The organism is Streptomyces sp. CoH27, from assembly GCF_020181035.1.
GTDB lineage: Bacteria > Actinomycetota > Actinomycetes > Streptomycetales > Streptomycetaceae > Streptomyces > Streptomyces camelliae.
In genome coordinates, this window is record NZ_JAIQYY010000007.1 from 174,589 (window position 1) to 230,166 (window position 55,578).

54 protein-coding genes, 1 tRNA gene, 1 pseudogene and 1 riboswitch (1 of these 57 only partly in view) are annotated in these 55,578 nt (G+C 71.8%); of the genes and pseudogenes, 28 read left to right on the top strand and 28 right to left on the bottom strand.

What is annotated here, in order from left to right:
- On the top strand, positions 1-707 hold a 707-nt coding region (locus LE548_RS13210), incomplete at its 5' end, for a Tellurium resistance (RefSeq protein WP_225096985.1).
- A gap of 12 nt (positions 708-719) precedes the next feature.
- On the opposite strand, the gene LE548_RS13215 is transcribed toward LE548_RS13210, so the two are convergent.
- Positions 720-1,430, bottom strand: coding sequence for a TerD family protein (locus LE548_RS13215; RefSeq protein WP_225096986.1), 711 nt, complete (start codon positions 1,428-1,430; stop codon positions 720-722).
- 184 nt (positions 1,431-1,614) lie between these two features.
- Here LE548_RS13215 and LE548_RS13220 point away from each other — a divergent pair, with 184 nt between their 5' ends.
- From LE548_RS13220 to LE548_RS13230, 3 genes are read left to right on the top strand one after another with little or no spacing between them, the layout of a single operon-like run.
- Positions 1,615-2,784: an HpcH/HpaI aldolase/citrate lyase family protein gene (locus LE548_RS13220; RefSeq protein ID WP_225096987.1), complete on the top strand. Its 1,170-nt coding sequence runs from the start codon at positions 1,615-1,617 to the stop codon at positions 2,782-2,784.
- Entirely contained in the window at positions 2,781-5,219 is a 2,439-nt protein-coding gene (locus LE548_RS13225) for a phosphoribosyltransferase (RefSeq protein ID WP_225096988.1), read from the top strand. Before LE548_RS13220 ends, LE548_RS13225 begins: the two co-directional genes overlap by 4 nt.
- Positions 5,219-6,028, top strand: coding sequence for an HAD family hydrolase (locus tag LE548_RS13230; RefSeq protein WP_225096989.1), 810 nt, complete (start codon positions 5,219-5,221; stop codon positions 6,026-6,028). Before LE548_RS13225 ends, LE548_RS13230 begins: the two co-directional genes overlap by 1 nt.
- Here LE548_RS13230 and LE548_RS13235 read toward each other — a convergent pair.
- Positions 6,025-6,234, bottom strand: coding sequence for a zinc ribbon domain-containing protein (locus LE548_RS13235; RefSeq protein ID WP_225096990.1), 210 nt, complete (start codon positions 6,232-6,234; stop codon positions 6,025-6,027). The genes LE548_RS13230 and LE548_RS13235 overlap by 4 nt on opposite strands.
- Positions 6,235-6,616: 382 nt before the next feature.
- Between LE548_RS13235 and LE548_RS13240 the strand changes: the two genes are divergently transcribed.
- The 3 genes from LE548_RS13240 (at position 6,617) to LE548_RS13250 (ending at position 11,316) form a co-directional block, all read left to right on the top strand.
- Positions 6,617-8,671 carry a transglycosylase domain-containing protein gene (locus tag LE548_RS13240; protein ID WP_374116084.1) on the top strand — a complete coding sequence of 685 codons (2,055 nt, stop codon included), beginning with the start codon at positions 6,617-6,619 and terminating at the stop codon, positions 8,669-8,671.
- Between the two features lie 61 nt (positions 8,672-8,732).
- Positions 8,733-10,025, top strand: coding sequence for a hypothetical protein (locus tag LE548_RS13245; protein WP_225096991.1), 1,293 nt, complete (start codon positions 8,733-8,735; stop codon positions 10,023-10,025).
- Between the two features lie 175 nt (positions 10,026-10,200).
- Positions 10,201-11,316 carry an amidase domain-containing protein gene (locus LE548_RS13250; protein WP_225097157.1) on the top strand — a complete coding sequence of 372 codons (1,116 nt, stop codon included), beginning with the start codon at positions 10,201-10,203 and terminating at the stop codon, positions 11,314-11,316.
- On the opposite strand, the gene LE548_RS13255 is transcribed toward LE548_RS13250, so the two are convergent.
- From LE548_RS13255 to LE548_RS13265, 3 genes are all read right to left on the bottom strand, one after another.
- Positions 11,304-11,843, bottom strand: coding sequence for a DUF4383 domain-containing protein (locus LE548_RS13255; RefSeq protein ID WP_225096992.1), 540 nt, complete (start codon positions 11,841-11,843; stop codon positions 11,304-11,306). The genes LE548_RS13250 and LE548_RS13255 overlap by 13 nt on opposite strands.
- Positions 11,844-11,934: 91 nt before the next feature.
- Complete coding sequence (locus tag LE548_RS13260) at positions 11,935-13,329, bottom strand: hypothetical protein (RefSeq protein ID WP_374116074.1); 1,395 nt, start codon at positions 13,327-13,329, stop codon at positions 11,935-11,937.
- A gap of 74 nt (positions 13,330-13,403) precedes the next feature.
- Entirely contained in the window at positions 13,404-14,174 is a 771-nt protein-coding gene (locus LE548_RS13265; RefSeq protein WP_225096993.1) for a DUF4097 domain-containing protein, read from the bottom strand.
- A gap of 233 nt (positions 14,175-14,407) precedes the next feature.
- Here LE548_RS13265 and LE548_RS13270 point away from each other — a divergent pair.
- A tRNA-Val gene (locus tag LE548_RS13270) sits at positions 14,408-14,482 on the top strand.
- Between the two features lie 46 nt (positions 14,483-14,528).
- Here LE548_RS13270 and LE548_RS13275 read toward each other — a convergent pair.
- Positions 14,529-14,876 (bottom strand): hypothetical protein, encoded by a 348-nt coding sequence (locus LE548_RS13275; protein WP_225096994.1) that lies wholly within the window; start codon positions 14,874-14,876, stop codon positions 14,529-14,531.
- A 139-nt stretch (positions 14,877-15,015) separates the two neighbouring features.
- Entirely contained in the window at positions 15,016-15,915 is a 900-nt protein-coding gene (locus LE548_RS13280; protein ID WP_225096995.1) for a ketopantoate reductase family protein, read from the bottom strand.
- Positions 15,916-16,006: 91 nt separating this feature from the next.
- Here LE548_RS13280 and LE548_RS13285 point away from each other — a divergent pair, with 91 nt between their 5' ends.
- The 3 genes from LE548_RS13285 (at position 16,007) to LE548_RS13295 (ending at position 18,763) form a co-directional block, all read left to right on the top strand.
- Positions 16,007-16,237 (top strand): DUF2277 domain-containing protein, encoded by a 231-nt coding sequence (locus LE548_RS13285; protein WP_225096996.1) that lies wholly within the window; start codon positions 16,007-16,009, stop codon positions 16,235-16,237.
- A gap of 112 nt (positions 16,238-16,349) precedes the next feature.
- Positions 16,350-18,221: an FAD/NAD(P)-binding domain-containing protein gene (locus LE548_RS13290; protein WP_225097159.1), complete on the top strand. Its 1,872-nt coding sequence runs from the start codon at positions 16,350-16,352 to the stop codon at positions 18,219-18,221.
- Positions 18,222-18,307: 86 nt separating this feature from the next.
- On the top strand, positions 18,308-18,763 hold the full coding sequence (locus LE548_RS13295; RefSeq protein WP_225096997.1) for a DoxX family protein: 456 nt from the start codon (positions 18,308-18,310) through the stop codon (positions 18,761-18,763).
- A gap of 71 nt (positions 18,764-18,834) precedes the next feature.
- Here the strand turns inward: LE548_RS13295 and LE548_RS13300 are convergent, their stop codons facing one another.
- Positions 18,835-19,365: a superoxide dismutase family protein gene (locus LE548_RS13300; RefSeq protein WP_225096998.1), complete on the bottom strand. Its 531-nt coding sequence runs from the start codon at positions 19,363-19,365 to the stop codon at positions 18,835-18,837.
- Positions 19,366-19,618: 253 nt separating this feature from the next.
- Between LE548_RS13300 and LE548_RS13305 the strand changes: the two genes are divergently transcribed.
- On the top strand, positions 19,619-20,236 hold the full coding sequence (locus LE548_RS13305; RefSeq protein WP_225096999.1) for a DedA family protein: 618 nt from the start codon (positions 19,619-19,621) through the stop codon (positions 20,234-20,236).
- Between the two features lie 57 nt (positions 20,237-20,293).
- On the opposite strand, the gene LE548_RS13310 is transcribed toward LE548_RS13305, so the two are convergent.
- The gene (locus LE548_RS13310; protein ID WP_225097000.1) at positions 20,294-20,938 is read right to left on the bottom strand and encodes an HNH endonuclease family protein; all 645 of its coding nucleotides are present in this window, start codon (positions 20,936-20,938) and stop codon (positions 20,294-20,296) included.
- Positions 20,939-21,324: 386 nt separating this feature from the next.
- Between LE548_RS13310 and LE548_RS13315 the strand changes: the two genes are divergently transcribed.
- Entirely contained in the window at positions 21,325-21,906 is a 582-nt protein-coding gene (locus LE548_RS13315; RefSeq protein ID WP_225097001.1) for a TMEM165/GDT1 family protein, read from the top strand.
- A 245-nt stretch (positions 21,907-22,151) separates the two neighbouring features.
- Positions 22,152-22,820, top strand: coding sequence for an HAD family hydrolase (locus LE548_RS13320; protein ID WP_225097002.1), 669 nt, complete (start codon positions 22,152-22,154; stop codon positions 22,818-22,820).
- Positions 22,821-22,967: 147 nt separating this feature from the next.
- Here LE548_RS13320 and LE548_RS13325 read toward each other — a convergent pair whose 3' ends face one another.
- Positions 22,968-23,963, bottom strand: a complete 996-nt coding sequence (locus tag LE548_RS13325) for a peptidoglycan-binding protein (protein WP_225097003.1) — start codon at positions 23,961-23,963, stop codon at positions 22,968-22,970.
- Between the two features lie 142 nt (positions 23,964-24,105).
- Here LE548_RS13325 and LE548_RS13330 point away from each other — a divergent pair, with 142 nt between their 5' ends.
- Positions 24,106-26,145, top strand: a complete 2,040-nt coding sequence (locus LE548_RS13330; RefSeq protein ID WP_225097160.1) for an MDR family MFS transporter — start codon at positions 24,106-24,108, stop codon at positions 26,143-26,145.
- On the opposite strand, the gene LE548_RS13335 is transcribed toward LE548_RS13330, so the two are convergent.
- Complete coding sequence (locus LE548_RS13335) at positions 26,138-26,644, bottom strand: GNAT family N-acetyltransferase (RefSeq protein WP_225097004.1); 507 nt, start codon at positions 26,642-26,644, stop codon at positions 26,138-26,140. The genes LE548_RS13330 and LE548_RS13335 overlap by 8 nt on opposite strands.
- Positions 26,645-26,823: 179 nt before the next feature.
- On the opposite strand from LE548_RS13335, the gene LE548_RS13340 reads away from it, so the two are divergent.
- A complete protein-coding gene (locus LE548_RS13340) occupies positions 26,824-27,495 on the top strand; it encodes a hypothetical protein (RefSeq protein ID WP_225097005.1) in 672 nt (223 codons plus the stop codon).
- Positions 27,428-28,318 (top strand): hypothetical protein, encoded by an 891-nt coding sequence (locus tag LE548_RS13345; protein ID WP_225097006.1) that lies wholly within the window; start codon positions 27,428-27,430, stop codon positions 28,316-28,318. Before LE548_RS13340 ends, LE548_RS13345 begins: the two co-directional genes overlap by 68 nt.
- Here the strand turns inward: LE548_RS13345 and LE548_RS13350 are convergent.
- Positions 28,307-28,744 carry a DUF1992 domain-containing protein gene (locus LE548_RS13350; protein ID WP_225097007.1) on the bottom strand — a complete coding sequence of 146 codons (438 nt, stop codon included), beginning with the start codon at positions 28,742-28,744 and terminating at the stop codon, positions 28,307-28,309. The genes LE548_RS13345 and LE548_RS13350 overlap by 12 nt on opposite strands.
- A gap of 94 nt (positions 28,745-28,838) precedes the next feature.
- Here LE548_RS13350 and LE548_RS13355 point away from each other — a divergent pair, with 94 nt between their 5' ends.
- On the top strand, positions 28,839-29,231 hold the full coding sequence (locus tag LE548_RS13355) for an FHA domain-containing protein (RefSeq protein WP_225097008.1): 393 nt from the start codon (positions 28,839-28,841) through the stop codon (positions 29,229-29,231).
- A 27-nt stretch (positions 29,232-29,258) separates the two neighbouring features.
- Here LE548_RS13355 and LE548_RS13360 read toward each other — a convergent pair whose 3' ends face one another.
- The 3 genes from LE548_RS13360 to proP all read right to left on the bottom strand — a co-directional run bounded on the left by LE548_RS13360 (position 29,259) and on the right by proP (position 32,685).
- Positions 29,259-29,930 carry an O-methyltransferase gene (locus LE548_RS13360; protein WP_225097009.1) on the bottom strand — a complete coding sequence of 224 codons (672 nt, stop codon included), beginning with the start codon at positions 29,928-29,930 and terminating at the stop codon, positions 29,259-29,261.
- 46 nt (positions 29,931-29,976) lie between these two features.
- A complete protein-coding gene (locus tag LE548_RS13365) occupies positions 29,977-31,092 on the bottom strand; it encodes a DUF2330 domain-containing protein (protein ID WP_225097010.1) in 1,116 nt (371 codons plus the stop codon).
- A gap of 249 nt (positions 31,093-31,341) precedes the next feature.
- Positions 31,342-32,685, bottom strand: a complete 1,344-nt coding sequence (gene proP / locus LE548_RS13370) for a glycine betaine/L-proline transporter ProP (protein ID WP_225097161.1) — start codon at positions 32,683-32,685, stop codon at positions 31,342-31,344.
- A gap of 445 nt (positions 32,686-33,130) precedes the next feature.
- Between proP and LE548_RS13375 the strand changes: the two genes are divergently transcribed.
- Complete coding sequence (locus LE548_RS13375; RefSeq protein WP_225097011.1) at positions 33,131-35,221, top strand: bifunctional glycosyltransferase 87/phosphatase PAP2 family protein; 2,091 nt, start codon at positions 33,131-33,133, stop codon at positions 35,219-35,221.
- Here LE548_RS13375 and LE548_RS13380 read toward each other — a convergent pair.
- A pseudogene (locus tag LE548_RS13380) lies at positions 35,104-35,505 on the bottom strand (ATP-binding protein); the annotation flags it as partial. The gene LE548_RS13375 and the pseudogene LE548_RS13380 overlap by 118 nt on opposite strands.
- Before the next feature lie 72 nt (positions 35,506-35,577).
- Between LE548_RS13380 and LE548_RS13385 the strand changes: the two are divergent.
- Both LE548_RS13385 and LE548_RS13390 read left to right on the top strand, forming a co-directional pair.
- Positions 35,578-36,405, top strand: coding sequence for a helix-turn-helix transcriptional regulator (locus tag LE548_RS13385; protein ID WP_225097012.1), 828 nt, complete (start codon positions 35,578-35,580; stop codon positions 36,403-36,405).
- Positions 36,386-36,643, top strand: coding sequence for a DUF397 domain-containing protein (locus tag LE548_RS13390; RefSeq protein ID WP_225097013.1), 258 nt, complete (start codon positions 36,386-36,388; stop codon positions 36,641-36,643). The genes LE548_RS13385 and LE548_RS13390 overlap by 20 nt, the downstream gene beginning before the upstream one ends.
- Here the strand turns inward: LE548_RS13390 and LE548_RS13395 are convergent.
- Positions 36,627-37,796 (bottom strand): steroid 3-ketoacyl-CoA thiolase, encoded by a 1,170-nt coding sequence (locus tag LE548_RS13395; protein WP_225097014.1) that lies wholly within the window; start codon positions 37,794-37,796, stop codon positions 36,627-36,629. The genes LE548_RS13390 and LE548_RS13395 overlap by 17 nt on opposite strands.
- A 263-nt stretch (positions 37,797-38,059) precedes the next feature.
- On the opposite strand from LE548_RS13395, the gene LE548_RS13400 reads away from it, so the two are divergent.
- On the top strand, positions 38,060-39,295 hold the full coding sequence (locus LE548_RS13400; RefSeq protein ID WP_225097015.1) for a cytochrome P450: 1,236 nt from the start codon (positions 38,060-38,062) through the stop codon (positions 39,293-39,295).
- A 79-nt stretch (positions 39,296-39,374) separates the two neighbouring features.
- Here the strand turns inward: LE548_RS13400 and LE548_RS13405 are convergent, their stop codons facing one another.
- The 8 genes from LE548_RS13405 to LE548_RS13440 all read right to left on the bottom strand — a co-directional run bounded on the left by LE548_RS13405 (position 39,375) and on the right by LE548_RS13440 (position 47,896).
- Positions 39,375-40,070: a YoaK family protein gene (locus LE548_RS13405; protein ID WP_225097016.1), complete on the bottom strand. Its 696-nt coding sequence runs from the start codon at positions 40,068-40,070 to the stop codon at positions 39,375-39,377.
- A gap of 118 nt (positions 40,071-40,188) precedes the next feature.
- Complete coding sequence (locus LE548_RS13410) at positions 40,189-40,605, bottom strand: transglycosylase SLT domain-containing protein (protein ID WP_225097017.1); 417 nt, start codon at positions 40,603-40,605, stop codon at positions 40,189-40,191.
- Positions 40,606-40,895: 290 nt separating this feature from the next.
- Positions 40,896-41,786, bottom strand: coding sequence for an ECF transporter S component (locus tag LE548_RS13415; protein WP_225097018.1), 891 nt, complete (start codon positions 41,784-41,786; stop codon positions 40,896-40,898).
- Complete coding sequence (locus LE548_RS13420) at positions 41,783-43,678, bottom strand: ABC transporter ATP-binding protein (RefSeq protein WP_225097019.1); 1,896 nt, start codon at positions 43,676-43,678, stop codon at positions 41,783-41,785. The genes LE548_RS13415 and LE548_RS13420 overlap by 4 nt, the downstream gene beginning before the upstream one ends.
- Positions 43,675-44,901 (bottom strand): energy-coupling factor transporter transmembrane component T, encoded by a 1,227-nt coding sequence (locus LE548_RS13425; RefSeq protein WP_225097020.1) that lies wholly within the window; start codon positions 44,899-44,901, stop codon positions 43,675-43,677. Before LE548_RS13425 ends, LE548_RS13420 begins: the two co-directional genes overlap by 4 nt.
- The gene (locus LE548_RS13430; protein WP_225097021.1) at positions 44,894-45,541 is read right to left on the bottom strand and encodes an SCO2322 family protein; all 648 of its coding nucleotides are present in this window, start codon (positions 45,539-45,541) and stop codon (positions 44,894-44,896) included. The genes LE548_RS13425 and LE548_RS13430 overlap by 8 nt, the downstream gene beginning before the upstream one ends.
- The gene (locus tag LE548_RS13435) at positions 45,538-46,755 is read right to left on the bottom strand and encodes a prenyltransferase/squalene oxidase repeat-containing protein (protein ID WP_225097162.1); all 1,218 of its coding nucleotides are present in this window, start codon (positions 46,753-46,755) and stop codon (positions 45,538-45,540) included. Before LE548_RS13435 ends, LE548_RS13430 begins: the two co-directional genes overlap by 4 nt.
- A gap of 115 nt (positions 46,756-46,870) precedes the next feature.
- Positions 46,871-47,000, bottom strand: a riboswitch (cobalamin riboswitch).
- A gap of 35 nt (positions 47,001-47,035) precedes the next feature.
- Entirely contained in the window at positions 47,036-47,896 is an 861-nt protein-coding gene (locus LE548_RS13440) for a hypothetical protein (protein ID WP_225097022.1), read from the bottom strand.
- Positions 47,897-48,170: 274 nt separating this feature from the next.
- Between LE548_RS13440 and LE548_RS13445 the strand changes: the two genes are divergently transcribed.
- From LE548_RS13445 to LE548_RS13460, 4 genes are read left to right on the top strand one after another with little or no spacing between them, the layout of a single operon-like run.
- Positions 48,171-48,761: a helix-turn-helix domain-containing protein gene (locus LE548_RS13445; protein WP_225097023.1), complete on the top strand. Its 591-nt coding sequence runs from the start codon at positions 48,171-48,173 to the stop codon at positions 48,759-48,761.
- Positions 48,758-49,420, top strand: a complete 663-nt coding sequence (locus tag LE548_RS13450; protein WP_225097024.1) for a hypothetical protein — start codon at positions 48,758-48,760, stop codon at positions 49,418-49,420. The genes LE548_RS13445 and LE548_RS13450 overlap by 4 nt, the downstream gene beginning before the upstream one ends.
- Positions 49,420-50,643 carry an MAB_1171c family putative transporter gene (locus tag LE548_RS13455; RefSeq protein WP_225097025.1) on the top strand — a complete coding sequence of 408 codons (1,224 nt, stop codon included), beginning with the start codon at positions 49,420-49,422 and terminating at the stop codon, positions 50,641-50,643. The genes LE548_RS13450 and LE548_RS13455 overlap by 1 nt, the downstream gene beginning before the upstream one ends.
- Positions 50,636-52,048, top strand: coding sequence for an NAD(P)/FAD-dependent oxidoreductase (locus tag LE548_RS13460; RefSeq protein ID WP_225097026.1), 1,413 nt, complete (start codon positions 50,636-50,638; stop codon positions 52,046-52,048). Before LE548_RS13455 ends, LE548_RS13460 begins: the two co-directional genes overlap by 8 nt.
- Here LE548_RS13460 and LE548_RS13465 read toward each other — a convergent pair.
- Entirely contained in the window at positions 52,041-52,505 is a 465-nt protein-coding gene (locus tag LE548_RS13465) for a nuclear transport factor 2 family protein (RefSeq protein ID WP_225097027.1), read from the bottom strand. The genes LE548_RS13460 and LE548_RS13465 overlap by 8 nt on opposite strands.
- Before the next feature lie 73 nt (positions 52,506-52,578).
- Positions 52,579-53,604, bottom strand: a complete 1,026-nt coding sequence (locus LE548_RS13470) for an MBL fold metallo-hydrolase (RefSeq protein ID WP_225097028.1) — start codon at positions 53,602-53,604, stop codon at positions 52,579-52,581.
- A gap of 105 nt (positions 53,605-53,709) precedes the next feature.
- Between LE548_RS13470 and LE548_RS13475 the strand changes: the two genes are divergently transcribed.
- On the top strand, positions 53,710-55,161 hold the full coding sequence (locus tag LE548_RS13475; RefSeq protein WP_225097029.1) for an aldehyde dehydrogenase: 1,452 nt from the start codon (positions 53,710-53,712) through the stop codon (positions 55,159-55,161).
- Positions 55,162-55,163: 2 nt separating this feature from the next.
- A complete protein-coding gene (locus LE548_RS13480; RefSeq protein ID WP_225097030.1) occupies positions 55,164-55,397 on the top strand; it encodes a ferredoxin in 234 nt (77 codons plus the stop codon).
- Here the strand turns inward: LE548_RS13480 and LE548_RS13485 are convergent.
- Positions 55,351-55,578, bottom strand: the final stretch of a protein-coding gene (locus tag LE548_RS13485; protein WP_225097031.1) for an NACHT domain-containing NTPase. 3,474 nt of this gene lie beyond the right edge of the window; 228 of the gene's 3,702 nt are visible here — the last part of the coding sequence; its start codon lies beyond the right edge, outside the window; the stop codon is at positions 55,351-55,353. The genes LE548_RS13480 and LE548_RS13485 overlap by 47 nt on opposite strands.

Here is a 55,578-nt window from a genome sequence, read left to right on the forward strand (position 1 = left end):
CGCGGCTCTCCGACTTCGACTCGGGCGAGGCCGCGACCGGCTCCATCCAGCTCACCCGGCGGCATCAGACGGTGTCGCTCACCAAGCAGGGCGCGGCCACGGGCAACCTGCGGGTCAACCTGACCTGGCGGATGCGCACGTCCGACTTCGACCCCAACGAGCGGGGCAGCCTCTTCCGGCACCCCTTCCGGGCCCTCAAACCCCAGGAGGTGCTCGGCCACGGCCAGTCCATGGTCAACGTCGACCTCGACCTCGGCTGCCTGTACGAGCTGACCGACGGCACGAAGGGCGTCGTCCAGCCGCTCGGCAACTACCTGGGCGACGTCAATGCCCCGCCGTACATCAAGCTCAGCGGCGACGACCGGTTCGGCTCGGCGTCCGGCGAGACGATGTACGTCAATCTCGACCACCGCGACGCCATCAAACGTCTGCTGGTCTTCGTCTACATCTACGACCAGACCCCGGCCTTCGACCGCACCCACGCCATCGTCACGCTGTATCCCAGCAACGGCCCCCGGATAGAGATCGGCCTGGACGAACGCCATCCGCAGGCCCGCTCCTGCGCGGTGGTGATGATCGAGAACGTGAAGGGCGAACTGACGGTCCGCCGCGAGGTGAAGTTCGTGTACGGCTTCCAGGGGGAGCTGGACCGGCTGTACGGGTGGGGGCTGCAGTGGGGCAGGGGGTACAAGACGGCGGACCGGTGAACCCGGCCCCGCTCACCGCCCGATGAACTGCGGCCCCTGCGGCGGCAGCCGGAAGGCCAGGTCGGCGGCGACCGGCACCGGCACAGGCTGCGGATAGCCGTACGCCGGCGGCTGCTGCGGTACGGCCGTCGTCGGCTGCTCGGGAGGCAACGGCCGGGACGCCGTGGGCTCCGGCTCGGCCTCCGACTCGTCCACCGAGATGCCGAAGTCCGTCGCGAGCCCCTTCAGCCCGTCCTGGTACCCCTCGCCCAGCGCGCGGAACTTCCAGCCCTCCCCGCGCCGGTACAGCTCACCGCAGATCAGCGCCGTCTCCGCGCCGGTCTCCGGCTTGATCTCGAAGCTGGCCAGCGGCTCCCCGTCGGCGGCCGCGTCGTACAGCAGGATGCACAGCGCCGGCACCTGGTCGAAGGTGACGCCGTCGGCGGAGGCGACGAGCAGGATCCGCCCGACGCCCGGCTCGACACCGGGAAGATCTGTCTGGATCGTGTCGGTCAGTCCCTCGGCGACGCGTTTCTTGCCGAGCCGCCACACCTTTCCGGAGGGATGCCGGGGCTGGTTGTAGAAGACGAAGTCCTCGTCCGAGCGCACACGGCCGTCGGGGCCGAGCAGCAGCGCCGAGGCGTCCACGTCCGGGACTCCCTGCCCGGCGGTCCAGCGCAGCACGGCCCGGACCGTGGTGGCTTCCAGCGGGACGTTCGACCCCTTCAGCATCGCGTGCGTCATGCGGTCATCCTGCCTTCTCGGTCCTGGTCACGACAATGCGGGGGTAGGGCCGCCGAGGGCCGCCGACACAAGCGAGTTACCGGAAATTCATGCCCGCAGGGAACCCCGGACACGGGTCTCTACGTACTATTACCGGCCACCTTTTACCGAACACAGACCCGGGCCCGTGCCTGTAGGGAGTTATATGCGTCATTTCGGGCACATCGCCCCCGAGGTGCGGCAGCGCCTCTTCCACCGGGAGCCGTGCGACTTCACCGCCGACTCTCCGGCCCGGCTGCTCGCCAGCGCCCTCGGCGCCACCCTGTACAGCCCGGCAACCCGGCCGCGGCTCGCCGACGACATCGTCAAGCAGGCCGGGAACGGCGTGGTCTCGATGGTGCTGTGCCTGGAGGACTCGATCGACGACGCGGACGTCGTGGCCGGCGAGGAGAACCTGGTCCGCCAGTTCGCCGACCTCGCCGCCCGGCCCGGCTCCGAGCCGCCGCTGCTCTTCATCCGGGTGCGCACCCCCGAGCAGATACCCGACCTCGTGCACCGGCTCGGCGCGTCCGTACGCCTGCTGTCCGGGTTCGTGCTGCCGAAGTTCACCGAGGAGCGCGGTATCCCGTTCCTGGAGGCCCTGGCGGCCGCCGAGGCCGACAGCGGGCGACGGCTGTTCGCCATGCCGGTCCTGGAGTCCCCCGAGCTGCTCTACCGCGAATCCCGCGTGGACACCCTGGAGGGCATCGCCCGCGCGGTCGACAAGTACCGCGACCGGGTGCTGGCCCTGCGCCTCGGCGTCACCGACTTCTGCTCCTCCTACGGCCTGCGCCGCGCCCCCGACATGACCGCCTACGACGTCCAGGTGGTCGCCTCCGTGATCGCCGACGTCGTGAACATGCTGGGCCGGGCCGACGGCACCGGATTCACCGTGACCGGACCCGTGTGGGAGTACTTCCGGCTCTCCGAGCGCATGTTCAAGCCCCAGCTGCGGCAGAGCCCCTTCCTGGAGGTGCAGGCCGTCGAGCTGCGCGAGAAGCTGCTGGAGCACGCCATGGACGGACTGCTGCGGGAGATCTCCCTCGACCACGCCAACGGTCTGCTCGGCAAGACCTGCATCCACCCCTCCCATGTGCTGCCCGTGCACGCGCTGTCCGTGGTCAGCCACGAGGAGTACAGCGACGCCCAGGACATCCTGCGCCCCGAGCGGGGCGGTGGGGGAGTGCTCCGCTCGGCCTACACGAACAAGATGAACGAGGTGAAGCCGCACCGCGCCTGGGCCGAACGGACCCTGCTGCGCGCCGAGGCCTTCGGCGTGGCCCACGAGGACGTCGGTTTCGTGGAGTTGCTCGCCGCCGGAATAAGGGACGCATGAAGAACGCAGTGAACGACGGGGGCTGGTCCGGCGCCTGGGTCGCGGAGCGGCTCGGGGTCGAACTCGTGGGCGACGAGGGCCTGCCCGCCCTGCTCGGGCTCGCCCTGCGCCGTAACCCCAAGCGGGCCCATCTGCTCGTCTCCAACGTGCTCGGCAAGCATGTCCCGCAGTCGCCGTCCGTGGTCTACGGCCATGGGGTCCGGCTGGGTCGTCGGGTTGCCGAGCTGCTGGGTGAGGCGGCGGCGGGTGCCGCTGTCGTCCTCGGCTATGCGGAGACCGCGACGGGGCTCGGCCATGCGGTGGCCGACGGGCTCGGTACGGCGCCGTATCTGCACTCCACGCGCCGGCCGGTGGCCGGGGTCGCCCGGGCGGGCGGCTTCGAGGAGTCGCACTCGCATGCCACGTCGCATCTGCTGCTGCCGGAGGATCCGTCGCTGCTGGCCGGTGACGGTCCGCTGGTCCTGGTCGACGACGAGTTCTCCACCGGTAACACCGTGCTGAACACCATTCGTGATCTGCACGAGCGGTATCCGCGCGGGCGGTATGTGGTGGTGGCGCTGGTCGACATGCGGTCGGCGGGGGACGTCGAGCGGATGGAACGGTTCGCCGGTGAGATCGGGGCGCGGGTGGATCTGATCGCCGCCGCGTCCGGGGTCGTACGGCTGCCGGAAGGTGTGCTGGAGAAGGGACAGCTGCTGGTCGCCGAGCACGACCGGCAGCACGGCTCGCCGGAACCGTCGCACGGCTGTGTCACCCGTGCGGAGCTCCACTGGCCCCACGGCCTCCCCGACGGTGGCCGGCACGGTTTCACCCCGGCCCATCGCACCCGTCTCGAAGCCGCGCTGCCCGAGATGGCCGCCCGAATAGCGGAGGCCCTGCCCGCCTCCGCCCGCCGCGTCCTCGTCCTCGGCTTCGAGGAGCTGATGTACGCCCCGCTGCGGCTCGCCCGGGAGCTGGAGCAGGTCATGGATGCCGAGGTGCGGTTCTCGACCACCACCCGGTCGCCCGTGCTCGCGCTCGACGACCCCGGCTATGCGATCCGCACCCGGCTGGTCTTCCCCGCCCATGACGACCCGGCCGACGGCCCTGGCGAGCGCTACGCGTACAACGTCGCCGGCGCCGGCTTCGACGCCGTCGTGACCGTGGTGGACTCGGTCGCCGACACCCCCGCCCTGCACGCGCCGGACGGGCTGCTGGCCCGCCTCGCCGCCCACACCCCGCACGTCCTGCTCGCGGTCGTCCCGTCGTACGTCCCGCACGCTTCCGAAAGGCCGGCCATGCTGCCCGAGCCCCTCCGTGGCCCCGCATTCTCCAGTTACGCGCCCGAGGAGGTCGGCTGGCTGCTCCAGGACCTCTCCGACGTCACCCTGGAGGCGCCGACCGAGGAACGGGAGGAGGCCATCCAGAGCGGCGGGGCGCACTACGCCGAGTCGCTGCCGGTGGAGTACCAGCCCAGCGAGCAGTACCAGGAGCTGTTCCAGGCCGCCCTCGACGCCTCCGCCGCCCGTGTCGCGCACGCCGTCGGGGTGGTGACGGAGACGGTGCTCGCCGAGCGGTCGCCGCGTCCGGTGCTGGTGTCGCTGGCGCGGGCCGGGACCCCGGTCGGCGTTCTCATGCGCCGCTGGGCGCAGTTCCGGCACGGGCTGGACCTGCCGCACTACGCCGTGTCCATCGTGCGCGGCCGGGGCATCGATGCCAACGCGCTGCGCTGGCTCGCCGCGCATCACGACCCCGGGGACGTCGTCTTCGTGGACGGCTGGACCGGCAAGGGTGCGATCACCCGTGAACTCGCCCAGGCCATCGAGGAGTTCGAGAGGGCGGAGGGCATCGGCGGCTTCGACCCGGAGATCGCCGTACTCGCCGACCCGGGCTCCTGCGTGCGCACCTACGGCACCCGCGAGGACTTCCTCATCCCCTCGGCCTGCCTCAACTCGACCGTCTCCGGCCTCATCTCGCGGACGGTCCTGCGCGCCGACCTGGTCGGCCCGGACGACTTCCACGGCGCGAAGTTCTACCGCGAACTCGCCGGCTCCGACGTCTCCGTGGCCTTCCTCGACGCCGTCGCCGCCCGCTTCCCCGAGGTCGCCGACACCGTCGGCACCGCCGTCAAGGAGCTGATGGCCGAGGACCGCACCCCGACCTGGGCGGGCTGGCGGGCCGTGGAGCGGATCAGCGAGGAGTACGGCATCCACGACGTGAACCTCGTGAAGCCCGGCGTCGGCGAGACCACCCGGGTGCTGCTGCGCCGGGTGCCCTGGAAGATCCTGGCCCGCGCCGGGGCCGGCGCCGACCTCGACCACGTACGCCTGCTCGCCGGGCAGAGGGGCGTCCCCGTCGAGGAGGTCGGCGAACTGCCGTACACCTGCGTCGGGTTGATCCACCCCCAGTACACGCGGGGCGCCACGGGTGCCGACGGCAAGGCGGTGAACGTCTGATGCCGGTGCTGGTGGCGAGCGACCTCGACCGTACGCTGATCTACTCCTCGGCGGCCCTCGCGCTGACCATGCCGGACGCGCGGGCGCCCCGGCTGCTGTGCGTGGAGGTGCACGAGGCCAGGCCGCTGTCGTTCATGACCGAGACGGCCGCCCAGTTGCTGACCGACCTCGGGGACGCGGCCGTCTTCGTGCCGACGACCACGCGGACCCGCAAGCAGTACCAGCGGATCAATCTGCCCGGACCGCCGCCGGCGTACGCGATCTGTGCCAACGGCGGCCATCTGCTGGTCGACGGGGTCACCGACACCGACTGGCACGCGGGCGTGCAGGCCCGGCTGGCCGACGAGTGCGCGCCGCTGGCGGAGGTGCGCGAACATCTGGCGCGGACGGCGGACCCGGCGTGGGTGCGCAAGCACCGGGTCGCCGAGGAACTGTTCACCTACCTGGTCGTCGAGCGCGAGCTGCTGCCCGAGGAGTGGGTGAAGGAGCTGGCGGTGTGGGCGGAGGCCCGGGGCTGGACGGTCTCCCTCCAGGGCCGCAAGATCTACGCCGTCCCGAAGCCGCTCACCAAGAGCGCGGCGGTGCGGGAGGTGGCCCGCCGCACCGGTGCGGAGCTGACCCTGGCGGCCGGTGACTCCCTCCTGGACGCCGACCTCCTCCTGGCCGCCGACCGGGGCTGGCGCCCGGGGCACGGCGAGCTTGCCGACACGGGCTGGACGGCCCCGGAGATCGGCGCGCTGCCCGAGCGGGGGGTCCTGGCGGGGGAGCGGATCCTGCGGGAGTTTCTCCGGGCTGCCCGGCAGGGTTAGCCGCAGCACCCTCCACCACAACACCCGCCGCCCCCGCTGGAGGCCGGCGCCTTGGCGGCCGTACCTCCGACCGCCACGGTGGACAGCAACTTCACCGTGTCGGCGTGTCCTGCGGGGCAAGTCGCGGGGGCGGCCGACTCCGCCATCGGTCGGCTGAGTTCGAACGTGTCGCCGCAGGTCCGGCAGCGGTATTCGTAGCGAGGCATGGCCTCAGGTTAACCGCCATGGCCCCGGTTTCGACCCCTTGATCCGACTCGAACGGGCTTCTTCACAGACACATGTGTGAGGGTTTCGAAAATACGCTGATAGCTTGTTTGCGCCGTTGCGAGAACGCTCAGCTCACCGCGCGGGCAAGAGCGAGTGCGGAGGGGAGACGCCGTCGTGACTGACGCGTCGCGGGGACAGGATCGTTCCCGTGGGGGAGACCATGGCGAGGCGCTGCCCGACGCCGAGGCGACCCTGCACATCAGGGTCGGTGCCGTCCGGGCGGACGAGACCATGCAGTTGCGGGTGCCCGCACCGCCGGAGCCGCCCGCGCAGGGGGGCGGCCGGGCCGAGCGCCGGCGCAGTGCGCGCCCCTCGGCGCGCATGCGTGCCGAGCGAGCGGTCCGCCGGCTGCTGGCGCTGTTCGGGCCGCTGGCACCGTACGTGCGCCGCCTCGCGCCCTACCTGCGCCGCCTCGCGCCCTACCTGCGCCGCCTCGCGCCCTACGTGCGCCGTCTGAAGCCCGTCTACCCGCGTCCGGGCCGGACCGGCTGGCGCCGCTGGGTGCCCTCCTGGCGCCAGTGGCTCGGCGGTTTCCTCAGCTCCGTCGGTCTGCTCGGGGCCTTCCTCGTCACGGCGTACGCGATGACGGACATACCGAGCAACCTGAACACGTACGCCACCCAGCAGGACAACGTCTACTTCTGGTCCGACGGCACCCCCATGGCCCGTACGGGCTGGGTGCAGCGCCAGGCGATGCCGCTCAAGGACATCCCCCAGGACGTCCGCTGGGCGGTGCTGGCGGCGGAGAACGAGACCTTCTACTCCGACCCCGGCATATCCATGCGGGGCATCACCCGCGCCCTGTGGCAGACCGTGGGGGAGGGGTACACCGCCGGCGGCTCCACCATCACCCAGCAGTACGTCAAAAACGTCTATCTCAACCAGAACCAGACGGTCACCCGGAAGTTCACCGAGGCGATGATCGCCCTCAAGCTCGACAACAAGATGAGCAAGGACAAGATCCTGGAGGGCTATCTCAACACCAGCTGGTTCGGCCGGGGCACCTACGGCATCCAGCGCGCCGCCCAGGCCTACTACGGCAAGGACGTCGGCAAGCTCAACGTCTCCGAGGCGGCGATGCTCGCGGGCCTGCTCAAGGGCGCCGGCCTGTACGACCCCACGCTCGGCAAGGCCAACCACCAGCGGGCCGAGGAGCGCTGGAAGTGGATCCTCGACCGCATGGTCAAGATCCACAAGCTGACACCGCAGGAGCGGGCCAAGTACACGACGTTCCCCGAGCCGCTGAAGAGCAACCCGCTGTACAACACCGGCGAGCAGAGCGACTACCTGGTGGAGCTGGCCTCGCAGTACGCCAAGAAGGCCGGGGGCCTGACCGACCAGCAGTTCGACCTGGGCGGCTACCAGATCTACACGACCTTCGACCGCAAGCGGGAGAAAGACCTCACCGACGCCGTCACCCAGGCCCGCAAGCAGGCCAAGCGGGACCACCCGGCCCAGGCGAAGGACGCCCACTACGGCGCCGCCTCCGTCGCCGCCGACGGCCGGATCCTCGCGGTCTACGGCGGCCCCGACCACCGTACGCAGGGCTACAACGAGTCCAACGCGGCCACCGTCCCGGCCGGCACCGCCTTCCTGCCGTTCGTCTACGCGGCCGGGCTGGAGCACGGCGTCCACAAGACGCGCGGCGTGCCCGCCACCCCCGTCACCCCGGACAGCGTCTACGACGGCAACGACAACATTCCCGTCATGACCCCCGAGGGGCCGTACTGGGACCGCAGCGGCAAAAGGATCCTCACGCGCAACGACGGCCACACGTCGTACGGGCAGATCACCCTGCGCCGGGCGCTCGCCCAGTCGGTGAACACCCCGTTCATGCAGCTGGGCATGGACACCGGCCTGGACACGGTCCGGCAGACCGCCGAGTCCGCCGGACTGCTGCCCGACACCCTCGGCCCCCAGGTGCCCGCGCTGTCGCTGGGCAGCTCCACGCCGAGCGCGATCCGCATGGCGAGCGGGTACGCCACGTTCGCCGCCGACGGCACCCACACCGAGCCGTACTCGGTGCGCCGGATCACCCGCAACGGCGCGCCGGTCGCCCTGAACACCCCGCGTCCCGAGCGCGCGGTCGGCGCCGAGACGGCCCAGGAGGTCACCGAGGCGCTCACCGACTCCTTCCGCGCCGCCCACCCGGCCGCGGCAGCGACCCGGCCGGGAGCGGCAGGGAAGGCCGGCACCACCCAGGACGACACCGCCGCCTGGTACGCCGGTACGGCCGACTCCGTCTCGACGGCCGTCGTCGTCTACCGCATGGACCTGTCGAAGTCCCTGGAGCCGCTGCCGCTCCAGGGGTTGGCCGGAACGCCCGCCGACAGCGTGCCGTACCGCCTGTGGTCGGCCGCCATGGGCCTGGACTGACCCTTAAGGTCCCCGCACCCGCACCCACACCCGCCGCCCCCCTTCGCAGATTGAGCCGCGTATGCCCCGCAAGAAGTCGCCGCGCCGCCGACAAGCGCCCGCCCCGGCCCTCATACGCCGGCCGCAGGTGCTGACGCTGGCCGCCTTTCTCGTCATCGCCTCGCTCGTGGCCGGATACCTGGCCCTGACCCGCGCCGACCGCACCACCCCGACCGCCTCCGCCGGCCCGCAGCCGAAGTCGAACGCCACCGCCAAGCCCAGCCCGAGCCCCTCCTGGGACGGGAAGACCAAGATCCTCGGAGACGGCTCCACCTCCTACACCGGCCCGCAGAAGGGGCAGTTGAAGCCGGTGCCGCTCAAGCCCGGTGAGAAGCCGCCCCAGTTCGTCGTCTTCTCCTGGGACGGCGCCCTGGAGGGCAGCGACCATCTCTTCTCGCACTACCGGGAGATGGCCAAGCAGTACAACGCCCACATGACCTTCTTCCTCACCGGCATCTACCTGCTGCCCAAGAGTAAGAAGTCCCTGTACCAGGGCCCGATGCACAACCCCGGTGACGCCGCGATCGACTACGCCACCGACGACCACATCCGCACCACCCTGGAACAGCTCCGCCTCGCCTACGAGCAGGGCAACGAGATCGGCACCCACTTCAACGGACACTTCTGCGGCGCCAAGGGCGGCGGCGACTGGAGCGTCGAGCAGTGGAAGAGCGAGATCGACCAGTTCTACTCCTTCGTGGAGAAGTGGAAGACCAACACCGGCTACACCGACGTCCCGGCGCTGCCCTTCGACTTCAAGCAGGAGGTCACCGGCGGCCGCGCGCCCTGCCTGGAGGGCCAGCCGAATCTGCTGAAGGCCCTGCAGAAGTACGGCTACGGCTGGCGCTACGACGCCAGCTCCCCGGGCGACTTCCAGATCTGGCCGGCCAAGAAGAACGGCATCTGGGACTACCCGCTGGAACTGCTCCCGTTCTCGCAGAAGACGCAGGCCCTGTCGATGGACTTCAACTTCCTCTACAACCAGTCGAACGGCGAGGTCCACGGCGATCCGTCCAAGTACGCCGAGTGGGAACAGCAGGCCGTCGACTCGTACATGAACGGCTTCGACCGCGTCTACTACGGCAGCCGCGCACCCCTGTTCATCGGCAACCACTTCGAGAGCTGGAACGGCGGCATCTACATGAAGGCCATCGACCAGATCATTCCGAAGATCTGCACCAGGAAGGGCGTCAAGTGCGTGTCCTTCAAGGAGCTGACCGACTGGCTCGACGTGCAGAAGCCGCAGACGCTCGCCGCGCTGCGCGGTCTCGACCCGGCGCAGGCCCCGGCTGACTGGTCGACGGTCGTCAAGTGACAAGCGGATAACGGTAATTCCGCTTGTGCACCTCTCTTCACATCGGCCACATGTTTCATGCGAGGATGCGTACCGCTCGGTAGGTCTACCGGGATAGAGGGGAACATCATTGAGATCGAGAAAACTGAGCCGTAACCGGCGCCGCGCCACCATAGTCGGCGCCGCGGCCGCCTCGCTGGTCGCCGGCGTGGCCCTGCTGCCCAACTGGACCGCGGGCGCCGCCGTCGTCGACGACCCTACGGTGAACGCGGCCACCAAGGCGACCTTCCAGAAGCTGGCGGACGCGGTGTTCACCGACCGCACCCAGGCCCTGGTGGACGGCGCCGGCAGCAAGGGCACCCGGCACACGTCCGGCTTCTCCGGCTCCGTGCGGATGTCCGGCGGGCAGACCCACGACCAGTCGTCCGCGCTGAAGACGCTGAGCGCCCGCAAGAACCTGCTCGCCAAGCTGGGTGAGAAGTACAGCTCCGGCAGCACCGAGGTCACGCTGGACGCGACCGAGGTGCACGGCCGGCGTGCCAAGGTCGCCGTCACCGAGACCACGACCCTGACCTACGAGAAGCCGGCGGCCAAGGGGCCGAAGACCACCGGCTTCCAGGCCCACCACGAGCTGACCTTCAAGGCCGACCGCCACGGCGACTGGCAGCTGACCGGCATCAAGGACACCGACGACGGCTACCTCGCCGTCAACCAGGTCGCCAAGCCGTCGGTCGCCAAGACGAAGACCACCCCGGCCGACGACAGCCCGCCGGACGCGCCCCGCGCCGCGACCAGCTGGCCCGCACCGGCCAACCCGAAGAACCTCACGGGTGGCGCCTACGACTACAAGGCCATGGTGACGTACGCACAGACGTACTGGAACCACTACAACCCGAACTACCCGGACTTCAACGGCGAGACCGACGGCGGCGACTGCACCAACTTCGTCAGCCAGACCCTGAAGGCCGGCGGCTGGAAGCACGTCCCCGGCTACACGAACGACTTCCACAAGTGGTTCGGCACCGCCGACATCCAGTCCGACTCGTTCGTCGGCGTCAACGAGTTCTCCTGGTTCGCCCTGTCCTCCAAGCGGGTCACGCCCCTCGCCAACGTCTACCAGGCGGACCTCGGTGACGTGATCCAGATGGACTTCAACCGGGACGGGTCCAAGGACCACTCGATGATCGTCACCTACCGCGACCGCTACGGCGTGCCGTACGTGACGTACCACTCGAACAACACGTACAACCGGTCGGTGGCGAGCCTCGTCGCGTCCTACCCGAACGCGTACTACTACGCCTACCGCACCTGATCGTCCTCACGCCCCTCGGGCTCGCCCTCCGCGGGATGGCGGGCCCGCCAGTACGGGTTGTCGTGCGGCAGGGTCGAGCCGACCCTGCCGTACATGCCGAAGGTCATCAGCAGCAGGCCCACGACGAAGCTGAAGAACACGTTCTGGATCTTGAACGCCAGGAAGTTCTGCGGTGTGTCCAGCAGGCCGAGGTTCAGGAAGCCGCTCAGCAGGAACAGCACGCCGAACACCATGTTCAGCGTGGACGCCACGTTTCCGCCGATCACCATGCCGACGAGCAGGATCCCCCCGACGACGATCGACAGCACGCTCAGCGTGTCGTTGGTGTTCAGCCCGATGACCGAGGCACCGCCGGTGCTGAAGAAGCCGATGTTGTGCAGCAGACCCAGGATGCCGAAGGCGACCAGGAACGCGCCGATCAGCCCCGCACCGATCCGGTAGACCGTGTTCAGCCGGTGGTCGACGGGCAGATGCTCATCGAACCGGATCCGCGACCGTCGCCGTGCGTGCACTGCGTGTGTGGCCATGTCCGCCTCCCTAGGGCGTGTAGCGGAGGCCATGCATCCAGTTCACTATCCGCCTGTCGCCGGGCACCCCGCAACCGACGGGGCCGGCCGTTCAATGCCCGCCCCGCTCCTCACGAATGCGGGTGACGACCTGCGCCGCCGTCTGCCGCACGGCATCCGTCTCCGTCAGGAAATGCCAGTAGTCGGGGTGCCGCCCCTGCAACGAGCCGACAGCCCGCTCCAGCCGCGCCACCGCCTCGTCCAGCGGCCGGGCGTGCCGCGGATCAGGAGTCGTACGCCCCGTCATCGCCAGCCGCTGGGCATCCCGGATCGCGAACCGTGTCCGCTCGACCTCGGCCTGCGGATCCTTCTGCACGGCGTTCAGCCGCTGCAACCGCTGCCCGGCGGCCGACACGGCCTCGTCGGTGGTGTTCAGCAGCGCCCGTACGGTCGACAACAGCGCCGTGGCGTCCGGCCAGCGCTGGGCCTCCCGCGCCGACTGCGCCTCACGCAGCTTCAGCTCGGCCTGCCGTACGTTCTCCGCGGCCTGCTCGGGCACCTGCTGGAGGTCCTGCCAGCAGGCCGCCGTGAACCGCCGCCGCAGCTCGCTGAGCACCGGGTCCACCTGCCCGGCGCGCGTGGTCAGCGCCTGTGCGCGCGTCCGCAGGGAGACCAGCCGGTGGTCGATCTCGGCCGCCAGCTCCGGCAGCCGCTCGGCCTCGGCCCGGATCGCCCCGGCCTCCCGCTGCACCCGCTCGGCCCGCTCCACCGTCCGCTGCACACCGTGCTGCCCCGCGCCCTGGTTCAGCTTCGTCAGCTCGGGCGACAGGGCCGCGAGCCGCCCCGCGAGGTCATCGGCCCGCAGACCCTTGGCCCGGGCTCCGTCCAGGGCGTTGCTCGCGGCCAGCAGCGCCTGCCGGGCCCGCTCCACGGCGGGCGCCACCCGGGCCAGCTGCGTCTCGGCCGAGCCGAGCAGCGGGGCGAGCGAACCGCCGAACCGGTCCAGCTCCTGCTTGACGCGCAGCAGCTCGTCCTTGGCCGCGGTCAGCTCGGAACGCGCCCGGGAGGCGGCGGAGGCCTCCAGGTCGTCCCGGTCGAGGTCGTGCGCGTCGACGGCCTGGATGTAGCGCTGGCTGACCTCGTCGATCCGCCGGCCCAGCGCCTCGAAGTCGCTCGCGGCACGCCGCGCGGCGGGGGAGTCGTCCACCGCCGTGATGGTCTCGACGGAGATCCGCAGGTCCCGCTGGGCGGTGTCGAGCTCGTAGAACGCCGCTGCCGCGGCGTCCTTCGCGGCCTGCGCCTCGGCCCGCTGGCTCTCCGCCCGGCCGCCGAACCAGCGCCGGGTGCCACCGCCGGCGAACGCGGCGGGCAGCGCCAGCGCGGCCAGCACCGGCAGGCTCAGCAGAGTGAGGGTGTCGCGCAGAGCCGTGGCACCGCTCCGGGCGGTCGACGGCGAGGTCGACGGCGGGTACGTCCGCGTCGCTGGCGTGCCCGGTGTCGCCGTCACATCCCTCTCCCGTGCTGTGGTCCGCCCCTGGTGGTGTCATTCTCCCACCCGGTGTAGACGAACACACGGGCCGGTCAGTTCGTTGTACGGACCGTGATTCCGCCGTTGGAGGTGTCGGCCGTCACCGAGTGCGGACTGCTGTCGGACCGCGGCACGGACACCGAGACCTTGCCGTTCTGCGAGTCCGCGCGGACGCGGTAGTCGGCGCGGGGCACGGTGATCGTCATGGCGCCGTTGCTGCTGTGGGCGGTCACGCTGTCGGGTACGTCGCTCAGGTCGAGGTGCACCGAGCCGTTGCTCGTCTCGGCCCGGACCTGCCGGGAGGCGGCCTGGGCGGTCACCGCGCCGTTGCTGGAGCGCAGCTGGAGCGGTCCGCTGGAGTCGGTGACCCGCACCGCGCCGTTGCCGCTGCGGATGCTGACCGGACCCGAGAACCCCTGCGCCCGTACGTCGCCGTTGGTGTCGGTCACCGTCAGACCGATCCCGCGCGGCACCTCGATCCGGTACTTGGCCGAGCAGTCGGCGATGAACCCGTCGCAGTGCACGCGCAGCGTCAGCCGGTCGTCCTGGAAGGACCAGCTCACCCTGGGGCTGCCGCCGACGACGACTCTGCCCTTGAACCACCGGGTGACCTGGATCGACCCTGCCTTGTCGCCCTGCACGGTGACGATCTCCAGGGCCGCGTCGTCGGAGTCGACGGTGAGCGTACGGCCGTGCAGCGCGAAGGACTTGTGCTCCGGGTGCTTGTCGTCGCTCGCGGAGGTGCCGCAGGCGCTCACCCCCGCGACGAGCGCTCCGGTGACCACGGCCATGGCAGCGGCGCGGACGGCGTTGGAACGGGCCATTCGAGATCTCCCCCTGAACCGGACCGCCGGGTGCGGCGGCGCGGAGTGTGTCGGTCTGGGACGACCGTAAGCGATCAAGACACCGCCGGGAATCGGGGAGACTCCCGGACCAGGGGTAGGGATATCCCCCGGAAGACCCTGACCGCCTGATCACCCGCCGGAACGGGTTTGCGATGCACCGGCCCGGGCAAGGTAGGCTGTCGACTCGACCTGGGCGTGTGCCCGGGTGTTCGGGGTGCGTAGCTCAGGGGTAGAGCGCCTGCCTTACAAGCAGGATGTCGGCGGTTCGAAACCGTCCGCGCCCACCAGCGAGAAGCCCTCGGCCGTCGGACGGTCGGGGGTTTCCCCTTTTATTCACTCCTCCGTCTGCTCCTGGGCCCGCTCCCGGGCATGCTTCAGCCGCGTACGTATCTCCACCCGGTCGGCCGCCGCGACCTCGGCCCAGAAGCGGTGCGTGCTGACGAACACCGCCAGCTCGTGCTCGCGCCGGCGCAGCTTCTCCACCTCGGCCTGCTGGTCCTCGGTCCACCCCGGGGACGCAGGCCGCTCCACCTTGCGCCAGCCGGTGTCGTCGCTGAACGCGTCCATCGGCTCGACCGACCAGGGCAGCCGCTTGAGCAGGGCCGACAGCTCGGCCCTGACCTGATGCAGCTCCTCCTGCCCGGCGAGGAGGTCACTGGGGAATTCGTAGGTCGTCGCCACACGGCAATGCTACGCCTGTTCGATTTTGGGGTGCGAGCTCGTTCACGGGGTCCGAGGGGAGGTTCAGCCGATCGGGTGGCGAAACGGGTGAGGGGGCGACGCGCGCCGGCGCCGCCCCCTCACCTGCCCCCCTCGGGCGTCAGTGGCCGGCGGCCCGCAGCTCGCTCACCAGGCGGGCCGTCACCGGTGCCGGGACGCCGTGCCGGTCGGCCGCACGCAGCAGCGCCCCGCCGATCGCGTCCAGCTCCAGCGGGCGGCCCGCCTCGGCGTCGCGCTGCATGGACGACTTGGTGCCGGGCGGGAAGGTGTCGTACCGGGCCAGGGCCTGGGCCGGGTCGGCGGGGGCGCCGCAGGCGCGGCTGACCGCCGCGGTCTCGGCGACGAGATCCTCCAGCTCCGCGCGGTGCCGGGTGCGGGCCTCGCCGAGCGGGAGGCCGTAGCGGGTGGTGAGGAGCGCGAACGGGGCCAGGAACGCCATCTTCGCCCACAGGGCCGCCGTCTCGTCCTCGGCCACGCGGGCGGTCACACCGGCGCCGGTGAGCACGGCGGCCAAGGCGTCCAGGCGGGCGTGCGGCACGCCGTCCCCGGCGAGGTCGATCTCCGTGAACGGGCTGCCGTGCTCGATCACGCCGGGGGCGGTCCGGGTGGACTCCACGCGGATCACCGCCGGGGCGACCCGGTCGGCGCGGTACCGGGCACGGAGTGCGGCGGGGTGCTCGATGCCGTTCAGCAGCGGCACGACGAGGGCGTCGCCGAGCACGGCCGGCGGGACGCGGGTGAGGGCCGCGTCGAGCGTGGTGTGCTTGACGGCGATCAGACAGACGTCCACCGGTTCGCGCAGCTCGGTGTCCGCTTCGACGGGCGCGGTGAACTCGCCGAACTGCGGGCTGCGGACGGTGATTCCGGTACGGCGCAGGGTGCCGGCCGTGTGGTCCTGGGCCAGGCAGACGACGCGGTGGCCGGAGCGGGACAGCAGGGCGGCGAGGAGGCCGCCCGTGCCGCCGGGTCCGAGGACGGCCACGGAGCTCTTGCTTGCCATGTGTGTTCCCTTCGACGGTCGGCCCCGGGAATCGGTGGCCGCCTTCGCGGTGATCATCGCAGAGGCGCGCGGGGTGCGGGAGACTGGGCGCATGTGCCGGAGTATCAAGACGCTGCGTCCGCCCGTGCTCCCCGACGAGGCCACGGACGAGGACATCCACGCCGCCGCGCTGCAGTACGTCCGCAAGGTTTCGGGCTTCCGCGCTCCCGCCGCCCACAACCGCGAGGTCTTCGACAGGGCCGTCGCGGCGGTGGCGGAGGCGACGGCCGAACTGCTCGGGGGTCTGGAGGTACGGGGCCAATCGGCGAGAAGTGTTCCGTAGAGGGGCAACTCGGGCCGCAGTCAAGGCGCTTGGTGAACACCGGGCAAGATGAAGCTCCCCGTCCGCTTGACCGGCGGACGCCGTCACGCCCGGGAGTTCCCCTTTGTCTACGATCTCCGTCGCCCTGGTCGGAGCCGGTCCCCGTGGAACCAGCGTGCTGGAGCGGCTCTGCGCCTCCGCGCCGGAGCTTCTTCCGGCCGGTGTCCGGCTGACGGTCCATGTGATCGACCCGGCGCCGCCCGGCCCCGGCCGGGTCTGGCGGACCGCGCAGCCGGCCGAGCTGCTGATGAACACCGTGGCGAGCCAGGTGACGCTGTTCACCGACGAGAGCGTGGAGTGCGCGGGCCCCGTTCGTCCGGGCCCGAGTCTGTACGAGTGGGCGGACGGCGAGGTGGGCCCGGACGCGTACCCGACCCGTGCGCACTACGGCCGTTATCTGGAGTGGGTGTTCGCCCGCACCGTCCGCGAGGCGCCCGAATCCGTGGACGTCCGCATCTACCGGGCCCGTGCCGTACGCCTCGCCGACGACGGCACCGAAGACGGCCGTCAGGTCCTCACCCTCGATGACGGGCGGGTCCTGTCCGGCCTCGCCGCCGTGGTGCTGGCCCAGGGGCATCTGCCCGCCGCCGGCACCGAGGAGGAGCGCCGCACCGCCGCGTACGCCGCCCGGCACGGCCTCACCCACATCCCGCCCGGCAACCCGGCCGACGTCGGGCTCGACGCGATCCGGCCCGGCGAGGCGGTCCTGCTGCGCGGCCTCGGGCTCACCTTCTTCGACTACCTCGCCCTGTTCACCGCCGGCCGGGGCGGCCGGTTCGTCCGGGACGGGTCCGGCGGCGGGCTGCGCTATCTGCCCTCCGGGTGCGAACCCCGCCTGTACGCCGGTTCGCGGCGCGGGGTGCCGTACCAGGCGCGCGGCGACAACGCCAAGGGTCCGTACGGCCGGCACACGCCGTTGCTGCTCACCCCGGAGGTGATCGAGGGCTTCCGCAAGCGTGCCGACTCCGGCGAGGCGCCCGACTTCCGCGCCGAGATATGGCCGCTGGTGGCGAAGGAGGTGGAGACGGTCTACTACGGCGCCCTCACGGGCCGTACGGATCTCGCCGAGCGCTTCCTCGCCGTACCCCACGGCGATCCCCGGGAGGCGCTGCTGCTGGACGAGTTCGGGGTGGCCGAGGGCGAGCGGTGGAGCTGGGGGCGGGTGGCGCGGCCGTACGGGGAGCGGGAGTTCGGGGATCCGGGGCGGTGGCGGGCGTGGCTGCTGGGGTATCTGCGCGAGGATGCCGAGCAGGCCGCCCTGGGCAATGTGCGCGGCCCGCTCAAGGCGGCCCTCGACGTGCTGCGCGACCTGCGCAACGAGATACGGCTGGTGGTCGACCACGGAGGGCTGAGCGGTGACTCGCGGCGCGCGGACCTGGACCGCTGGTACACCCCGCTCAACGCCTTCCTGTCCATCGGCCCGCCCCGGCGCCGTATCGAGGAGTTGAGGGCTTTGCTGGCGGCGGGCGTGGTGGAGGTCCTGGGCCCGCGGCTCGACGTGCGGGAAGGGCCGGCGGGCTGGGTGGCGGCCTCGCCGGACGTGCCGGGGTCCGCGGTCCGTGTGACGACTCTCATAGAGGCGCGGCTTCCGGAACCCGATCTGCGGTACACGGCCGACGAGTTGCTCGCGACGCTGCTCGCGGACGGCGGTTGCCGGACGCACACGGTCGACGGTTACGAAACCGGTGGGCTGGACGTGACCCGCCGTCCCTATCGCCTGATAGATCGTCAAGGTTCCATTCACGCAAGGCGGTTCGCGTTCGGCGTGCCCACGGAGGGCGTGCACTGGGTGACGGCGGCCGGGGCCCGGCCGGGTGTGGACTCGGTGACGCTGTCGGACGCCGACGCGGTCGCGCGGGCCGTGCTGCGGACGGCCGCGGCCGAGGCGGAATCCCGGCCGGAAACGGGCCTCTGGCCTAATGTTGAACTTGCAAGCATTGATTAGGCGTGCCTAACCTGGGGCCTCCGCTCGGTACGACACCCCCACGACCGACCTGTCCCCGGCCGGTCACCGAAGAGGAGATCTCCCCCATGTCCGCACGCCTCAACTCCGCTCAGCCGTACGTCATCGGGCTCTTCCGGATCGTCGTCGGCCTGCTCTTCGCCGTGCACGGCGCCGCGTCCCTGTTCGGCGTGCTCGGCGGCGCCGCCGGCACCAACGGCGGCACGATCCCGGCCGGCACCTGGCCCGGCTGGTACGCGGCCGTGATCCAGCTGGTCGCCGGTGCCCTGGTGCTGCTCGGCCTCGGCACCCGCGGTGCCGCGCTGATCGCCTCCGGCTCGATGGCGTACGCCTACTTCGACGTGCACCAGCAGGCCGCGCTGTGGCCCATCCAGAACGGCGGCGAGCTGTCCGTCCTGTTCTGCTGGGCGTTCTTCCTGCTCGTCTTCACCGGCTCCGGCGCCTTCGGCGTCGACCGGCTGTTCGGCCGGCGCACGGCCGCGGACGCCGGGTCCGTCGCCGAGCAGACCCCGATAGCCGCCTGACACCCCCGTCCCTACCGGCCCCGCGCCGGGTGCCCTTCCCCGTCACGAGCGGGGAAGGGCACCAGCCTGCCTTACGGCTTGGCGGCGAACGGCACGCTGAAGCAGGCCGCCCTGGCGCCCTTGGTGCCCGGCGTGCTGTGGATCACCACGGAGCCGGCCTCGCCCTTGCGGAAGGCCCAGGTGTGCTGCGCGCTCGCGGAGCCGTTGCCGCTCTTGTCGGTCTTGAAGTCCAGCCAGACCTCGTTCTTGTTGTTGACGTGGGCGGGGTCCGTGCCGGCCTGGTCCTGGTAGTGCTTGCCGGCGGCGGCGGGGTCGGCGCCGCAGGTCTTCTGGTGGACGTGGACCCCGTAGAGGTGGTTGGGCTGCAGGCCCGTGACCTTCAGCTCGACCGTCGTCGCACCGTTCGGCTGGACCCGCTGCCGGACGCTGATCCAGGACCCCGCCGGGACGAGCTTCTGGTCGTACGTCACGGCCTGCGCGGCGACGTTCTTGGCGGGCGGGGAGAACACGCCGTCGGTCTCCAGCGTGAGGCCGTGCGCGCTTGGGCTTGCGGTCGCGAACAGGGCTGCGGCGAGGGCGCCCGCAAATACGGCTGCCACCATGATGTGCACCTTTTTCCGCGCTGATGCGCTGCTTCTCTGAGTCGTTCGCCTGACGTCCGCCGATCCGCGGACGGAGCCCCGGATCCGCGGACAGGCCTCACTCCGTTGCTACGGGACGCGCGACGGCCGCGCCGCGCGGAACGCGCCACTCGGGTGAACAATCGCCCGGAATCGCCCCATCGGCCCCCCTGGACCCTGCTGTCACACCCCCGGCGTACGCTGTATGGCTGTCAACGGGGGAGCGACAGGAGTCATGGTGTTCGAGAGTGTGGGGTCACTGGCCGGCGGGCCCTGGATCTACGGCGTGGTGACTCTGTCCGTGCTGCTCGACGTGTTCGTGCCGGTACTGCCGAGCGGGGTGCTCGTCATCGCGGCGGGTACGGCCGCGGCGGCGGGGTCGGGCGCGGCGACCGGCCAGGTCCCGCGCGGCGTGCCGGACCTGCTGGCCCTGATCCTCTGCGCGGCGACCGCCTCGGTCCTCGGCGATCTGGTGGCCTACCGGCTGGCCTGGCGGGGCGGGGAGCGGCTGGACCGGGCCATAGCCCGCTCGCGTCGGCTGACCAGCGCCCAGGAACGGCTCGGCGAGGCCCTGGCCCGGGGCGGCGGCGCACTCGTCGTGCTCGCCCGCTTCGCGCCCGCCGGCCGCTCGGTCGTCTCCTTCTGCGCCGGCGCCGCCCACCGCCGCGCCCGCGACTTCGTGCCCTGGTCCGCCCTGGCCGGTCTGTCCTGGGCGGCGTACAGCGTCGCTCTCGGCTACTACGGCGCCCAGTGGCTCGGCGCGACCTGGCTCGCCACCGGCGTCTCCCTGACCGCCCTGTTCGGCGCGGGCGCCGCGGCGGGGTACTTCATGCGGCGCCGCCCGGCTTCCTGACCCGGCGGGGCCGGCCTGGCATGTCCGGCCCCGCTTCTCATCGCGTCGCCGCGAACGTCAGCAGCTCGCCAGGTAGTTCGTCAGGGCGTTCTTCTCGGCGGTGTCGACCGAGAGGTCGTAGTAGTACTTCACCTGCACCCAGGCGCGGACGTAGGTGCACACGTACGCGGAGCGGGACGGCACCCAGGTGGCCGGGTCCTGGTCGCCCTTGGCCTGGTTGACGTTGTCGGTCACGGCGATGAGCTGAGGCCGGGTCAGGTCGTTGGCGAAGGCCTGCCGCTGTGCGGTGGTCCACGTGCTCGCGCCGGAGTCCCAGGCCTCGGCCAGCGGGACCAGGTGGTCGATGTCGAGGTCGGAGGCGGCGGTCCAGGTGGCGCCGTCGTACGGGGAGTACCAGCTGCCGCTGGTGGCCGCGCAGGAGGAGTCGGTGACGACGTTCGAGCCGTCGCGCTTGAGGACCGTCTCGCGGGTGTTGCAGGTGCCGCTGATGGTGATCCAGTGCGGGAAGAGGTCGCGGCTGTAGCCGGTGCGGTTCTCGGTGGCCACGGTGAGCTGGGAGAGGTAGCTGCGGGCGGTGGCGGCGCTGACCGGGGTGGGGAGGGCGGCGGAGGCGGTCGGGCCGTTGAACAGCGCGGCGGAGGCTATGAGTCCGGTAAGGACCGCGAGTATGCTCAGCCGTCGACGCGCGTAGAGCTTCGGCATGCGAACTCCCTTGTGCAGGGGGGATGTTGGGTGCGAGCCAGGGAATGCTCGCGAGGGCGTGTTGCCGGAAGGTGAGCGCTCGGTAAGAAGCCAATGACGTGCTCATGTCATGCCAGGATTTACGGCTGAACTTTCGCATCCCGTACGATGGGAGGCGCAGAAGGGGAGTAGCTCTTCGCCGGACCGTCGACATACTGCTCAGCGAGCCTGAGCCGGCGCCCGGAGGCGGACCTCGGACGTTGGATTTCGACGGGCCGCCAGCGAGACCTTCGGCAAGCAGTGCACGCCCGTGCCCACCGGCACGGGCGCCGAGTGTGCTGCCGTGCCGAGGTGTCATCGCGTGACGTACCACACTCTCGGCGGGCGGCCCGACCGATTGAGGAACCTTGATCAGCATCACCGTGACGGCGCTCGTCTTCGGCGTCATCTTCCTCGCCGAACTGCCGGACAAGACCGCGCTCGCCGGTCTCGTCCTCGGCACCCGCTACCGGGCGAGCTACGTCTTCGCGGGCGTCGCCGCCGCCTTCCTGCTGCATGTCGTGCTGGCCGTCGCGGCCGGCAGCGTGCTGACCCTGCTGCCGCAGCGACTCGTGCACGCCGTCACCGGTGTCCTCTTCCTCGGTGGTGCGGCGATGCTGCTGCTGAAGCGGGGCGAGGACGAGGAGGAGATCAAGAAGCCGGCCGACCAGTCCTTCTGGAAGGTCGCGGGTACGGGCTTCATGCTCATCCTCGTCGCCGAGTTCGGCGACCTCACCCAGATCATGACCGCCAACCTCGCCGCCCGGTACGACGACCCGATCTCCGTCGGTCTCGGTGCGGTGCTCGGTCTGTGGGCCGTGGCCGGGCTCGGCATCGTCGGCGGAAAGGCCCTGATGAAGAGGGTGCCGCTGCGGCTGATCACGCAGATCGCGGCGTTGCTGATGCTGGGGCTCGGGGTGTGGAGCCTGTACGAGGCGGTGGCGGGCTGAGGCGTCCGGCGAGCTGAACGGCGGATGAATCCTTGCCGGAGGCGGTGGCGGGATCGGGAGCTGTTTTGTACCGTGGAGGAACAAAGTGGCTCCCGCCCGTTTTCCCTGACCGGCGGGCGGGGCCGCCTTGTCCCCGCCCCCAGGGCCCGTTCCGTCCCTGGAACCTCGGGGTCTGTTCGTCCCTGGAACCTCGGGGCCCGTTCCGTCCCTGGAACCCCGGGCCTGTTTCGTCTCTGGAGCTGCCGATGACGGCCACCGCCGCGCCCACCGTCCTCACCGCCCGTGCCCTCCTGCTCGACATGGACGGCACCCTCGTCAACTCGGACGCCGTGGTCGAGCGCATCTGGCGGCGCTGGGCCGAGCGGCACCGGCTGGACGGCGACGAGGTGATGAAGGTCGTCCACGGCCGCCAGGGGCACGCCTCCATGGCCGTACTGCTGCCCGACCGGCCCGTCGAGCAGAACCTCGCCGACAACGCCCGCATGCTCGCCGAGGAGACCGCCGATGTGGCGGGCGTGGTGGAGATCCCCGGCGCGAGCGCCTTTCTCGCCTCGCTGCGCGGGCTTCCGCATGCGCTGGTGACCTCGGCCGACGTCGCGCTGTCCACCGCGCGCATGAACGCCGCCGGGCTGCCGTTGCCGGAGGTCCGGATCACGGCGGAGTCGGTGGGTGCGAGCAAGCCAGACCCCGAAGGGTTCTTGAAGGGGGCCGCCGAGCTCGGGGTGGAGCCGGGGGAGTGCGTGGTGTTCGAGGACTCGGGGGCGGGGATCGCGGCGGGGCGCTCCGCTGGGATGACCGTGGTGGGGGTCGGTGCGCGGGCCGGGGTGCATGGGCCTGACGTGGTGGTGCCGGACCTCACGGGAGTGCGGGTCGAGGCGGGGGCCGACGGGATGATCCGGCTGTACGTCGGCTGACTGTGGTGGTGGGAAGGGCGCCGGCAAGGGACTCCGCCCCTTGAACCCCGCCAGGAGGCGAGGGTGGCCGTCCCGGCTCCCGCTCGGTCGGCCGCGCAGCAGGGCGGCGCTTCACGGGCTGCACGCCCGCGCGCCGCAGCGATTACATCAGCTGGGCGTCGTCGACGTCTCCGCCTCCAAGCTCTTTCTCGTCGCCGGCCCGTACTCCCCGTAGGTGTCGCTCACGATGCCCCGGGCCAGTTGGTAGTTGCGGACCGCGTCCTGCACGGGGCGGGTGAAGATGCCGTTGATCTCGTCGGCGTAGAGGTTCAACTGCCGCAGTCGCTGCTGGAGTTCGGTGACCTCGGGGCCCTTGTCGCCGAGGCGCAGGACCGGTGCGGCGGCGGGGGTGGGGTGGGCGGCGGGGGTGGTCGTCAGCGAGGGGGTCGGGGAGCTCGGTGGTGCGGGGGGCCGTGTCGTGGGGGACGGGGACGGTGTGGGGGATGCCGATGGTGGTGGCGGTGCGGACGTGGGTGGGCGTACCCGTGAGCGGGATGCGGCGGGGGAGTCCGGGGGCGTCGGGGACGGTGACGCCGAGCTCGGTGTGACCTCCGGGACACTCTCCCTGACCTCCTGGGCGGCCCGGTCCCGGGACGACGGGGTGTCGTACGAGAACAGCCCGCTCGCGAAACCGGCCGCCGCCACGACCGCCACGCTCGCGCCCGCGACGGACAGCAGGACGCGGACGCTCCGAGGCTTCGGCCGCGACTGGTCGTCATCCGGGTGCGGCGTCGTCGTGGCTGGTCGCTCCCCCAAATTCTCGGCTTCGCTCGAACCCGGGGGGACCCCCATCGCGGCGGAGCCGCATATCAGATCAGAGCCCCGCGCCCCTTCGGGGCGCTGCATCCGCAGGTCGGCCGTGCTCGACCCCGGCAGCGGTCGCAACGGAAGCGTGGTCTCGACGGCCTCGGCTTTCACATAGGGGCGTATGCGCAGCGGGTCGAAGTCCTCCGCCGCTGCCGCCTCGGCCGTACGGGTCTCGCGCAGAGCCTCGGCGGCCCGCTCGGTGCAGTCGCAGGACGGGCTCAGGTCCGGGCCCCTCGGTGCCCCGCACTCCGGGCAGGTATGGCCCTCGGGATCCCGGGGACCCTTGGAATCAGTCACGCGTTCGTGCCTCCCCTCACGAACTCCAGAGACTATGCGCATCTTCTCCGCATCCGCCGCCCGAAACGCGGGACTCGACAGGCCATAACCAGCCACACCGACGACGATGGAAGAGGCGTACCCGAGCCTCCGGGAGGTCTCCATGGCCCTGGACACGCACGGCACGGCGAAGGACATGCAGGACGGCGAACACGTCCCCGGCAATGTGTTCGTCTCGATCGGCGCCCTGCTCCTCGGGCTGCTGCTCGCCGCGCTCGACCAGACCATCGTGTCGACCGCGCTGCCCACCATCGTCAGTGACCTCGGCGGACTTGAGCATCTGTCCTGGGTGGTCACCGCCTATCTGCTGGCCTCGACCGCCGCGACCCCGCTGTGGGGCAAGCTCGGCGACCAGTACGGCCGGAAACGGCTGTTCCAGACCGCCATCGTGATCTTTCTCATCGGGTCCGCGCTGTGCGGCATGGCCCAGAACATGGGTGAGCTGATCGCGTTCCGCGCGTTGCAGGGGCTGGGCGGCGGCGGGCTGATGGTGCTGTCGATGGCGATCGTCGGCGACATCGTGCCGCCGCGTGAACGCGGCCGTTATCAGGGGCTGTTCGGCGCCGTGTTCGGCGCGACCAGTGTGCTGGGACCGCTGCTCGGCGGGCTGTTCACCGAGCATCTGAGCTGGCGCTGGGTGTTCTACGTCAATCTCCCCGTCGGCGCCGTCGCGCTCGCCGTGATCGCCACCGCGCTGCGCATCCCGCGCCGCACCGCGCGTCATGTCATCGACTACCTCGGCACCTTCCTGATCGCCGCCGTTGCCACCTGCCTGGTCCTCGTCGCCTCCCTCGGCGGTACGACCTGGGCCTGGGGCTCGGGGCAGATCATCGGGCTCGCCGTGCTGGGTGTCGTACTCGCTGTGGCGTTCGTCGCGGTCGAGCGGCGGGCCGCCGAACCGGTGCTGCCGCTGAAGCTGTTCGGCATCCGCACCTTCACCCTCGCCGCCGTGATCAGCTTCATCGTCGGCTTCGCCATGTTCGGGGCGATGACCTATCTGCCGACCTTCCTCCAAGTCGTGCACGGCGTCTCGCCGACCATGTCCGGGGTGCACATGCTGCCGATGGTGTTCGGTCTGCTGCTGTCCTCGACCATCTCCGGGCAGATCGTCAGCCGTACCGGACGCTGGAAGGTGTTCCCGGTCACCGGCACCGCCGTCACCACCATCGGGCTGCTCCTGCTGCACCGGCTCACCGAGACCAGCCCGACCGCCGTGATGAGCAGCTACTTCTTCGTCTTCGGCCTGGGCCTGGGCCTGGTCATGCAGGTTCTCGTGCTCATCGTGCAGAACGCCGTCTCCTACGAGGACCTGGGCGTGGCCACCTCCGGCGCGACCTTCTTCCGCTCCATCGGCGCCTCCTTCGGCGTCGCCATCTTCGGCACGGTCTTCGCCGGCCGGCTGAGTGACAAACTCGCCGCCGCCTTCCGGGGCGTGGGCCTGCCGCCGGGGACCAGCGTCAACGCCCTGAAGTCCGATCCGCGGGGCATCGCCGCCCTGCCGCCCGCCCTGCGGCCCGCGGCCCTGCACGCGTACGCGTCCGCCATCACCGACGTCTTCCTCTACGCGGCCCCGGTCGCCCTCCTCGGCTTCCTGCTGGCCTGGTTCCTGAAGGAGGACCGGCTGCGCGGCTCGGTCACCGCGCCGGACGCCTCCGAGACGATCCCGCCCAACCCGGTCGAGCGTTCCTCCTACGACGAGTGCTGCCGGGCCCTGTCCGTGCTCGGCACCCGCGAGGGCCGCCGGGAGATCTACCGGAAGATCACCGAGCGGGCCGGCTACGACCTGCTGCCCGCCGCCAGCTGGCTGCTGCTGCGCATCCGCAGGTACGGCTCGGTCGAGCCGGGCGTACTCGCCGAAAGCGGCCCCGTCCCGCTGGACGTCGTCATGGCCGCCGCCCGCCAGGCCGAGGAACGGCGCCTCACCGAACGCCGGGGCCTGGACGTGTACCTGACCGACTCCGGCCGCGAGGCCGCCGAACGGCTCGCCGCGGCCCGCGAGGATTCCCTGGCCGAACTCCTCGGCGACTGGTGGCAGCCGGGCCGCTCGACCGACCTGACGCAGCTGGTGAAGGAGCTGACGGAGGAACTGTGCGGCTCGGAGCGCGAGCGGCCGCTCGACGGGCCGCGGGCCGGGGTCAGCTGACCGCCAGCTCCTTGCTGAACCAGTGCTCGGCGTACGTGTCGTCGTTGTGCGGTCCGGTCTCGGTGTAGCCGAGGCGGGCGTACAGGGCGCGGGCCTCGACCAGGTCACTGCGCGTGTCGAGGATCAGGCGCCGGGCGCCCAGGGCGCGGGCGGTCTCCTCGGCGGCGGCGACCAGCAGCGGGGCGCCGCCCTTGCCGCGCAGGTGCTCGTACACGAACACCCGGGTCAGTTCGGCCGTGTCCGCGTCGAGCAGGCGTACGCCCGCCGAACCGCCCGGTGCGCCGTCGTACCGCCCGATGAGCAACTGCCCGGCGGGCGGGGCGAGTTCGGACCCGGTGTGGGCCGCGATCTCCCGCTCCAGCTCGTCGGGGTCGGTGCGGTGCCCCTCGTGCAGCAGGTACCAGCGGTCGCTGACCTCTGTGTAGTACGCCCGCCACAGTGCGGCGGCGGCCGGGGAGTCGTACGGTTCCGCGGTGATGGTCCAGGTCATGCCGGTCATTGTCGGTCGGCGGGGCGCGGTCCGCCGCCGGATTTCACGCAGACTGTCCGCCCGTACGCTCATCCGGCGCCGCTTCGCGGACTGGCCGCGTTCGCGGGCTGACCTGCGTTTGTGGCTTCCCTTCCGGGTCACCCGGAGAGGGAGCCGGCCGGTGGGGCCGGTCCGAGTGGAAGGCAATCATGTCCACAGCCATGATCGTGCTGATCGTGATCGTGGCGGTCGTGGTCGTCGGCGCGGCCGTCTCCCTGGTCCTGGGCGGCCTCGGATGGTACGGCCGGCCCGGCCTGAAGCGGCGCTTCGGGCCCGAGTACGAGCGGACCGTCGTCCGGCACGGCGGTGACACCATGGCTGCCCGGAGGGAACTGGCCGCGCGGGTGCGACGCCACGGCGATCTGCGGGAACGGCCACTGGACCCGGCCGGGCGGGAGCATTACGAGGCCCGCTGGACGGCCGTACAGGAACACTTCGTCGACTCGCCGCGGCAGGCGGTGGCCGAGGCCGACGGGCTGCTCGCGGAGCTCGCCGCCGCGCGCGGCTACCCGGACGGCGGGCACTACGAGGAGCAGGTCGCCGCGCTGTCCGTGCACCACGCCGACCACGTCGACGGCTATCGGCAGGTACACCGGGTGGCCCGCGCCGGGGCCGGGGACGCGATGACCGGGACCGGCTCCGGAACCGAGCAGATGCGTACGGCGCTCCTCGGGGCCCGCCCCCTCTTCGACGACCTCACCCACCCCACCGGCGGGTCGTCGGCAGGAGACCGTCGAAGGAGAGTTGAGCACCATGTCGGACAGGACAAGTGGCTCCGGCGACACGCACCCCACCGGCCGCATCCGCCGGCCGCAGGATGAGGACTGGACCCCTGAGGACGCCCGCAGGGAGCCACTGCCGGAGGAATGGCTCCCCGGTGAACCTGCACCGGAACCCGGGGCCCCGGCCCGCCGCGCCGGCTCGGTCGGCCCGGGGAGTGAGGGGCTGACGGGCGACGACCTCACCCCCGAGGACGCACCTGTGCACCGCCCCGACCCGGCGGTCATGGGCGGTTCCGCGAGCCGTCGGCCTGCGGGCATGGGCCGCTCCGCGAGCCGTCGGCCGGACGATGAGGAGAGGTCCGGGACCGAGGGGCTGCGGCCCGGCACGGAGGACCTGGCGTCCGGCCCGTCCGGCACGTCCGACCTGGGCGGACCGGAGGCCTCGGGCGGGACGCGGCCCAGGGCGGACGAGAGCGGGGCGCAGGGCGAGAGCCTGATGCCGGACGACGGGCTGGGGGCTCCGTCCTCCGGTGAGCCGACCGCACGCGAGGCGCACGGTACCGAGTCCCGGGGCCCGGACGCCTGGCCGGCCGCACCGGGCGCGCCGGCGGCGGCCCCCGCCCCGGCCGGCACGGGCGCCCCCCTCCTGTCCCACGACGAGACCGACCGCTGGGAGCGGCGGATGCGGGAACTGGCCGCCGGGTTCGTGGAGGAGCCGCGCGGGGCCGTCGAGAAGGCCGACCACGCGCTGGAGGAGATCGCCGGGCGGTTCGAGGAAGCCGTGGAGCGGCGGCGGCGCACGCTGCGACGGTCCTGGGAGGCCTCCGAGGACCGCGGTCCGGGCTCGGACGCCGAAACCGAGCAGCTCAGGCTGGCCCTGCGGGACTACCGGAACCTGGCCGAGCGCCTGCTACACAGCTGATCCAGCGGCTGATCCACTCCTGGCGGCAGCCCTGCGCTGCCGCCATTCCCGCACGACCTCCTCGACGTCGTACGGCTTCTTGCCCAGCGGCGGACCGGGCGGCGGCTTGAACATCATGTCCTTGATCTTGACGTTGACATCCTCGATGATCTTCCGCGCGATCCGCTCCGAGGGCGCCGCGTACGCCGCCTCCAGCGCGTCCTCGGCCTCCTTGCGCAGCGCGAGCGCGGGCGGCAGGACGGACAGGCCCTCACGCGCCAACTTCCGCTTGATCCACCACAGTTCGTCGTAGGTGGAGTCGACCTCGGCGGGCAGCGGCTCGCCCGCACCCGGCAGTTCCTCGAACTCGCCGCGTCGCTGGGCGTCACGGATCTGCTTGTCGACCCAGGACTCGAACGGCACACCCGGTGGCTTTCGCTCGGTCATGACTCCATTGTGCCGGACGGCACCCGGTCGGGCGTTTTATCATGCGGCGGCAGACCGACCGGCCGCACGGCCGGATGATTCAGGGGGAACGCGCGTGCTCGAACTGACCATGGCCACCGTCTCCGGGGCCGACTCGGGGGCCACGGCCGGGATGACGATGGCCGACGGGCCGAGCGAGCCGGGTTCCGTGCTCCGCGTCGGCCGGGACGCCTCGGTGTGCCGGCTGGTCACACCGGAGGACTGGCTGTTCGTCTCCCGCGTCCACCTGGAGTTCCGCTGCGGCCCGGACGGCGGCTGGCAGCTGACGTGGCTGCGCGGTTCGCAGGCCGAGCCGTCCTCCGAAGTACGGCTGATGGCCGGGGAGTTCACCCAGCCGCTCGGCTACGGCGAGACGGTACGGCTGCCGCACGGCGGGTCCGGTGAGATCGTCGTCCAGGACCGCACCGCGCCGCGCAGCGTCAACGTCGGCTTCTACCACGAGGCGTGAGCCGGCCCGGTCCCCTCCGGGCCCGGCTCAGGCCAGCACCCGGGCCAGCGCGAACCCGTCGTAGCCCTTGCTGCCGACCGTCTGGAGCGCCGTACCGTCGAGCCTCGGGTGGGTCGCGATCAGCTCGATCGCGGCCCGGGTGCCCACGACGTCCGGCTCGGTGCTGTCCGCGTCGACGACCCGGCCGCCGCGCACCACGTTGTCCAGGACGATCAGGCTGCCCGCGCTGGTGAGGCGCAGCGCCCACTCCACGTAGTGGGCGTTGTTGGCCTTGTCGGCGTCGATGAAGACCAGGTCGAAGGGGGGCGGGTTGTCGTCGGCGAGCTTGGGCAGCGACTCCAGGGCCGGGCCGACCCGCACCTCCACGATCTTGTCCAGACCCGCCCGGGCGATGTTCCGTACGGCCACCTCGGCGTGCTTGGGGTTGTACTCCAGCGACACCAGCCGGCCGTCCTCGGGCAGCGCCCGCGCCAGCCAGATCGTGCTGTACCCGCCGAGCGTGCCGATCTCCAGGACGTGGCGCGCACCCTGGACCTGCGCGAGCAGATGGAGGAACTTGCCCTGCGTGGCGGTGACGCCGATCGGCGGGAGCCCGGCGGCGTCGTTCTCCCGCAACGCCGCCTGCAGCGCCTCGTCGTCGGGTGCGAGCTGGCTGATGAAGTAGTCGTCGACGTCGTCCCAGACCTGCGAGCCGGTCATGCTCCTGCTGCCTTTCCCGAGTACGTGCACTCCCTCTGCAATGGTCTCAGCCGACGGGCCCCGACGGGGAGACCGGCGGGAATCGGCCGGCCTGCGGCGGGGGCACCGGCCGCCGTGCGCGCCGTACGACGAGCACGCAGACCAGCGCGACCAGCACCAGCAGCCCGCCGCCGACCGTGACGACCCATGCGGGGATCCCGGCGATCCGCCGCAGCTCGTCGTCGTGGATCACCTGCTGGACGGGGGTGTCGGCGGCGGCCCGGCGCAGTTCGTGATCGCCGGAGATCCGGGAGGGATCGGGAAAGTACTGGGTGAGCGCGGTCAGGTACGGCGTCCCGGCGGCCAGCTCGCCGAGGGCGCCGTCCGGTGCGGTGAGGCGGCCGGCGAAGACCGTGCCGGGTGTCGTCCCGCCGATCGTCGTGCGCGTCTCCATGCGGTGGGCGGCGAGCACGTACAGGCCGAGCGACTGCGGGGTGGTGGCCAGGCGGGAGAGCCGCATCGGGTACACCGGGCCGTCGGCCGCGAAGGTGAGGTGGATCGGGTCGAGGGCGCCGTGCAGCGCGGTGCCGCCGGTGTCGGGGGCGAGGCGGACGGCGACGTACTCCCAGTGTTGGTCGACGTACGGCTGGAGGGCGGTGCGCAGCCGGGCGGGGAAGGCGAAGCCGTGGTCGCGCAGCCAGTGGTCGAGGGCGCTCGGGTCGGTGGCGGTCAGCCGGGCCACGTCGAAGGGGCCGAGCCGCTGCCGGCCGACCACACCGACGCCGGCCGCGGCCGGGGGAGCGGCGGCGCCGACGGTGCCGAGGCCGTCGAAGGGCCAGTCGCCGTCCTGGGGCCAGAAGTGGTACCGGGTGCGGTGGACGGGCTGGATCGCCCTGGCCAGCTGGTCGAAGAGGGCGGGGTCGCCGAGGCGGACGGTGGCCCGGTGCGGAACGGGCATGATCCAGGCGGCCCGCTTCGCGTCCCCGCCGACCGTCAGCCGCATCACGATCTGCTCCTGCCGCCCGTCCCACCGCAGCACGGACTGCTCCTGCGCGACGGAGATCCGTGTCGCCGCGTCCGGCACCATCGCTCCGCAACCGCAGGCGTAGGCGGGGGCGATGAGCCAGGTGAGCTGGATGCCGAGGAGTGAGAGAAGCAGGGCGAGTATCCGGGCGCGTTTCACGGGCCTACAGACGGCGCCGGCCTGTGATCGGTTCCGGTGCGGTGGCTGGGCCGGCGCGGCTACGGCGGCCACACGGACAACGCCACCGCCAGGCCCCTGAGGGGCGCGGGCAGGTCCCTGAGGGGCACGGGACTGTATCAATATGCGGCTCCGCCGCGTGAGCGCGAGATCAATATGCGGCTCCGCCGCGTGGGCGCGAGCCACCACGAAGCACCCGCACCCGGCCCACCACCATCACCCCTACGGCGCCTACCGGCTCTCCACCGCCGGCGCCGAACCCGGAAGCGGTCGTCCCGCCGACTCCGACATCCGCCACACCGCGAACCCGCCCACGACAGCCGCGGCCATCATGTAATACGCGGGCATCATCATGTTCCCCGTGGCCCCGATCAGCGCGGTCACCACCAGCGGAGTCGTCCCGCCGAACAGGGACACCGACACGTTGAAGCCGATGGACAGGGAGCCGTACCGCACCCGCGTCGGGAAGAGAGCGGGCAGCGCGGCCGGCATGGCCGCCGTGAAGCAGACCAGCAGCAGACCCAGCGCCCCCATGCCCAGCGCGACCGCGAGCAGGCTGCCCTGGCGGATCAGCAGCAGGGCCGGGACGGACAGGAACAGGAAGCCCGCGCAGCCCGCCGCGATGACCGGACGCCGGCCCACCCGGTCGGACAGCGCGCCCGCGAACGGCTGGACGATCATCATCAGCGCCATCACGCCCAGCACGACCAGCAGCCCGTGCGTCTCGTCGTACTTCAGCTCGCTCGTCAGATAGCTCGGCATGTACGACAGCAGCATGTAGTCGGTGACGTTGAAGACCAGCACCAGGCCCATGCACAACAGCAGCGCCTTCCACTGGCCCGCCACCATCTCGCGCAGCGGCACCTTCGGCCGCTGCGTCTCCGCCTTCTCGACCTCCGCCGCGAACGCCGGGGTCTCCTCAAGGCGCATCCGCAGGTACAGGCCGATGAGGCCCATCGGGCCCGCGATCAGGAACGGGATGCGCCAGCCCCAGGTCAGCAGGTCGTGCGACGACAGCAGTGCCGTCATCAGCGTCACCAGGCCCGCGCCGCCGATGTACCCCGCCAGCGTGCCGAACTCCAGCCAGCTGCCGAAGAAGCCCCGCTTCTTGTCGGGGGCGTACTCGGCGATGAAGGTGGACGCGCCCGCGTACTCACCGCCCGTCGAGAAGCCCTGCACCAGGCGGGCGGCCAGCAGCAGAAGCGGCGCGCCGACGCCGATCGAGGCGTACGACGGGATCAGGCCGATGGCGAACGTGCCCGCCGCCATCATGATCATGGTCACGGCGAGGACCTTCTGGCGGCCCACCCGGTCGCCCAGCGGGCCGAAGACCATGCCGCCCAGCGGACGGACCAGGAACGCGGCGGCGAAGGCGCCGAACGTCGACAGCAACTGCGCGGTCGGGTTGCCGGACGGGAAGAAGACCTTGCCCAGGGTCACCGCGATGTAGCTGTAGACGCCGAAGTCGAACCACTCCATCGCGTTGCCGAGCGCCGCCGCCTTCACGGCGCGCTTGACGAGGGCGGGGTCGGTGACGGTGACGTCGGAGGCCGTGCGGGCCTCGGGGATCTTCAGAGACGGGGAGACTGCTGCGACTGCGGCCAAAACGGGGCTCGCCTACCTTTCGACGGGGACAGGGACACGGCCCGTACGGCGACGCCGCCCTACAGAACGGACCGAAAACGACCATAGGCGGCTTTCGGCCCCTTACGTGCCGTACGCGCATCGCTGCATAGTGCAGCTAAACGACGCGTACCCAGCTACGTCTGCCCGCTCCACGCGCCGTACTCCACCCCCGCACTGTGATCCTTGTCGCGCCCCGCCCCCGCAACCGCACAGGCCCCGGACTGTCGTCATCCAGACAAAAGACGGACAAAAGACGGACACACGTCAGGTGAAGCGGGGGTTGCCCGCGTCTGTGTTCTGGGGGTCTGCAAGCCTCAAGAGGATCCTCATAGGGTTCACAGAAGAATGTGGCGTATACGGCGCCGGAACAAACGGGGCGGGAGGCCGACGGGGCGTGGCGAACGTAGAGCACAGCGGGCGATCTACGGATGTCTTCGGGGGGCGGGCCACGACCGGAGCGCGGCTGCGCGCGGCCCGGCTGGGACTGTGGGCGGTGGCGGCGATCCTCGCCGTACGGCAGATGACCGTGGTCCTCAGCACCCCGAGCGGTCAGCGGCTCACCGACCTGGAGACCTGGGTCGGACCACACGGCGTCCTGCACGTGAACGGCTCGATCTACGACTCGACCCGCTTCACCGGCACGCCCTTCGGCGGACTCGTCCTCAAGCCCCTGACCCGCTCCGCCCAGGCCGCCCTCGGCTGGGGCTGGACCTTCGGCACCCTGCTCCTCGTCGTCGCCCTCGGCCTGATCGCCGCCCGCGCGCTGCCCCAGCCGGTCAGCCGCCGCACCTCGCTGCTGGCCGCGCCGGTCGCGATCAGCCTGCTCATGCTGTCCCTGCCGGTCCGCAACGCCCTGTGGCTCGGCCAGACCAGCATCATCCCGGTGCTGCTGGTCCTGCTCGGGCTGTTCGCCGTACGCGGGGAGCGGGCCAGCGGACTGTGCATAGGCCTCGCCGCCGCGCTCCAGCCGACCATGCTGCTGTTCGCCCCGCTGGTGTGGTTCACCGGCCGCCGCCGGGCCGCGCTCAGCACGGCCGGCACCTTCACCGCGCTCACCGCGCTCGCCTGGGCCGCGCTGCCGCACGACTCGTACGCGTACTGGGTGCACCACATGGCCGGGGTGGGCCTCGGCGGCAAGGCCGACGCCCTCGGCAACCAGTCGCTGCACGGTGCCCTGCTCCGGCTGGGCGTCTCCGGTTGGCCGGAGATCGCCCTCTTCCTGCTGCTCAGCTCCGCCGTCGCGGCCCTCGCCATGCGCCGCGCGGTCCACTACGCGGCCGACGGCCAGCTGCTTCTCGCCGTCGCCATCACCGGCTGCGCCGCCATCGCCGCCTCGCCCACCGCCTGGCAGCACCAGCTGCTGTGGGTGCTGCTCGCGGTCGTCGGCCGGGTCGGCAGGCGGGCCTCCGACCGGTACGTCTGGCCGGTCGCCGTCGTCCTCGTCACCACCCTCCCGGCGAAGATGATGCTGCCGAACATGCCGGTGATGTATCCGCTGCGGGACAACCTGGTCCTGCTCGCGGCCCTCGCGGCGGCCTGCGCGGTGCCCTTCCTATCGAGGACCGCGCCCCTGTACCACGCGCCGACGCCGACGGACTATGCCGCGCCCGTCCCGGCCCGCCTTTCGCGGGTGCCGCTGCTGCCGTTCTGGCGCCGGGCCCTGAGCAGGCCGAACCTGATCCTCGAACTCCTGCTGATCCGGGTCTGCTACGCCGCCTACTCCACCGTGCGAGCCGCAGCCGCGGGGGGCCGTGCCGTCGCGGAGGACCACGGGCGCCAGGTCCACGGGCTCGAACAGGCCCTGGGCATCGGCATCGAGCACTGGGTCAACCACACGGTGGCCGGAATGCCGTGGCTGCGCGGGTTCCTCGGCTTCTACTACGAGTCGTTTCACTTCGTGATCCCGCTGGCCGTCCTCGCGGTGCTCTACGTACGACGGCCGACCGACTTCCGCTGGGCACGCACCTCGCTCGGCCTCGCCACGCTCCTCGGCCTCGCCGGCTTCTGGCTCTACCCGCTGGCTCCGCCCCGGCTCATGCCCGGACTCGGGTTCATCGACACGGTGCACGGAACGCAGAACCTCGCGAAGCCCGACTACGGCGCGATGACCGCGGTGACCAACCAGTACGCGGCGATGCCCTCCCTGCACTTCGGCTGGTCCCTGTGGTGCGGCATCGTGATCGTGGCCCTCGCGCCCAGGTGGTGGATGAAGGCCCTGGGCTTGCTGCATCCGCTGTTCACCGTGTCCGCGATCGTCGCGACGGCCAACCACTGGGTCCTCGACGCGGTCGGCGGGGCGGCGGTGGTCGCCGCGGGCTTCGGGCTCACCTACCTGCTGTCGGGGCCGCGTTCGCGTCAGGACGGGGAAACACCGTCGGTCCCGCACTCGAACCAGACCGACTTCCCGGTCCCGGCCGGTGACACGCCCCACTTGTCGACCACGGCGTCCAGCAGGACGAGGCCGCGTCCGCTCTCCGACTCGTAGTCCACGTCCCCACCGGCTACGGGGAGGTGACCGAAGGCATCGGTCACCTCGGCCCGTACGCCCGCCGTCTGCCGGGCGAGCAGTACCGTGCAGCGGCGATCCGGTACGTGCCGTACGACGTTGGTGACCAGCTCGCTCACCCCCAGTTCCACGGCGAACGTCAGCTCGGTCAGCCGCCATTCGTGGAGCAGCGAGCGGACGATACGGCGGATGTGGCGGACCGAGTGCTCGCCGACGGTGAGCTGCATGCGGTACTGGGGAGTCCGGGGAATGTTGGGGTTCATAGGGCGATGCTGACCTGGAATCACTACGCTGGGCTACGGGCTGAACACAACGAGTCCGAGAGGGGACTTGGCATGGTCAACATCAACACCCTCGACCCCAGCGCCTCACCGCTCGACTACTACGGCTTCGAGTTGCGCCGGTACCGGGAGGCGGCGGGACTCACGCAGCGGCAGCTCGGGGACATCATCAACTACACGGGGTCGATGGTCGGCCAGGTGGAGACGGCCCGGAAGCTGCCGACGCTGGACTTCAGCCAGCGGTCGGATGCGGCGCTGTGTACGGGCGGGTTACTGACGCGGTTGCATCCGCTGGTGATGCGGAGTCAGCTTCCGGCGTGGTTTCAGCAGGTGGCGGAGTTGGAGGTGCGAGCGGCGGAGATCTGTACGTTCCAGATGGGCATGATCCACGGGTTGTTGCAGACTCCGGAGTACGTGCGTGCGGTGCTCGGCGCGTTGGACGGCACCGACCTCGACGACCGCTCCGTCGTACGACTGGCCCGCCAGCGCATCTTTGAGAAAGAGCAGCCGCCGGTCTTCTGGATGGTCCTCAGTGAGGCCGCACTGAATCAGGAGATCGGCGGGTCGGAGATCATGCGCGGTCAACTGGCCCACCTGTTGACCTTCGAGAACAACCCCCGGATCAACATCCAGGTGCTGCCGTTTTCGGCCGGGGCCCACGCGGGACTGACAGGCTCGTTCAACGTCTACCGCTTCGCCGACGACCCGACCATTGTCTACACCGAGGGGTACGGCAGCGGGCATACGACCGCCAACCCGGACACCGTCAAGGACTGCTCGCTCCGTTACGATCATCTACGAGCCGCCGCGCTCTCGATCAAGGACTCGGCGGGGCTGATCCGAGAGGTGATGGAGGACCGCTATGGGGAGCAAGTGGCGTAAGTCCAGCTACAGCAGCGACCAGGGCGGCGATTGCGTCGAGTGTGCGCCGCTCGGCCCGCTCGCCTGGCGCAAGTCGTCGTACAGCAGCGACCAGGGCGGCCAGTGCGTAGAGATCGCCGACACCCCCTGCGCCACCCTCGCCGTCCGCGACTCCAAGACCCCGGCGGGACCGATCCTCACCCTCGATCCCGCCACCTTCACCACCTTCGTGAACTGGGCCTCTACAACCGCTGAATGATCGTCCCCGTAGCCAGCCCACCGCCCGCACACATCGTGATGAGCGCGAACTCCTTGTCCGCGCACTCCAGTTCGTGCAGGGCGGTGGTGATCAACCTGGCCCCCGTCGCCCCGACCGGGTGACCCAGGGCAATCCCACCGCCGTTCACGTTGACCTTGTCCAGGTCCTGTTCGAAGACCTGAGCCCAGCTCAACACCACCGACGCGAAAGCCTCGTTGATCTCCACGAGGTCGATGTCCTTCAATGTCATCCCCGCCTTGCCCAGCACCGCCCGCGTCGCGTCGATCGGGCCGTCCAGATGGAAGTGCGGGTCGGCGCCCACCAGGGCCTGGGCGACGATCCTTGCCCTCGGCTTCAGCTTCAGCGCCCGAGCCATTCGCTTGGACGCCCACATGATGGCCGCAGCCCCGTCCGAGATCTGCGACGAGTTGCCCGCCGTATGGACCGCCGTCGGCATGACCGGCTTCAACCCTGCCAGTGCCTCCATCGACGTGTCCCGCAGCCCCTCGTCCTTGTCGACCAGCCGCCACATGCCCTGACCGGCGTACTGCTCCTCCTCGGTCGTCGGCACCTGTACGGCGAACGTCTCCCGCTTGAAGCGTTCCTCGGCCCAGGCCAGCGCCGCCCGCTCCTGGGACCTCAACCCCAGCGCGTCCACGTCCTCCCGCGTCAGCCCCCGGTGCCGGGCGATCCGCTCCGCCGCCTCGAACTGGTTCGGCAGGTCGACGTTCCACTCGTCCGGGAACGGCTTGCCGGGGCCGTGCTTCGAACCCGACCCCAGCGGGACCCGGGACATGGCCTCGACGCCGCAGCTGATGCCGACGTCGATGACTCCGCCCGCGACCATGTTGGCCACCATGTGCGAGGCCTGCTGGGAGGAGCCGCACTGGCAGTCGACGGTCGTCGCGGCCGTCTCGTAGGGCAGGCCCATGGTCAGCCAGGCGGTGCGCGCGGGGTTCATGGACTGTTCGCCGGCGTGGGTGACCGTGCCGCCGACGATCTGCTCGACCGCGTCGGCGGGGATGCCGGTGCGGCCGAGGAGTTCACGGTAGGTCTCGCCCAGGAGATAGGCGGGGTGCAGGTTGGCGAGCGCGCCGCCGCGCTTGCCGATCGGGGTGCGGACGGCTTCGACGATGACGGGTTCGGCGGCCATGGGTGCGGGTCCTCTCCGAGGGCTCTCCGACGGGCTCTCCTCCGGAACGTGCCAGAACTAGAACGCGTACTAGTTCTGCCCAGCAGTCTGCTGACGTGACGTCCATCACCGCAAGGGTCTTGCAGGCGCCAAGGGCTCGATCTGCACGACTTCCGCACCGATTGAGGATGTCGTACCCCTTGCGACTTGTAGAACCCGTTACTACGTTCACGGACGCTTGTTGATGGACCGTCAGATAACTGCCGGATGGCTGGGAGTCACCGATGCCCTGTCCAGCGCTGCCCGACGGGTTCGACCTCACCGACCCCGACCTGCTCCACCACCGCGTGCCCCTGCCGGAGTTCGCCGAGCTGCGCCGCGCCGAGCCGGTCCGCTGGATCCCGCAGCCGCAGGGCATCGCGGGCTTCGCCGACACCGGCTACTGGGCCGTGACCCGGCACGCGGACGTCAAGTACGTCTCCACGCACCCCGAACTCTTCTCCTCCACCCTCAACACCGCGATCATCCGATTCAACGAGCACATCCAGCGCGACGCGATCGACGCCCAGCGCCTCATCCTGCTCAACATGGATCCCCCGGAACATACGCGCGTCCGGCAGATCGTGCAGCGGGGCTTCACGCCACGTTCCATCCGCGCCCTGGAGGACCGGCTCCGGGCGCGTGCCGCGGCCATTGTCGCGGCCGCGCGCGACCGCTCCGGGCCCTTCGACTTCGTCACCGAGGTCGCCTGCGAACTGCCCCTCCAGGCCATCGCCGAGCTGATCGGCGTACCCCAGGAGGACCGGTCCAAGATCTTCGACTGGTCCAACAAGATGATCGCCTACGACGATCCCGAGTACGCCATCACGGAGGAGGTCGGCGCCGAGTCGGCCGCCGAGATCATCGCCTACGCCATGAACATGGCCGCCGAGCGCAAGCAGTGTCCCGCCCGCGACATCGTGACGACGCTCGTCGCGGCGGAGGACGAAGGCAACCTGAACTCCGACGAGTTCGGCTTCTTCGTGCTGATGCTGGCGGTCGCGGGCAATGAGACGACCCGGAACGCGATCACTCATGGCATGCACGCGTTCCTGACGCACCCCGAGCAGTGGGACCTGTTCCGGCGGGAGCGGCCGGCGACGACGGCCGAGGAGATAGTGCGCTGGGCGACCCCGGTCAACGCCTTCCAGCGGACGGCCACCCAGGACACCGAGGTGAGCGGGGTGCGGATAGCGAAGGGCGACCGGGTCGGGCTCTTCTACGCCTCCGCCAACCACGACCCGGAGGTCTTCACCGATCCCGACGCCTTCGACATCACCCGCGACCCCAACCCGCATCTCGGCTTCGGCGGAGGCGGCCCCCACTTCTGCCTCGGCAAGTCCCTCGCCGTCCTGGAGATCGACCTGATCTTCAACGCCGTCGCCGACGCCATGCCCGGCCTGCGGCTGGCCGCCGAGCCCCGGCGACTGCGCTCGGCGTGGATCAACGGCGTGAAGGAACTCCGGGTCACCACCTCCTGAGCGGACCGGTCACCACCTCCTGAGCGGACCGGTCACTACCTCCTGAGCGGACCGGTCACTACCTCCTGAGGCGGGCCGGTCACTCCTTCCCTGACGCCATCAGCGCCAGCACGGCCGAGACTGCCGCCGCGAGCGCCAGTGGGATGCCGAGGCCGTGGTGGAGGACCAGCCACGCGCCCAGACAGGCGCCGGCGAGCATGGCGAGCACCGCGGCCGTACGGCGCGGCTCGCGGCGGCTGGTGGCGTCGCCGAAGCGGGACTCCGAGGCCAGGCCGGTCAGGGTCATGGTCAGGACGGTGGTCGTCAGATCGGGGATGCGCAGCTTGCGGACCGTGGCGTTGCGCAGGCCCATCGCATAGCCGGTCAGGGCGATCAGGGCGTAGACCGTGCCGGTGGCGTGCGGCCACGCGAAGGCGATCACGGCCGACACGGCCACCAGGACCGCCTCCGCCGCGAGAGTGAGACGGGCCCAGGCGCGGCGCGAGCCTCCGCTGTAGCGGGCCGCCAGCCGGCCGCCGGTCACCGCGCCCAGCAGGAAGCAGCCCAGCGAGGTGGCGGTGTGCGGGACGGAGAAGCCGGGCGCACCGGCCGCCGCGAAGCCCAGGACGACGACATTGCCGGTCATGTTCGCGGTGAACACCCGGCCCAGGCCCAGATAGCTGACGGCGTCGATCAGCCCGCTCACCACCGTCAGGGCCAGCAGCACGATCACCAGCCGCAGCCCGCGCATCTCCGGATCCGGTGCCGGTGTCCCCGCTTGCGATGCCGTGGTCATGGGGACCACTTCACCACGGGTGCGGGATCGGCGTCCCGTACATACGCGCGCACCCTCGCCGAGCGAAGGGCGAGGGTGCGGAAGCGTGAGGGGGGCGCCGTGGCGCGGAGGGTGCGGCTCAGTACCAGCCGTTCGCCTGCCAGAAGTTCCAGGCCTTGACCGGGCTGCCGTAGCGGGACTTCATGTAGTCCAGGCCCCACTTGATCTGGGTGGCCGGGTTGGTCTTCCAGTCGGAGCCGGCGGACGACATCTTCGAGGCGGGCAGGGCCTGGACCAGGCCGTAGGCGCCGGAGGAGCTGTTGGTGGCGGACGGGTTCCAGCCACTCTCATGCGAGACGATCTTGCTGAACGCGTTGAACTGCGCGGCGTCCGGGATCATCTTGTGCGCGATCGCCTGAGCGGAGGAGGCGGAGGCCTGCGTGGCGGCCTGGGCGGGCGCCGCGGTCAGGGCCAGACCGGCGGTGGCGGCGGCCACGGCGGCGGTGGTGAGGGCCTTCTTCGGGGAAGCGATGCGACGGATGAAAGAGACGGACACAGAGAACCTCTTGCGTTGGGGACACGGGCTCGCCCGTATGCCGTGGACACCGCTCGTGCGATGGCCGCATACGTCGGCGCCCTGGCCCGGGTGGGCTCGTGGCGCCTGGCGACGTCGTCCAGATAAGCAGGCCCGAAAGCCGTCCGCAATGACCCCTTTTACTAGTTGTGGCCGCATAGGCAGGAAACGTCGGCTCTGTGACCTGGCTCTCAATGCGCAGGTCGGAAGGGGTGCACTGATGGATGTATCGGACATATGACCCTACGACCCCGGCTCGTAGGTGACCTGCGTCATGTGGGGTGCTTCACCGCCCCGGTGCCGCTCGGTGAGGTGTCGTATCCGCTCGGTGAGGGTTCCCGGGCGTCGAATGTGACCGCGGTCTCGAAGGCGGCCCGCCGGGTGGCCCGGCGCAGCGCGCGCAGCACCGCCGGGCCGAGGAAGAGGGTCAGCACCACCGTGCAGCCGGCCCGGCCCAGGTCCCAGCCGAGTGAGGTGGCCAGGCAGTACGCGAGGAAACGGGCCAGGTTGGCGGGGACGGAGGCGTGGGCGTCGAAGGAGATGTCCGAGGCGGCGGCGGAGAGGAAGGGCCAGCCGGCGAGGTTCATGACGGTGCCGTAGGCGAGGGAGGCGAGAAAGCCGTAGCCGGCGAGCAGCAGCAGCTCGCCCCTGCCCCGCAGCCGCACCGGCCCCGGCAGCAGCCCGGCCCCCATCGTGAACCAGCCCATCGACAGCATCTGGAACGGCAGCCACGGCCCGACCCCGCCGGTGAGCAGGGCGGACGCGAACATCGTGACGGAGCCGAGCGTGAAGCCGAAGCCCGGCCCGAGGACCCGCCCGCTGAGCACCATCAGGAAGAACATCGGCTCGATCCCGGCCGTCCCCGCGCCGATCGGCCGCAGCGCCGCCCCGGTCGCGGCCAGCACGCCCAGCATGGCCACGGCCTTCGGCCCCAGGTCCGACTCCGAGATCGTCGCCGCCACGACCGCGACCAGCAGGACGAGCAGGCCCGCGAAGAGCCAGGGCGCGTCCTGGGCGTGGGCGCTCAGCCGCGAGGTGGGCGGAGCGAGGAAGGGCCAGCCGAAGGCGACGACGCCGACCGCGCTGACCAGGGCGAGGGCGGCGAGGGAACGGGGGCCGAGGGCGATGGCGTGCAGACGGGCTTTCGGCCGGGGTTCCCTCATGCGAGGGCCTCGCGCACTTCGGCCACGGTGAGCCACTGCTGGGGGGCGAGGATCTTCGTCACCTGCGGGGCGAAGGACGGCGAGGAGACGACGATCTGTGCCGTCGGCCCGTCGGCGATGACCTCCCCCTCGGCGAGCAGCACCACCCGGTGCGCGATCTCGGCCGCCAGCTCCACGTCATGCGTGGCCAGCACGATCGCGTGCCCCTCGGCGGCGAGCCCGCGCAGCACGGTCACCAGGCGGGCCTTGGCCGCGTAGTCCAGACCGCGGGTCGGTTCGTCGAGCAGGAGGAGAGGCGGGCGCGCGGTGAGGACCACGGCCAGGGCGAGCGCCAGGCACTGCCCCTCGGAGAGATCGCGCGGGTGGGTGTCGTCGGTGATGCCCGGCAGGAGCGTGGAGACGAGGGTCCGGCAGGTACCGGGCTCGGCGCGGGCGTCCCGGTCGGCCGCCGCGCACTCCTCGGCGACCGTGTCGGCGTAGAGCAGGTCCCGCGGTTCCTGGGGGACCAGGCCCACCCGGCGTACGAGATCGGGGGGCGCGGTGCGGTGGGGTGTGACTCCGCCGACGGTGACGCTGCCGGTGGTGGGAGGCAGCAGGCCGACGAGGGAGCCGAGCAGGGTGGACTTTCCGGCGCCGTTGCGGCCCATGAGGGCGAGGGTTTCGCCGGGAGTGAGGGTGAGGTCTATGTGGCGCAGGGCGGTGATGTGGTCGCGGCGGATGGAGAGGGAGCGGACTTCGGCGACGATGGGCGACTGCGAGGATTCGGGGGTGGGGGCCGGGCGGGGACGGAACCGGAAGGGGCGCCGCCCCAGCGGCACGACTGCCCGCAGGCCGCGCGGGCCGGGCTGCCGCTGCCGGGTGGGCGCACCCTCGCCGGCGCGACTGTCCGCAGCTCCGGCGGCAGGGCTGTCCGTGGCTGGGGCGGTAGCGCCCCGAAGGGGCGCGGGGCTCTGATCTGATATGCGGCTCCGCCGCGATGGGGGTCCCCCCGGGTTCGAGCGAAGCCGAGAATTTGGGGGAGCGACCAGCCCCGATGGGCCCGCAGCCGCGTTCGAAGGAGTGCCGCCCGCTGCGGACGCGGCCAAGCGTTCCTTCAGGTCACCGGCCCTACGGCGGGCGTCTCTCACCGTCAGGGGAAGCGGGGACCAGCCGGCCAGGCGGCCCAGGTCCACCACCGGGGGGAAGACGGGGGAGACGGCCATCACCTCCGGCGGGGTGCCGACGACCGGCGGTTCGCCCGGGGCCGGGAGGAGTACGACCCGGTCGGCGTAGTGAAGGACACGCTCAAGGCGGTGCTCGGCCATCAGGATCGTCGTGCCGAGGTCGTGGACCAGGCGCTGGAGGACCGCCAGGACCTCCTCGGCCGCGGCCGGGTCCAGAGCTGAGGTCGGCTCGTCCAGGACCAGGACCTGGGGGTGCGGGGTGAGGACCGAGCCGATCGCGACGCGCTGGCGCTGGCCGCCGGAGAGAGTGGCGATGGGACGGTCGCGCAGGCCCGCCAGGCCCAGCAGGTCCAGGGTCTCCTCGACCCGGCGCCGCATCACCGCCGGGGCCAGGCCCAACGACTCCATGCCGTACGCGAGTTCGTCCTCGACCGTGTCCGTGACGAAATGGGCGAGCGGGTCCTGGCCCACCGTGCCGACCACGTCGGCGAGTTCGCGCGGCTTGTGGGTACGGGTGTCACGGCCGGCGACCGTGACGCGGCCGCGGAGAGTGCCGCCGGTGAAGTGCGGCACCAGTCCGCTCACCGCGCCCAGCACCGTCGACTTGCCGACCCCGGACGGGCCGACGAGCAGCGCGAGTTCACCCTCCGGCACCTCGAAGCCGACACCCCGGACGCTGGGTTCGGCCGCGCCCTCGTACGTCACGCTGACATCCTCGAAGCGGATCACGACGGCTCCTTGGGGTCCTTGGGTACGGCGAAGGCGGGCAGGAGGGAGAGGAGGATCGCCGCCGCCGGCCAGAGGGGCAGGGTTGGTGCGACCAGGGGAACGACTCCCGGGTGCAGGGCCTGCGGATCGCGGGCCGAGGCGAGCGTGAGCAGCGCGGCGACGGCGGCACCGGACCCGGCCACCAGCCAGGCCCGAGCGTCCCACGGGTCGGGACGGTACCGGGTGCGCAGGGAGCGCCGGCCGCCCAGCCTCAGGCCCGCGAGCGCGGCGGCGACCCCGGCGAGCAGCACCGGCAGCCCGTACGTGCCGCCCTCCGCGGTGAGCAGCCCGTACGTTCCGGCGCACACGCCCAGCAGGCCGCCGAGGGTGAGCGCGGCCGTCGTACGGCGGACCCGGGCGGGGACTTCGGCGCTGCGGCCGTAACCCCGGGCCTCCATCGCGGCGGCGAGCGCGACCGAGCGTTCCAGCGCGCCCTCCAGGACCGGCAGCCCGACCTGGAGCAGACCGCGCAGCCCCCGGTCCGGGCGCCCGCGCAGCCGGCGGGCGGCGCGCAGCCGCTGGACGTCGGCGACGAGATGCGGCGCGAAGGTGAGGGCAACGACGACGGCCACACCGGTCTCGTACAGCGCACCGGGGAGGGCCTTGAGCAGCCGGTGGGGACTGGCCAGGGCGTTCGCCGCGCCGACGCAGATCAGCAGAGTGGCGAGCTTCAGGCCGTCGTACGCGGCGAAGAGCAGGGCTTCGGCCGTGACCTTCCCGCCCAGCCGGATGCCCTGCGCCCAGTGGGGGAGCGGGACTTCGGGGAGAGTGAGGAGGGTGTGGGTGCCGGGGATGGGGGAGCCCAGCGCCACCGCGAAGAGGAGGCGGATGAGGAGGACGCCGAGGGCGAGTTTGACGAAGGCCGGGTAGGAGCGGGCGGCGGGGGTGGGGGAGCGGTGCGTCGCCACGACGTACGCCGACGCGGAGATGAGGAGGCTGAGGAGGAGGGGGTTGGTGGTGCGGGTGGCGGCGGTACCGAGGGAGAGGGCCCAGAGCCACCAGGCGCCGGGGTGCAGGGTGGTCGGGCGCCTGGTGGGGGTGGGTTCGCCGGCCGGCGTTCGCGGGGTGCGCGGTGTTGCCGCTGGACGGCGGGTCGGGTCGCTTGCCCGCGCTTGCGGGGTGCCGCTGCGCCCACCCGTGCCGCCCCAGCGGCACGACTGCCCGCAGCTGCGGCTGCTAGGCATTTCGGCGCCGCCGTGCCTGCCACACCGCCGCACCCGCCAGCAAAGCCACCACCCCCGCGCCGATCGGCAGCCCCAGCGAAGGACCGCTGTCCGAGCCGCCGTTCCTTTCCTTGCCGGTGCTCGGCTTCTGGCCGGAGGCGACCTGTTCTCCGCACCCCTTCTCCGGATACCCCGCGATGGCGCACAGCAGGGCGTTGGTGTCGTAGCGCAGGGGCGGGGCGACGGCGGCCAGGGCGTCGGCCGTCGTCGCGTCGGCGGGGACGCGGGCGCAGGCCGTTCGGCCCGCCGGCGGGGTCTCGCCGGAGGGGGCGTCCGCCGGGGTGCCGAAGTCGAGGACGAGCGCCACCCGTTTCGTCCCCGCCTTGGCCGGCGTGGACGCGCAGATCGTGGCGAAGTCCGCCGTGCCGCGGGGCCGGCTCGCGTCGGCCGAGTCCGCGCTGACCGCGAAACGGAAGCCCTGGACCGTACCGTCGTCGGGGCGCACGATCGACGGCCCCTGCGTCGCGTACGTCCAGTGGCCGTCGGTGCGCTCCCAGAAGGACCAGTAGCGGTAGCCCGCGGCGTGCGCCGGGGCCACCGTGCCCACCAGCACGGCGAGCGCGGCCGACAGCAGACCCGCGGCCCGGCGGACGGCCGTCACAGCTGCGACTTCTTCCGGCCGCTCAGCAGGAAGCCGATGCCGATGCCCGCGACGAGGCAGACACCGACGAACCACCACACGCCGAACGCCGAACCGCCGTCGGACTTCCCGGACTTCTTGGTCTCGTGCCCGGCGGAGGGCATGCTCGGGGCCGGGCCCAGCTGGTTGAGGGACTGGACGAGGCTGGTGCCGCCGAAGTCGCCCGGCTGCGCGCCGACCGCGTGCGCGGCGAGGATCAGCTGGGCGTAGGCGGCCGGGCCGCTCTGCTCGGCCCAGCGAGTGGCGTTGTGCTCCAGCCAGGTGTACGTCTGCAGCGCCTGCCCGACGCGCCCGTCGGCGGCGAGCGCGACGACCGCGTCCGCCGTGTTGCCGTAGTCCGGCTGGTCCATGGTGCCGGGCAGCGTGGACGTCAGGTGGCCCCTCCGCGCGACGACCGACGCGAGGCGTGCGCCCGCGTTGTCCGCGACCTGGGCCGGGGTGAGGTGCTTGGCGGTGACGCACGCGCTGGTGCCGGGCGTCTTGCCGGCCGTCGTGACGAACCCCTTGCCGAGCGCACCGAGAATGCCCGCCGCCTCCGCGTCCGCGTTGGCGTACAGCGTGCCCTTCTTGTCCGGCTGGTAGGCGAGGCCACCGCCGCCGACCTGGCCGCAGGGGACGGACATGGCGGCCAGCAGGTCGTAGGGGGACTTGCCCGCCTGGTGGACGTCCGCCGGGTCCGTGCCGACGGCGGCCAGCGCGCCGATGACGACGGAGGTGGAATTGGTGTCGCTGGCCCCGCCCGGGGAGTAGCCCCAGCCGCCGTCCTTGTTCTGCACGGACTTCAGCCAGTCCACGGCCTTGCCGAGCGCGGCCCCGTGCCCGCCGACCGCCTTCAGCGCCTGTACGGCGGCGGCCGTGCTGTTGGTGTCCACCATGACCTTGCTGTCGCAGGCCCGGTCCGGGGCGGCACGGAACGCGGCGAAGGCGCCGTTCGCGCACTGCTGGCCGGCGAGCCAGTCCACGGCCTTGGCGGCGGGCTCGTAGCCGACCGTGCGCTGGGCGATCAGCGTCAGCGACTGGCGCCACACACCGTCGTAGGTCGGGTCGGAGGTGCCGTACAGCCCGGACGGGAGCGCGACCTTGGGCGACGGGGACGGCCCGGCGGCCGTGGCGGGCGCGGCGGCGGCCAGCACGCCTACGGCGGCGAGAGCCGCGGCGCTGCGGCGGACGTTCATGGTCGGCGACTGCCTCTCCTGCGGGGAGCCGGGCAGCGCGCGGGGACCCCCGGGCGGCTCGGCTCCGTAGACCTCGACGGTGCCGTGCGCGGCGGGCCGCCGACGCACGTGAGCCGGTCAACGTCCCGTCCGGGGCAGTCCGGCTCACCGCCTTGGTGGCAGCTCACGGTTGCGGGGTCAGCGCCGGAATTGCACCGGCTTCCCCCTGTACGGGTGTGATGACGACCCCGCCACCTTACCCGCAGCCCTCCGCGAGCCGGGGGGCGGCTGTGGGCACACCTCAGGCGGCCCCGAGCGCCCGGTCGCAAGCCGCCGCGTCGTCGCCCTCCGCCACCCAGTACGACCGCCCGTCGGCCGATTCCGCGAAGCGGATCGCGGCGGCCCGCTCCCGCCAGGGCACCGCGTCGACCACCGTCCCGCACGCCATCGCCAGCGCAACCTCCGCCAGATCCACCCCGGTCGCCCGCTCCACCAGCCAGGGAATCAGGTCGCCCGGCAGATACGGCGCGATCGCGGTCACCCGGGGCCCCCGCCCGGTGAGCCGCAGCCCCACGTGCGCGACGGTGTGGGTGAGGCCCAGGGCCCGTACCGCCCGTTCGACGGTCTGGCGCAGGAAGCGGTTGTGCAGCAACCCGTCGTGGGCGTGGACGGAGTGCCGTACCGGCAGACCGCCGGGCGCCCCGGGCGTCGTACGGGTGAGGGCGGCGATGCGGACCTCGTCGTCCAGGACGACGGTCTCGGCGGAGACCAGCGGGCCGTCGGGGTCGCCGGACTCGTCCGGTATCACCCCGTGCCGGGCGAGCCGGTCGCGTGCCGCCACGGGGTCCGCGCAGGCCGCCGCCGTCTCGTACGACAGTCCCGGCAGACCGAGATACCCGGTGATCCGCGCGGCGGTGCGCAGATGCTTCCTGGTCCAGGTCAGCACGCCCGCGACGGGCTGCCGGTCGGCGTACCGCACGATCGTCTCCGCCGACTGCGCCTCCCGCGCCGGGTCGGCCGTGAGGTGACCGGACAGGTAGGGACGCGCCCAGTCGGGTACGGCGGTGTCGACCAGGATCACCGGGCGTATCCCGGCGATCCGCTCCAGTGGGACCCCGTACGCGGCGGGGCCGGCCCCGAGCAGAAGGACAGGCTGCGGCATCGGCCAATCACCTTCGCTGGTCAGGCGGGTGGGACAGAGAGACACCCCGGGTGCCGCTCCCCCATAGGCGGCACCCGGGGTGGGTCGGAAATCTTGCTCTCTGTGCCGTGATCCTCACCCACCGCTCCCACAACTGTCAACTATTCCTGCCTTCTTGGGCAGGGAGGGTTGTCAGCTCTGGTCGGCACACGGGCGACCCGGTAGCCTCGCGTCTCGTCCAGTCGTCCAGTCGCCCGATCACCGGACAGACGACACACGCGCAGGGGGGACCTCGGTGAGTGACGCCTACACCTCACTGGCCGAAATCCTGGCCAGACTGGGGGAGTTGACCGGCCGGTCGGGCCGGCTGCCGGAGGCCCTCGACGTGGCCGACCTCTCCCATCGCACCGGCATCCCCGTCGGTGTCGTCGTGGAACTGCTCGGCGGCGGGCGAGCACCCGAGGTGTGCCTCTCCCAACGGGTGCGCCAGCGGCTGGACTTCATCCGCGAGACCCGGCGCCGGCCCGACGGCAAGCGGTACTCGCTGGACGAGCTGGCCAGGATCGCCGGCACCAGCAGGCAGTGGCTGAGCGAGTGGCGCAAGAGCGGGATGCCGGGCCTGGAGCACACCGACCGGCTGCGCCGGTTCTTCGGGCTGCCGGCCGGCTTCTTCACGGCCGACGAACCGGAGGCCCTGCACGAGGCGTTGCAGCCGGTGCTCCAGGCACTGGAGGCCGAGGCGGACCCGCTGCTGCGGCTGCGCGAGAGCGGGCTGGTGCGGCTCGCCGCGCGAGCCCCGCAGATGAACCCCCGCCAGCTCGCCACCCTCGCCGACCTGGCCGAGATGATCATCTCCTCGGAGCGGGCGGGGGACGCTGCCCGGTGAAGTCCTCCAGGTCGCCCAAGCGCTTTCTCGACCGGCTGGTGCGCGACACCGCCCGCACCCTCACCGGGCCGACCGGGGCCGAGGCCTTCCTGCACGCACTGTGCGCCACGCTCAGCCCCCAGCTGGACCGCCCCGTCCGGCTGAAGTTCGTCACCTTCCCGCCCGGCCTGGACGTCTCCGGGGTGACGCTGGCGATGGACGAGCAGTACATCGTCGTGGTCGAGAACCGCGCCCCCGACCCGCACAAGTTCGTCATCGCCGGGCACGAGATCGGCCACATCCACTACGGCACCCTCGACGTGCACCACCCGGCCGGGCCGCCGGCCGCCGCGCGCCGGCTGCTGTCCCGGTACGCCACCATGAACGACTGCTCCATGAACGACTGCTCCGGGGGCACCTGTTACGGGAGCGGTCGCTCCGGGGGCAGTTGCTCCGGGGGCGAGGAGATCCCCTGGGGCCAGGTGGTCGCCATGGCCACCCGGTCCCCGGCCGCCACCGCTGCCGCCGCCGCGGCCGAGTGGGAGGCCGAGGAGTGCGGGCTGCGGCTCGCCGCGAAGTTCTCCAAGGTCGTCGGGCCCGGCGCGGCCGCCGGCCGGACCACCCAGGACACCCTCACCGGCCGCCTGTCGTCCTCCCTGGGAAACATCGGCGGACCCTGATGCGCTGGGACATCTCCGGCACCTTCGCCGCGTACGCGGTCCCGGGTGCCCTGCTCGCCGTGGCGTTCGTGATCAAGCTTCCGCTGCTGCGCCGCGCCTGGCAGGACCCCATCCTGAGGGCCACCGCGCTGCTGCTCGGCATCGGCGCGATCGTCTTCGCCTCGCTCCCGCCGGCCAACCTGCACCGCCTCAACCAGTTCACCGGCATCCCCAACTTCGCCGGCGTGTGGGTGTATTCGCTTCTCACCGCGTACTGCGGCGCCTGCCTGTGGCTCATCATCACCTGGCGCGAACCCCCGTCCCCGGTCCGCCGCCGGCGCACCCGGCTGGTGTGGATGGCGTACACGGCCATCATCGCGGGCCTGTGGACGACGTTCCTGCTCGGCGACCATCACGTGGAGCGGCTGCGCGACCTCGACACCTACTACGCCAACACGCCCTGGATGCGCGAGTTCGGGATGCTGTACCTGGTCGCGCACATGGTGTCCGCGCTGGTCGCGGCCGGCATGCTGTGGGCCTGGTACAAGGAGGTCGAGGACACCTGGCTGCGCCGGGCCGTGATCTTCCTCCAGGTCGCCTACGCCCTCGGGTTCGTCTTCGACGTCGCCAAGATCGCCGCGATCGGTGCCCGGTGGAGCGGGCGTGACTGGGACTGGCTGTCGACGTACGTCGCCCCGCCGTTCGCCATGGCCGAGGCGCTCCTGGTCGCCACGGGGTTCATCGCCGGGCAGGCCGGTCCGGTGGCCGAGGAGCGCCGGCGCCTCGTGCGTACCCACCGCCGGCTGCGGCCGCTGTGGCAGACCATGCTGACGGTCACCGCCCCGGCGGCCCCCGCGACCGGCCGGGTCAGCGGCGCCGCCCTCCGCCTCGAACTGCGCCGCGCCGCCATCAACGACGGCCTCCTCAAACTGGCCCCCCACCTCAGCGCCGTGCGCCGCGAACGGGTCCGTTCGGCGGCAGCGGCGGCGGGCCACCCGGACGCCGAGGCGCGGGGCATCGCCGGGGCGGTGGACATCCTGATCGCGGCCGACCTGCTGCACCTCCCGGCAGCGGAAGCCGGACCCCCCACCGGGGAAGGGCAGCCGGGGCACCACGCGCCCGCGTCCGGACTCTCCGACAGTGAGCTGGAGTCCATCGCGCACGCGTTGCGGTTCCACGCGCCGGTCATCGACAGGTTCCGCCGGCAGGCGGCCGCCATGGAAGGTCTCACCGCACATGCCTGACACAGCCGCTGACATACGCACCGCCCGCCGCAGAGCGGTCGTCATCGGCGGCAGTACGGCCGGCATGCTCGCCGCGTCCGTGCTCGCCACCCGCTTCCACGAGGTGACCGTCGTGGAGGCCGACCGGCTGCCCGCGGGCCCCGAACCCCGCAAGGGCCTGCCCCAGGCCCGCCACGCCCATCTGCTGTGGTCGGGCGGGGTGGCCGCCATGGAGGAGCTGCTGCCGGGCCTCACCGAGGAGCTGACCGGTCAGGGCGCCGGACTCATCGGGGTGATGAGTGACCTGGTCAGCAAGGCGCCCTCCGGGCAGTGGTTCCGGCGGTTCACCGACTCCCGGCACCACATGATCGTGTGCAGCCGGGACCTGCTGGACGCGGTGATCCGCGCGAACGTCCTCGCCCGGCCCGGTATCACCCTGCTCGACGGCACCCGGGCGGCGGGCCTGGCCGGCGGGCGCGACCGGGTGACCGGCGTGCGCGTGGACGGCAGGGACACCCCGCTGGACGCCGACCTCGTGATCGACGCGAGCGGGCGCGGCTCACAGGCGGCCACGTGGCTGCGGGCCCTGGGCCACGCCCCGGTCGAGGAACGCGTGGTCGACGCGGGCGTCGCCTACGCCAGCCGCCTCTACGCGGCCCCCGACGGCACCCTCGGCCGCCGCTACCCGGTGGTCAACGTCCAGGCCGACCCGCGCGACGCACCCGGGCGCGGCGGGGTCGTCATACCGATCGAGGGCGACCGCTGGCTGGTCACGCTCTCCGGCACCCGGGGCGGGCAGCCGACCGCCGACCCGGACGCGTTCGAGCACTTCGCGCTCACCGGTCTGAAGGACCCGGTCATCGGCCATCTCCTCGCGCAGGCGAAGCCACTGACCGACCCGGTGACCACCCGCAGCACCGCCAACCGCCGCCGCTACTACGAGAACGCCCCGTCCTGGCCGGAGGGCTTCACGGTCATCGGGGACGCCGTCGCCGGCTACAACCCGGTCTACGGCCACGGCCTGACCGTCGCCGCGCAGAGCGCGATCGTCCTCGGCCGGGTCCTCGACCGCCACGGCCCCACCGCCCCCGGCACCGCCCGCCGTATCCAGCGCGCGGTCGCCCGCCCGGTGGGCAACGCCTGGAACCTCGCCGTCGGCCAGGACGCCTCCTACCCCGGCGCCACGCCCAAGCCGCCGAACTTCGTGGAGCGGATGCTCAGCCGTTACGTCGACCAGGCCGTGGCCGCGGGCTCGGAGAACCCGCGCGCCCTGCGCGGCCTGCTGGACGTGATGAGCCTGAAGACCCCGGCGACCCGGCTGTTCGCCCCCGACATGCTCTGGAACATCGCCGTCGGCCCGCGCAAAGGCCCGCTCGCCGGCCCGCCGCTGACCGAGGAGGAACGCCGGGCCGCCGGTCTCAACTGACCCTCCCCGCCTGGGGAGTGGGCCCGCCGAAGGGCAGCCGCAGCACCCGGTGGGCCAGCAGCCACCGGCCGTCGTCGGCCCGGCGGAAGGAGTCCTCGTACTGACCCACCTGGACGGGCGGCCCGGCCGGCACGACGCCACCGCCGTACCCGTCGACGCGGTAGGTCGCGAAGTACGAGACGGCGGTGGCCGTGTCCGGGCCGGTCACGGTGACGAGGACGTTGGACATGAACCGGCGCGAGAGCCGGTCGGCGGGGCGGGAGCCGAAGTACTCCCGTAGCGCCTCCCGTCCCTGCGCCCGCCTCCCGTCGCCCCCCGGCGGCGGCCACTCCCAGACCCCGTCCTCGGTGAACAGCCCGGCCACGGCGGCCGGTTCACCGAGGTCGAGCCGGTGGACGAAGTCGATGATCAGCCGCTCGCAGGCGCGCTCGGCCAGAAGTCGCTCCAAGGGATCCATGGGGCTGTCTAACAGGCGTACGGACGGGAGCGCGAGCCAATAAGCAGCGAATGAGCTGCGAGTGATCGAGGGTCTACACCGCCACGTACGCCACCGGCTCGCTCCCCGCGACCGGCTCCGCCCGCCCCTGCTTCACCAGCCGCCGCAGATGCGCCTCGGCCTCGGAGACGGCGATGTTCCGGGAGCCGTACGGGATCTGCTCCCACGGCCGGTTCCACTCCATCCGCTCGGCCAGCTCCCAGGGCGTGAGCGGCTCGGCGAGGAGGCGCAGCAGACCGCGGAGCCGTTCCTCGTGGTGGGCCAGCAGCGCCCGCACCCGGCCCGGCGCGTCGGTGAAGGCGTGCTGGTGGGCGGGGAGCACCTCGGCGGGGGTGAGCCGGCCGATCCGCTCCAGCGAGTCGAGGTAGTCACCGAGGGGGTCGGTGACGGTCGTGTCGTCGGGGTCCTCGTACAGGCCGATGTGCGGGGTGATCTCGGGGAGGAGGTGATCCCCGCTGAACAGGCGGCCCGCTCCGGGCAGTTGGGCGGGGTGCTCCTCCTCCAGGTGGAGACACACATGGCCGGGCGTGTGTCCCGGGGTCCAGATGGCGCGCAGCCGGCGGCCGGGCAGGTCGAGGAGTTCGCCGGGCACGATGTCCCGGTCGGGGAGGGCCGGGGACAGGCCGGGCAGGGTCCGCGTGAGTGGGGCGCGCAGGGGAGCCACGTGGCCGTCGGGGGCTCCGGCCGCCGTCAGCTTGGCCGCCATGTACGAGAACCACCGCTCGGGGCGTGTCTCACGTGTCCTGCGGACGATCGCCGCGTCGGCCGCGTGCAGCGCCACCCAGGCGCCGGAGGCCTCGCGCACCCGCGCCGACAGTCCGTGGTGGTCCGGGTGGTGATGCGTGACGACGACGCCGTACACCTCGGTCACTGCTGTGCCGCACGCCACGAGCCCCGCCGTGAGGGTGTCCCAGGAGCCGGGATCGTCCCACCCGGCGTCGATGAGCACGGGACCCCGGTCGGTCTCCACCACGTAGACCAGAGTGTGCCCCAGGGGATTGTCCGGGATGGGCACCCGAACGGACCGTACGCCCCCGCCGTGCTCGAACGTCGTCGTCATCTCTCCTCCGCCCCACGGCCATTGCCCACTATAACGAGAACTGATATCAGTTCTGACACAGCGTCAGAAAGTCTGGAGTTACGTGCGGCGGGAGGCGTCGGGCCCATGACCGAGCTCGTGGAACACGGACAGCTGTTCATCGGCGGGGAGTTGACCGACCCCGCGGGCAAGGACGTCATCGAGGTGATCTCGCCGCACACCGAGGAGGTCATCGGCCGGGTGCCGCACGCCTCCAGGGAGGACGTCGACCGGGCGGTGGCCGTGGCCCGCCGTGCCTTCGACGAAGGGCCCTGGCCGCAGGCCACACCGGAGGAGCGGATCGAGGTCGTCACCCGCATCAAGGACGGCATCGCCGCCCGGCACGAGGAGATCGCCCGGGTGATCTCGTCGGAGAACGGCTCCCCGTACTCCTGGAGCGTCCTCGCCCAGGCACTCGGCGCGATGATGGTGTGGGACGCGGCGATCCGGGTGGCGCGGGACCACACCTACGAGGAGCGCCGGGACGGTGTGCTCGGACCGATCCTCGTCCGGCGCGAACCGGTCGGCGTCGTCGCGGCCGTGGTGCCGTGGAACGTCCCCCAGTTCGTGGCCGCCGCCAAGCTCGCGCCCGCGCTGCTGGCCGGCTGCACGGTCGTACTGAAGCCGTCCCCGGAGTCCCCGCTGGACGCGTATCTGCTGGGCGAGATCGCGCAGGAGGCCGGGCTGCCGCAGGGCGTGCTGTCGATCCTCCCCGCTGACCGTGAGGTCAGCGAGTACCTGGTCGGACACCCCGGCATCGACAAGGTCGCCTTCACCGGCTCGGTGGCGGCCGGCAAGCGCGTGATGGAGGTCGCCGCCCGCCATCTCACCCGGGTCACACTGGAGCTGGGCGGAAAATCGGCGGCGGTCGTCCTGCCGGACGCGGATGTGCAGGCGGCGGTGTCCGGGATCGTCCCGGCGGCCTGGATGAACAACGGCCAGGCGTGCGTCGCCCAGACCCGCATCCTCGTCCCGCGCACCCGCTACGACGAGTACGCCGACGCCTTCGCCGCCGCCGCGAGCGCGCTGAAGGTCGGCGACCCGCTGGACCCGGCCACCCAGGTCGGCCCGCTGGTCGCCCGCCGCCAGCAGCAGCGCAACCTCGACTACATCCGCATCGGCCAGGAGGAAGGCGCCAAGATCCTCACCGGCGGCGGCCGGCCGGCGGGCCTGGAGCGCGGCTGGTACGTCGAGCCGACGCTCTTCGGCGACGTCCACAACGCCATGCGCATCGCCCGCGAGGAGATCTTCGGCCCGGTGATCTGCCTGCTGCCCTACGGCGACGAGGAGGAGGCGGTGAAGATCGCCAACGACTCGGACTACGGCCTGTCCGGCAGCGTGTGGACGGCGGACGTGGCGCACGGCATCGAGGTGGCACGGCGGGTCCGCACCGGCACCTACTCGGTCAACACCTTCAGCCTCGACATGCTCGGCCCGTTCGGCGGCTACAAGAACTCCGGTCTGGGGCGGGAGTTCGGCCCGGAGGGGTACGGCGCCTACCTGGAGCACAAGATGATCCACCTGCCGGCGGGGGCGTGAACATGGGCGACCGCTGGCACGTCGAGGTCGACCGGTCGGTGTGCATCGGCTCCGCCCAGTGCCTCCACCACGCCCCCGACGCCTTCCGCCTCGACTCCGCCCGCCAGTCCCACCCGGTGGAGGCGGACACGGACGCGAGCGAGCCGGTTCTGGCGGCGGCGGAGGGGTGTCCGGTGGAGGCGATTCTGATCACGCTGGTGGGGAGTGGGGAGGGGGTGTTTCCGCCGGAGGAGTGAGGGCCGGTCCCCGCCAGATCCGCTCCAGCCTGGCGAACTCGGCGGCGTACACGCCGTCCGGGAGCGCCGCCCGGAGGTGGGGAAGGTCGGTGGGGCGGAGCAGGGCGAAGGCCTCGGCGGGAAGGGCGGCGAGGAGCCGGGCCGCGTTCCCGGCCAGCCAGTCGTCCAGGCCGAGGTCGGC

Bases quoted from the DNA above. Each gene is read 5' to 3' on its own strand.
- LE548_RS13215 (WP_225096986.1), bottom strand. From the start codon at position 1,430: ATGACGCACGCGATGCTGAAGGGGTCGAACGTCCCGCTGGAAGCCACC.
- LE548_RS13220 (WP_225096987.1), top strand. From the start codon at position 1,615: ATGCGTCATTTCGGGCACATCGCCCCCGAGGTGCGGCAGCGCCTCTTC.
- LE548_RS13225 (WP_225096988.1), top strand. From the start codon at position 2,781: ATGAAGAACGCAGTGAACGACGGGGGCTGGTCCGGCGCCTGGGTCGCG.
- LE548_RS13230 (WP_225096989.1), top strand. From the start codon at position 5,219: ATGCCGGTGCTGGTGGCGAGCGACCTCGACCGTACGCTGATCTACTCC.
- LE548_RS13235 (WP_225096990.1), bottom strand. From the start codon at position 6,234: ATGCCTCGCTACGAATACCGCTGCCGGACCTGCGGCGACACGTTCGAA.
- LE548_RS13240 (WP_374116084.1), top strand. From the start codon at position 6,617: ATGCGTGCCGAGCGAGCGGTCCGCCGGCTGCTGGCGCTGTTCGGGCCG.
- LE548_RS13245 (WP_225096991.1), top strand. From the start codon at position 8,733: ATGCCCCGCAAGAAGTCGCCGCGCCGCCGACAAGCGCCCGCCCCGGCC.
- LE548_RS13255 (WP_225096992.1), bottom strand. From the start codon at position 11,843: ATGGCCACACACGCAGTGCACGCACGGCGACGGTCGCGGATCCGGTTC.
- LE548_RS13265 (WP_225096993.1), bottom strand. From the start codon at position 14,174: ATGGCCCGTTCCAACGCCGTCCGCGCCGCTGCCATGGCCGTGGTCACC.
- LE548_RS13280 (WP_225096995.1), bottom strand. From the start codon at position 15,915: ATGGCAAGCAAGAGCTCCGTGGCCGTCCTCGGACCCGGCGGCACGGGC.
- LE548_RS13285 (WP_225096996.1), top strand. From the start codon at position 16,007: ATGTGCCGGAGTATCAAGACGCTGCGTCCGCCCGTGCTCCCCGACGAG.
- LE548_RS13295 (WP_225096997.1), top strand. From the start codon at position 18,308: ATGTCCGCACGCCTCAACTCCGCTCAGCCGTACGTCATCGGGCTCTTC.
- LE548_RS13300 (WP_225096998.1), bottom strand. From the start codon at position 19,365: ATGGTGGCAGCCGTATTTGCGGGCGCCCTCGCCGCAGCCCTGTTCGCG.
- LE548_RS13305 (WP_225096999.1), top strand. From the start codon at position 19,619: ATGGTGTTCGAGAGTGTGGGGTCACTGGCCGGCGGGCCCTGGATCTAC.
- LE548_RS13310 (WP_225097000.1), bottom strand. From the start codon at position 20,938: ATGCCGAAGCTCTACGCGCGTCGACGGCTGAGCATACTCGCGGTCCTT.
- LE548_RS13320 (WP_225097002.1), top strand. From the start codon at position 22,152: ATGACGGCCACCGCCGCGCCCACCGTCCTCACCGCCCGTGCCCTCCTG.
- LE548_RS13330 (WP_225097160.1), top strand. From the start codon at position 24,106: ATGGCCCTGGACACGCACGGCACGGCGAAGGACATGCAGGACGGCGAA.
- LE548_RS13335 (WP_225097004.1), bottom strand. From the start codon at position 26,644: ATGACCGGCATGACCTGGACCATCACCGCGGAACCGTACGACTCCCCG.
- LE548_RS13340 (WP_225097005.1), top strand. From the start codon at position 26,824: ATGTCCACAGCCATGATCGTGCTGATCGTGATCGTGGCGGTCGTGGTC.
- LE548_RS13345 (WP_225097006.1), top strand. From the start codon at position 27,428: ATGTCGGACAGGACAAGTGGCTCCGGCGACACGCACCCCACCGGCCGC.
- LE548_RS13350 (WP_225097007.1), bottom strand. From the start codon at position 28,744: ATGACCGAGCGAAAGCCACCGGGTGTGCCGTTCGAGTCCTGGGTCGAC.
- LE548_RS13360 (WP_225097009.1), bottom strand. From the start codon at position 29,930: ATGACCGGCTCGCAGGTCTGGGACGACGTCGACGACTACTTCATCAGC.
- LE548_RS13385 (WP_225097012.1), top strand. From the start codon at position 35,578: ATGGTCAACATCAACACCCTCGACCCCAGCGCCTCACCGCTCGACTAC.
- LE548_RS13390 (WP_225097013.1), top strand. From the start codon at position 36,386: ATGGGGAGCAAGTGGCGTAAGTCCAGCTACAGCAGCGACCAGGGCGGC.
- LE548_RS13395 (WP_225097014.1), bottom strand. From the start codon at position 37,796: ATGGCCGCCGAACCCGTCATCGTCGAAGCCGTCCGCACCCCGATCGGC.
- LE548_RS13400 (WP_225097015.1), top strand. From the start codon at position 38,060: ATGCCCTGTCCAGCGCTGCCCGACGGGTTCGACCTCACCGACCCCGAC.
- LE548_RS13405 (WP_225097016.1), bottom strand. From the start codon at position 40,070: ATGACCACGGCATCGCAAGCGGGGACACCGGCACCGGATCCGGAGATG.
- LE548_RS13415 (WP_225097018.1), bottom strand. From the start codon at position 41,786: ATGAGGGAACCCCGGCCGAAAGCCCGTCTGCACGCCATCGCCCTCGGC.
- LE548_RS13425 (WP_225097020.1), bottom strand. From the start codon at position 44,901: ATGCCTAGCAGCCGCAGCTGCGGGCAGTCGTGCCGCTGGGGCGGCACG.
- LE548_RS13435 (WP_225097162.1), bottom strand. From the start codon at position 46,755: ATGAACGTCCGCCGCAGCGCCGCGGCTCTCGCCGCCGTAGGCGTGCTG.
- LE548_RS13440 (WP_225097022.1), bottom strand. From the start codon at position 47,896: ATGCCGCAGCCTGTCCTTCTGCTCGGGGCCGGCCCCGCCGCGTACGGG.
- LE548_RS13455 (WP_225097025.1), top strand. From the start codon at position 49,420: ATGCGCTGGGACATCTCCGGCACCTTCGCCGCGTACGCGGTCCCGGGT.
- LE548_RS13460 (WP_225097026.1), top strand. From the start codon at position 50,636: ATGCCTGACACAGCCGCTGACATACGCACCGCCCGCCGCAGAGCGGTC.
- LE548_RS13465 (WP_225097027.1), bottom strand. From the start codon at position 52,505: ATGGATCCCTTGGAGCGACTTCTGGCCGAGCGCGCCTGCGAGCGGCTG.
- LE548_RS13470 (WP_225097028.1), bottom strand. From the start codon at position 53,604: ATGACGACGACGTTCGAGCACGGCGGGGGCGTACGGTCCGTTCGGGTG.
- LE548_RS13475 (WP_225097029.1), top strand. From the start codon at position 53,710: ATGACCGAGCTCGTGGAACACGGACAGCTGTTCATCGGCGGGGAGTTG.
- LE548_RS13480 (WP_225097030.1), top strand. From the start codon at position 55,164: ATGGGCGACCGCTGGCACGTCGAGGTCGACCGGTCGGTGTGCATCGGC.